At 63.1% G+C, this 55,691-nt stretch carries 56 protein-coding genes (1 of these 56 running past the window's edge); 31 read left to right on the top strand and 25 right to left on the bottom strand.

Annotated features, from left to right (window positions below):
- Window positions 1-122, bottom strand: partial view of a ubiquinone biosynthesis hydroxylase gene (locus tag CQ12_RS06555; protein ID WP_057834526.1) — the 5' end (the start) only. It extends 1,099 nt beyond the left edge of the window; only the first 122 of its 1,221 coding nucleotides appear in the window; the start codon lies at window positions 120-122; the stop codon falls past the left edge of the window.
- Between the two features lie 217 nt (window positions 123-339).
- On the opposite strand from CQ12_RS06555, the gene tesB reads away from it, so the two are divergent.
- Complete coding sequence (gene tesB / locus CQ12_RS06550; protein WP_057834525.1) at window positions 340-1,200, top strand: acyl-CoA thioesterase II; 861 nt, start codon at window positions 340-342, stop codon at window positions 1,198-1,200.
- 162 nt (window positions 1,201-1,362) lie between these two features.
- On the opposite strand, the gene CQ12_RS06545 is transcribed toward tesB, so the two are convergent.
- Window positions 1,363-2,250: a DUF4339 domain-containing protein gene (locus CQ12_RS06545; RefSeq protein ID WP_057834524.1), complete on the bottom strand. Its 888-nt coding sequence runs from the start codon at window positions 2,248-2,250 to the stop codon at window positions 1,363-1,365.
- A 247-nt stretch (window positions 2,251-2,497) separates the two neighbouring features.
- On the opposite strand from CQ12_RS06545, the gene CQ12_RS06540 reads away from it, so the two are divergent.
- The 4 genes from CQ12_RS06540 (at window position 2,498) to CQ12_RS06525 (ending at window position 6,362) form a co-directional block, all read left to right on the top strand.
- A complete protein-coding gene (locus CQ12_RS06540) occupies window positions 2,498-2,836 on the top strand; it encodes a P-II family nitrogen regulator (protein ID WP_028348351.1) in 339 nt (112 codons plus the stop codon).
- A 90-nt stretch (window positions 2,837-2,926) separates the two neighbouring features.
- Window positions 2,927-4,234 carry an ammonium transporter gene (locus CQ12_RS06535; protein ID WP_057834523.1) on the top strand — a complete coding sequence of 436 codons (1,308 nt, stop codon included), beginning with the start codon at window positions 2,927-2,929 and terminating at the stop codon, window positions 4,232-4,234.
- 306 nt (window positions 4,235-4,540) lie between these two features.
- Window positions 4,541-4,879, top strand: a complete 339-nt coding sequence (locus CQ12_RS06530) for a P-II family nitrogen regulator (RefSeq protein ID WP_008142813.1) — start codon at window positions 4,541-4,543, stop codon at window positions 4,877-4,879.
- Between the two features lie 37 nt (window positions 4,880-4,916).
- On the top strand, window positions 4,917-6,362 hold the full coding sequence (locus tag CQ12_RS06525; RefSeq protein WP_057834522.1) for an ammonium transporter: 1,446 nt from the start codon (window positions 4,917-4,919) through the stop codon (window positions 6,360-6,362).
- A gap of 155 nt (window positions 6,363-6,517) precedes the next feature.
- Here the strand turns inward: CQ12_RS06525 and CQ12_RS06520 are convergent, their stop codons facing one another.
- Window positions 6,518-7,027 (bottom strand): DUF4240 domain-containing protein, encoded by a 510-nt coding sequence (locus CQ12_RS06520; RefSeq protein ID WP_057834521.1) that lies wholly within the window; start codon window positions 7,025-7,027, stop codon window positions 6,518-6,520.
- Window positions 7,028-7,216: 189 nt separating this feature from the next.
- On the opposite strand from CQ12_RS06520, the gene CQ12_RS06515 reads away from it, so the two are divergent.
- From CQ12_RS06515 to CQ12_RS06495, 5 genes are all read left to right on the top strand, one after another.
- Window positions 7,217-7,621, top strand: coding sequence for a GFA family protein (locus CQ12_RS06515; protein ID WP_057834520.1), 405 nt, complete (start codon window positions 7,217-7,219; stop codon window positions 7,619-7,621).
- Between the two features lie 191 nt (window positions 7,622-7,812).
- Window positions 7,813-9,039, top strand: coding sequence for an aminotransferase class I/II-fold pyridoxal phosphate-dependent enzyme (locus tag CQ12_RS06510; RefSeq protein WP_057834519.1), 1,227 nt, complete (start codon window positions 7,813-7,815; stop codon window positions 9,037-9,039).
- A gap of 12 nt (window positions 9,040-9,051) precedes the next feature.
- Window positions 9,052-11,502 carry a DNA translocase FtsK gene (locus CQ12_RS06505; protein WP_057834518.1) on the top strand — a complete coding sequence of 817 codons (2,451 nt, stop codon included), beginning with the start codon at window positions 9,052-9,054 and terminating at the stop codon, window positions 11,500-11,502.
- 125 nt (window positions 11,503-11,627) lie between these two features.
- Window positions 11,628-12,437, top strand: coding sequence for an outer membrane lipoprotein carrier protein LolA (locus tag CQ12_RS06500; protein WP_083519154.1), 810 nt, complete (start codon window positions 11,628-11,630; stop codon window positions 12,435-12,437).
- Window positions 12,438-12,683: 246 nt separating this feature from the next.
- Window positions 12,684-13,499 (top strand): exodeoxyribonuclease III, encoded by an 816-nt coding sequence (locus tag CQ12_RS06495; RefSeq protein WP_057834517.1) that lies wholly within the window; start codon window positions 12,684-12,686, stop codon window positions 13,497-13,499.
- 3 nt (window positions 13,500-13,502) lie between these two features.
- Here CQ12_RS06495 and CQ12_RS06490 read toward each other — a convergent pair whose 3' ends face one another.
- Both CQ12_RS06490 and CQ12_RS06485 read right to left on the bottom strand, forming a co-directional pair.
- Complete coding sequence (locus tag CQ12_RS06490; protein WP_057834516.1) at window positions 13,503-13,943, bottom strand: cyclic nucleotide-binding domain-containing protein; 441 nt, start codon at window positions 13,941-13,943, stop codon at window positions 13,503-13,505.
- A gap of 53 nt (window positions 13,944-13,996) precedes the next feature.
- Window positions 13,997-14,683 carry a response regulator transcription factor gene (locus CQ12_RS06485; RefSeq protein WP_028348340.1) on the bottom strand — a complete coding sequence of 229 codons (687 nt, stop codon included), beginning with the start codon at window positions 14,681-14,683 and terminating at the stop codon, window positions 13,997-13,999.
- 270 nt (window positions 14,684-14,953) lie between these two features.
- Between CQ12_RS06485 and CQ12_RS06480 the strand changes: the two genes are divergently transcribed.
- Together CQ12_RS06480 and CQ12_RS06475 are read left to right on the top strand one after the other, a co-directional pair.
- Window positions 14,954-15,523, top strand: coding sequence for a L,D-transpeptidase family protein (locus tag CQ12_RS06480; RefSeq protein ID WP_057834515.1), 570 nt, complete (start codon window positions 14,954-14,956; stop codon window positions 15,521-15,523).
- A gap of 16 nt (window positions 15,524-15,539) precedes the next feature.
- Window positions 15,540-16,325, top strand: coding sequence for a 2-keto-4-pentenoate hydratase (locus CQ12_RS06475; RefSeq protein ID WP_057834514.1), 786 nt, complete (start codon window positions 15,540-15,542; stop codon window positions 16,323-16,325).
- A 101-nt stretch (window positions 16,326-16,426) separates the two neighbouring features.
- Here the strand turns inward: CQ12_RS06475 and CQ12_RS06470 are convergent, their stop codons facing one another.
- Window positions 16,427-17,104, bottom strand: a complete 678-nt coding sequence (locus tag CQ12_RS06470) for a YggS family pyridoxal phosphate-dependent enzyme (protein ID WP_198164084.1) — start codon at window positions 17,102-17,104, stop codon at window positions 16,427-16,429.
- A 116-nt stretch (window positions 17,105-17,220) separates the two neighbouring features.
- Here CQ12_RS06470 and CQ12_RS06465 point away from each other — a divergent pair, with 116 nt between their 5' ends.
- The 4 genes from CQ12_RS06465 (at window position 17,221) to holA (ending at window position 23,241) form a co-directional block, all read left to right on the top strand.
- Entirely contained in the window at window positions 17,221-18,912 is a 1,692-nt protein-coding gene (locus CQ12_RS06465) for a sensor domain-containing diguanylate cyclase (protein WP_057834512.1), read from the top strand.
- Between the two features lie 131 nt (window positions 18,913-19,043).
- Window positions 19,044-21,668 (top strand): leucine--tRNA ligase, encoded by a 2,625-nt coding sequence (leuS, locus tag CQ12_RS06460; protein ID WP_057834511.1) that lies wholly within the window; start codon window positions 19,044-19,046, stop codon window positions 21,666-21,668.
- Window positions 21,655-22,206 carry an LPS assembly lipoprotein LptE gene (gene lptE / locus CQ12_RS06455; RefSeq protein WP_057834510.1) on the top strand — a complete coding sequence of 184 codons (552 nt, stop codon included), beginning with the start codon at window positions 21,655-21,657 and terminating at the stop codon, window positions 22,204-22,206. Before leuS ends, lptE begins: the two co-directional genes overlap by 14 nt.
- Window positions 22,207-22,212: 6 nt before the next feature.
- The gene (gene holA, locus CQ12_RS06450) at window positions 22,213-23,241 is read left to right on the top strand and encodes a DNA polymerase III subunit delta (RefSeq protein ID WP_057834509.1); all 1,029 of its coding nucleotides are present in this window, start codon (window positions 22,213-22,215) and stop codon (window positions 23,239-23,241) included.
- Window positions 23,242-23,561: 320 nt separating this feature from the next.
- Here the strand turns inward: holA and CQ12_RS06440 are convergent, their stop codons facing one another.
- The 7 genes from CQ12_RS06440 to hemJ form a co-directional block, all read right to left on the bottom strand.
- On the bottom strand, window positions 23,562-24,443 hold the full coding sequence (locus CQ12_RS06440; protein WP_057834541.1) for a ParB/RepB/Spo0J family partition protein: 882 nt from the start codon (window positions 24,441-24,443) through the stop codon (window positions 23,562-23,564).
- A 156-nt stretch (window positions 24,444-24,599) separates the two neighbouring features.
- Window positions 24,600-25,448 (bottom strand): ParA family protein, encoded by an 849-nt coding sequence (locus CQ12_RS06435; RefSeq protein WP_057834508.1) that lies wholly within the window; start codon window positions 25,446-25,448, stop codon window positions 24,600-24,602.
- Window positions 25,445-26,143: a 16S rRNA (guanine(527)-N(7))-methyltransferase RsmG gene (gene rsmG / locus CQ12_RS06430; RefSeq protein ID WP_057834507.1), complete on the bottom strand. Its 699-nt coding sequence runs from the start codon at window positions 26,141-26,143 to the stop codon at window positions 25,445-25,447. Before rsmG ends, CQ12_RS06435 begins: the two co-directional genes overlap by 4 nt.
- A 134-nt stretch (window positions 26,144-26,277) precedes the next feature.
- Window positions 26,278-28,161 (bottom strand): tRNA uridine-5-carboxymethylaminomethyl(34) synthesis enzyme MnmG, encoded by a 1,884-nt coding sequence (mnmG, locus tag CQ12_RS06425; protein ID WP_057834506.1) that lies wholly within the window; start codon window positions 28,159-28,161, stop codon window positions 26,278-26,280.
- Window positions 28,162-28,290: 129 nt separating this feature from the next.
- Window positions 28,291-29,619: a tRNA uridine-5-carboxymethylaminomethyl(34) synthesis GTPase MnmE gene (gene mnmE / locus CQ12_RS06420; RefSeq protein WP_057834505.1), complete on the bottom strand. Its 1,329-nt coding sequence runs from the start codon at window positions 29,617-29,619 to the stop codon at window positions 28,291-28,293.
- Between the two features lie 286 nt (window positions 29,620-29,905).
- Window positions 29,906-31,171 carry a transcription termination factor Rho gene (rho, locus tag CQ12_RS06415; RefSeq protein WP_057834504.1) on the bottom strand — a complete coding sequence of 422 codons (1,266 nt, stop codon included), beginning with the start codon at window positions 31,169-31,171 and terminating at the stop codon, window positions 29,906-29,908.
- Between the two features lie 257 nt (window positions 31,172-31,428).
- Complete coding sequence (gene hemJ / locus CQ12_RS06410; protein WP_057834503.1) at window positions 31,429-31,875, bottom strand: protoporphyrinogen oxidase HemJ; 447 nt, start codon at window positions 31,873-31,875, stop codon at window positions 31,429-31,431.
- 452 nt (window positions 31,876-32,327) lie between these two features.
- Between hemJ and CQ12_RS06405 the strand changes: the two genes are divergently transcribed.
- Genes CQ12_RS06405 through dnaQ form a run of 4 tightly spaced genes read left to right on the top strand, consistent with a single transcriptional unit; the run spans window position 32,328 to window position 35,137 of the window.
- Window positions 32,328-33,167 carry a pyruvate, water dikinase regulatory protein gene (locus CQ12_RS06405; RefSeq protein ID WP_057834502.1) on the top strand — a complete coding sequence of 280 codons (840 nt, stop codon included), beginning with the start codon at window positions 32,328-32,330 and terminating at the stop codon, window positions 33,165-33,167.
- Between the two features lie 10 nt (window positions 33,168-33,177).
- Window positions 33,178-33,786: a Maf family protein gene (locus CQ12_RS06400; protein ID WP_057834501.1), complete on the top strand. Its 609-nt coding sequence runs from the start codon at window positions 33,178-33,180 to the stop codon at window positions 33,784-33,786.
- Window positions 33,787-33,805: 19 nt separating this feature from the next.
- Window positions 33,806-34,405: a dephospho-CoA kinase gene (gene coaE, locus CQ12_RS06395; RefSeq protein ID WP_057834500.1), complete on the top strand. Its 600-nt coding sequence runs from the start codon at window positions 33,806-33,808 to the stop codon at window positions 34,403-34,405.
- Window positions 34,406-34,435: 30 nt separating this feature from the next.
- Window positions 34,436-35,137: a DNA polymerase III subunit epsilon gene (dnaQ, locus tag CQ12_RS06390; protein WP_057834499.1), complete on the top strand. Its 702-nt coding sequence runs from the start codon at window positions 34,436-34,438 to the stop codon at window positions 35,135-35,137.
- A 12-nt stretch (window positions 35,138-35,149) separates the two neighbouring features.
- Here dnaQ and secB read toward each other — a convergent pair whose 3' ends face one another.
- Window positions 35,150-35,638, bottom strand: coding sequence for a protein-export chaperone SecB (secB, locus tag CQ12_RS06385; protein ID WP_057834498.1), 489 nt, complete (start codon window positions 35,636-35,638; stop codon window positions 35,150-35,152).
- Between the two features lie 426 nt (window positions 35,639-36,064).
- Here secB and CQ12_RS06380 point away from each other — a divergent pair, with 426 nt between their 5' ends.
- The 3 genes from CQ12_RS06380 to CQ12_RS06370 are packed head-to-tail and all read left to right on the top strand — an operon-like array spanning window position 36,065 to window position 38,908.
- A complete protein-coding gene (locus CQ12_RS06380) occupies window positions 36,065-36,766 on the top strand; it encodes a Tim44/TimA family putative adaptor protein (RefSeq protein WP_057834497.1) in 702 nt (233 codons plus the stop codon).
- Complete coding sequence (mltA, locus tag CQ12_RS06375; RefSeq protein ID WP_083519153.1) at window positions 36,744-38,321, top strand: MltA domain-containing protein; 1,578 nt, start codon at window positions 36,744-36,746, stop codon at window positions 38,319-38,321. The genes CQ12_RS06380 and mltA overlap by 23 nt, the downstream gene beginning before the upstream one ends.
- A complete protein-coding gene (locus tag CQ12_RS06370) occupies window positions 38,318-38,908 on the top strand; it encodes a Smr/MutS family protein (protein ID WP_057834496.1) in 591 nt (196 codons plus the stop codon). The genes mltA and CQ12_RS06370 overlap by 4 nt, the downstream gene beginning before the upstream one ends.
- On the opposite strand, the gene CQ12_RS06365 is transcribed toward CQ12_RS06370, so the two are convergent.
- From CQ12_RS06365 to hslV, 5 genes are all read right to left on the bottom strand, one after another.
- Window positions 38,905-40,029 (bottom strand): hypothetical protein, encoded by a 1,125-nt coding sequence (locus CQ12_RS06365; protein ID WP_057834495.1) that lies wholly within the window; start codon window positions 40,027-40,029, stop codon window positions 38,905-38,907. The two genes, CQ12_RS06370 and CQ12_RS06365, sit on opposite strands and share 4 nt — an antisense overlap.
- 189 nt (window positions 40,030-40,218) lie before the next feature.
- The gene (gene hslU, locus CQ12_RS06360; protein WP_057834494.1) at window positions 40,219-41,520 is read right to left on the bottom strand and encodes an ATP-dependent protease ATPase subunit HslU; all 1,302 of its coding nucleotides are present in this window, start codon (window positions 41,518-41,520) and stop codon (window positions 40,219-40,221) included.
- Window positions 41,521-41,572: 52 nt separating this feature from the next.
- Window positions 41,573-42,184, bottom strand: coding sequence for a DUF2585 domain-containing protein (locus CQ12_RS06355; RefSeq protein ID WP_057834493.1), 612 nt, complete (start codon window positions 42,182-42,184; stop codon window positions 41,573-41,575).
- Window positions 42,181-42,666: a GNAT family N-acetyltransferase gene (locus tag CQ12_RS06350; protein ID WP_057834492.1), complete on the bottom strand. Its 486-nt coding sequence runs from the start codon at window positions 42,664-42,666 to the stop codon at window positions 42,181-42,183. The genes CQ12_RS06355 and CQ12_RS06350 overlap by 4 nt, the downstream gene beginning before the upstream one ends.
- Before the next feature lie 15 nt (window positions 42,667-42,681).
- Window positions 42,682-43,233: an ATP-dependent protease subunit HslV gene (hslV, locus tag CQ12_RS06345; RefSeq protein ID WP_057834491.1), complete on the bottom strand. Its 552-nt coding sequence runs from the start codon at window positions 43,231-43,233 to the stop codon at window positions 42,682-42,684.
- Between the two features lie 251 nt (window positions 43,234-43,484).
- Between hslV and hisB the strand changes: the two genes are divergently transcribed.
- From hisB to coaA, 7 genes are all read left to right on the top strand, one after another.
- Complete coding sequence (gene hisB / locus CQ12_RS06340) at window positions 43,485-44,078, top strand: imidazoleglycerol-phosphate dehydratase HisB (protein ID WP_057834490.1); 594 nt, start codon at window positions 43,485-43,487, stop codon at window positions 44,076-44,078.
- Window positions 44,079-44,116: 38 nt separating this feature from the next.
- Window positions 44,117-44,650: a DUF2628 domain-containing protein gene (locus CQ12_RS06335; protein WP_057834489.1), complete on the top strand. Its 534-nt coding sequence runs from the start codon at window positions 44,117-44,119 to the stop codon at window positions 44,648-44,650.
- Entirely contained in the window at window positions 44,647-45,297 is a 651-nt protein-coding gene (gene hisH, locus CQ12_RS06330) for an imidazole glycerol phosphate synthase subunit HisH (protein WP_057834488.1), read from the top strand. The genes CQ12_RS06335 and hisH overlap by 4 nt, the downstream gene beginning before the upstream one ends.
- Complete coding sequence (gene hisA, locus CQ12_RS06325; protein WP_198164082.1) at window positions 45,285-46,034, top strand: 1-(5-phosphoribosyl)-5-[(5-phosphoribosylamino)methylideneamino]imidazole-4-carboxamide isomerase; 750 nt, start codon at window positions 45,285-45,287, stop codon at window positions 46,032-46,034. Before hisH ends, hisA begins: the two co-directional genes overlap by 13 nt.
- A gap of 10 nt (window positions 46,035-46,044) precedes the next feature.
- Entirely contained in the window at window positions 46,045-46,821 is a 777-nt protein-coding gene (gene hisF / locus CQ12_RS06320; protein WP_057834487.1) for an imidazole glycerol phosphate synthase subunit HisF, read from the top strand.
- Window positions 46,822-46,905: 84 nt separating this feature from the next.
- Window positions 46,906-47,229, top strand: a complete 324-nt coding sequence (locus tag CQ12_RS06315) for a phosphoribosyl-ATP diphosphatase (RefSeq protein ID WP_057834486.1) — start codon at window positions 46,906-46,908, stop codon at window positions 47,227-47,229.
- 15 nt (window positions 47,230-47,244) lie between these two features.
- Entirely contained in the window at window positions 47,245-48,201 is a 957-nt protein-coding gene (coaA, locus tag CQ12_RS06310) for a type I pantothenate kinase (protein ID WP_057834485.1), read from the top strand.
- A gap of 102 nt (window positions 48,202-48,303) precedes the next feature.
- On the opposite strand, the gene CQ12_RS06305 is transcribed toward coaA, so the two are convergent.
- The 3 genes from CQ12_RS06305 to CQ12_RS06295 form a co-directional block, all read right to left on the bottom strand.
- The gene (locus CQ12_RS06305; protein ID WP_057834484.1) at window positions 48,304-50,538 is read right to left on the bottom strand and encodes a PAS domain-containing hybrid sensor histidine kinase/response regulator; all 2,235 of its coding nucleotides are present in this window, start codon (window positions 50,536-50,538) and stop codon (window positions 48,304-48,306) included.
- Between the two features lie 194 nt (window positions 50,539-50,732).
- Complete coding sequence (locus CQ12_RS06300; RefSeq protein WP_057834483.1) at window positions 50,733-51,200, bottom strand: hypothetical protein; 468 nt, start codon at window positions 51,198-51,200, stop codon at window positions 50,733-50,735.
- A gap of 209 nt (window positions 51,201-51,409) precedes the next feature.
- Window positions 51,410-51,787, bottom strand: coding sequence for a hypothetical protein (locus tag CQ12_RS06295; protein WP_157088033.1), 378 nt, complete (start codon window positions 51,785-51,787; stop codon window positions 51,410-51,412).
- Here CQ12_RS06295 and CQ12_RS06290 point away from each other — a divergent pair.
- A complete protein-coding gene (locus CQ12_RS06290) occupies window positions 51,777-52,025 on the top strand; it encodes a hypothetical protein (protein ID WP_157088032.1) in 249 nt (82 codons plus the stop codon). The two genes, CQ12_RS06295 and CQ12_RS06290, sit on opposite strands and share 11 nt — an antisense overlap.
- Before the next feature lie 60 nt (window positions 52,026-52,085).
- Here CQ12_RS06290 and CQ12_RS06285 read toward each other — a convergent pair whose 3' ends face one another.
- The 3 genes from CQ12_RS06285 to napA all read right to left on the bottom strand — a co-directional run.
- Window positions 52,086-52,784: a cytochrome c3 family protein gene (locus tag CQ12_RS06285; RefSeq protein WP_057834480.1), complete on the bottom strand. Its 699-nt coding sequence runs from the start codon at window positions 52,782-52,784 to the stop codon at window positions 52,086-52,088.
- Window positions 52,785-52,791: 7 nt separating this feature from the next.
- Entirely contained in the window at window positions 52,792-53,289 is a 498-nt protein-coding gene (locus CQ12_RS06280) for a nitrate reductase cytochrome c-type subunit (RefSeq protein WP_057834479.1), read from the bottom strand.
- On the bottom strand, window positions 53,262-55,691 hold a 2,430-nt coding region (gene napA / locus CQ12_RS06275), incomplete at its 5' end, for a periplasmic nitrate reductase subunit alpha (protein WP_057834478.1). The genes napA and CQ12_RS06280, both read right to left, overlap by 28 nt.

Here is a 55,691-nt window from a genome sequence, read left to right as displayed (position 1 = left end):
GCCAGAGCGGGATCGGCCACGATGACGGGAACGTCCCGACCGAGGCCCTGGCGGAACGCCAGCGCCAGCGCCAGCCCGGCAAAGGCGCCGCCGCAAATGACAATGCTTCGCTGTGCCGCCATATGATCCTTACCCGGTTACGTCGTCACGTTAGACGAGGCTTGCTACCTGATATTAGCTGGGCGAAACAGGCTCACAAAACAAGGCTGAGCCGTCATTCCGGGACGATACGTAGTATCGGACTACGGGGCGCCCCTTGCGCCCCTGAGAATCTCGAGATTCCGGGTCTGGTCCTTCGGACCATCCCGGAATGACACATGACCAACCGAAAGCGCTCCCATGTCCAAAGGCCTGATTGATCTAATTTCCATTCTCGATCTGGAGCCTCTGGAGGTGAATCTGTTCCGCGGCAACAGCCCGAAGACGAGCTGGCAGCGGGTGTTCGGCGGGCAGGTGATCGGGCAGGCCATGGTGGCGGCGTGCCGCACCGTCGAAGGCCGGCTGCCGCACTCGATCCATTGCTATTTCATCCTGCCGGGCGATCCCCAGATCCCGATCATCTATCAGGTCGAGCGCTTACGCGACGGCAAGAGCTATTCGACGAGGCGCGTCACCGCGATCCAGCACGGCAACGCCATCTTCTCCATCATGGTGTCGTTTCACGCGGAGGAAGAAGGCGCCTTCAACCATCAGGACAAGATGCCCGATGTGCCGCCGCCGGAAAAACTCACCGCGGAGGAAGTGGCGAAGCAGCCGATGTTCCGCGAGATGCCGGAATTCATCCGCCGCTATTACGAATCCGACCGGCCGATCGAGCTGCGCCCGGTCGAACTCGGCCGCTATTTCGGCCAGAAGATCGACGACGGTCGCATCCATGTCTGGATTCGCACCGCGGCCAAATTGCCCGACGATCCAGCGCTGCATTTGTGCGCGCTGGCCTATGCGTCGGATTTCTCGCTGCTGGATGCCGTGATGGCGCGCTATGGCCGCACGCTGTTCGACAAGCGGATGATGCCGGCGAGCCTAGACCACGCAATGTGGTTTCACCGGCCATTCCGCGCCGACGAATGGCTGCTCTACGCGCAGGACTCGCCGAGCGCGCAAGACGGCCGCGGATTGACCCGCGGCCTGATCTTCAAGCCCGATGGGACGCTGGTGGCATCGGTCGCCCAGGAAGGCTCGGTGCGCCAGCGCAAATAAAGACCACGCAACTCGCAGGGTGGGCAAAGCGACTTGTCCGCCGTAGCTCGAAGTGCGAAGGCGGAAGCGTGCCCCCCAATTCTTTCGACGACTGGCGTGGTGGGCATGGCGCAAGCGCGCCATTGCCCACCCTACAAACTCCGCGCCAACGGCAACGCTTCCTTACGCGTTCGCCATCGTACCGCGTTCGGCGAGCGCGAATTGCGACGCATACCAGCGTGCGTACCAGCCCAGCACCCACGGAATCGGAATGATGAAGAAACTGGCGATCACGAACACGAGGGTTCGCCACAGCACTTCCAGTCCGGATGCGGTGAAGATGACTTCGCGACGCGTGCCGTCGATGTTGCGGCAGATCCAGCGCATCCAGGCCGTGACCACCCAGGCCCAGCCGACGATGGTAATGAACGACACATACAACAGCACCTGCCAGCCGATATAGCCCAGTGCGCTGCCGTTGAAGGCGATCGGAAGCTGCTGGCCGTTGGAGCTCAGGTTCGCAGCGATCCAGCGGATGACCATCCACGCCAGCACGGCCTGAATCGGGATCGAGAGGTATTGCAGGTAGTAGAGGTCGGCCGAACCGACATAAGTCAGAACGCCGATCGCAATGAAGACATACCAGATGTCGAGGGGTTGGCCGGTGAAGGCGAGGTTCGGCCGGCCCGGCACGTAAAGCCGGGAAAAGACCCAACGATAGTACCAGGTCGCAACCCAGGGCGACGGAATCACCAGCACCATGCCGATGACGAACACTATGCTGCGCCAGAGGAGCTCCCAAATGCTGACGTCGATCGAGAGCGCGCCGCCAGCGTAGCTTCCGGCTCCGACCGGGGGCGGGCCGCCGGGCTGCGCATAAGCGGGTGGCCCCGAGCCGCCGGGTACCAAGCCTGGGATTTCTCCTGCCCGCTGCCAGCCCGACATCCCCTCGGTCCATACCAGCGTATCCGCGCCAACAGCCCCCCGGGTAATGAGGTCGCGAAGCTGGGCCTCCGGATACGGCCCCTGTTGCTGGCCATTGGCGGCATAAAACCACGATCGGTTCGACATTTTATTTCCTTGAGCCGTGGAAAATGGAGAAAGCCGGCGGGCGGCTGGGAGTGAAACCTTATTTTGGCGGACGTTGCGGCCGCCTGTACAGTGATTGACGTCACCAGCTCGAAATGTTTTCCCCTTCTACCTGCAACTTTTTTGTGCCATTTGCCCAGAAAGATGCCAGATTTGTGTAGGCAGCGAGCCGCCGGACGGTCGGCCTGCCACGTGCTTAAAAAGTATCCATGGAAATGAAGGCCTGACCATGAAACTTGTCGTCGCGATCATCAAACCTTTCAAGCTTGACGAGGTGCGCCAGGCGCTGACGGCCATCGGCGTCCACGGCATGACGGTGACCGAGGTCAAGGGTTACGGCCGCCAGAAGGGCCACACTGAAATCTATCGCGGCGCCGAATATGTCGTGAACTTCCTGCCCAAGCTTCGAATCGAAATCGCGGTCGCCTCCGACGTTGCCGACAAGGCAGTCGAGGTCATCACCGCCAACGCGCGCACCGGGCAGATCGGCGACGGCAAGATCTTCGTTACGCCAATCGACCACGCGCTCCGAATCCGCACCGGCGAGACCGATAGCGACGCGCTCTGAGGCATCACTGAATTCAAGGCGCGGCGGCGACAACGCCGAACGCGCGAAGCCAAGAAACGACAACGACACGACAACACGGCGGGGGATTCCATGGGGGCACCATCTCATCGTGCAGCAGGCCTTGCTGCGCTCATCGCGCTTGCAGCGAGTTTTGCGCTCGCCACGCCGGCCTTCGCCGAGACCTCCACCATCAACGCCGCCGACACGGCGTGGATGATCGCCGCCACCGCGCTCGTACTGATGATGACGATACCGGGTCTGGCGCTGTTCTATTCCGGCATGGTGCGCAAGAAGAACGTGCTGGCGACCATGGCGCAGAGCCTCGCTGCCGTTGCGCTGATCTCCATACTCTGGGTGGCGTTCGGCTATTCGCTGGCCTTTGTCGGCGATGGCGCCTGGATCGGCACGCTCGACCGCTGGTTCCTGATCGGCATGACGATGGAGAGCGTCAACCCGGCGGCCAAGACGATTCCGGAAGCGCTTTTCATGCTCTACCAGATGACGTTTGCGATCATCACGGTGGCGCTGGTGGCGGGCGCTGTGGCGGACCGGATGCGGTTTTCGGCCTATCTCCTGTTTTCCGTCGGCTGGTTCATGTTCGTCTATGTGCCGCTCGCGCACTGGGTCTGGGGCGGCGGATTCCTGGCCACCATGGGCGTGCTGGATTTCGCCGGCGGCCTCGTCGTGCATCTTTCCGCCGGCATCGGCGGACTGGTAGCCGCGACCGTGCTGGGCCGGCGTCATGGCTATGGCAGCGAGAACCTCGCGCCGTTCGACCTGTCGCTTGCCGTGATCGGCACCGGATTGCTGTGGGTCGGCTGGTTCGGCTTCAATGGCGGATCGGCGCTGGCGGCAAATTCGCGCGCGGTCATGGCGATCACCGCGACGCATCTGGCCGCCTGCGCCGGCGCGCTGACCTGGGCCGCGATCGAATGGGCGACGCGGCGCAAGCCGTCGGTGCTCGGCATGATCTCGGGGGCGGTGGCGGGCCTTGGCACCATCACGCCGGCCTCCGGCTTCGTGGCGCCATGGCACGGCGTCGTGATCGGCGTCGTCGCGGGAACGCTCTGCTTCTGGGCCTGTACCTGGCTCAAGCAGCGCCTCAAATATGACGACTCGCTCGACGTGTTCGGCGTCCACGGCGTCGGCGGAATGACCGGCACGCTGCTTGCCGGCGTCTTTGCGGTGAATGCGATCGGCGGCACCGCCGGCCTGATCGAGGGCAATCCGCAACAGGTCCTGACCCAGTTCTACGGGATCCTGGCCACCCTGGTCTGGTCCGGCGGCATCACCTTCGTGCTGCTGAAACTGGTGGGCGTGTTTGCACCGCTGCGGGTCTCGCTGCAGCAGGAGCTGGAGGGGCTCGACATCTCGCAGCATGGCGAAGCGCTGCAATAGGCTGCCCATCCCGTTACCGTTTTCTTGCCCTGCCGCTAAGCAGGATTGTGTCGCCAGTCAGCGCGTGCCCACGTTTTGGGCATGCGTGATTACGCTTTGGGCGCGACGGAATGGCGCAGGAAGGGGCAATCCCCCCAGAATACGAAAAGAGCCGGATTCATAATCCGTTAGGCAGCGGTCTCGATCTGGCACGGCATTTGATTCTAAGGGTCCCGGCTGTGCCCGCGTAGTGAACATCTCCGCGAGGTGATCTCAGTCGAGAACGCCCGGTCCCTCCGAGCCGGGCCCAAGCGGGGACCAAGACCCATGAAAATTGTTATGGCGATCATCAAGCCATTCAAACTGGAAGAAGTCCGCGACGCCCTGACCGCCATCGGCGTTCACGGCCTCACGGTGACGGAAGTCAAAGGTTATGGCCGTCAGAAGGGCCACACGGAAATCTATCGCGGCGCCGAATATGCCGTGAGCTTCCTGCCAAAGATCAAGATCGAGGTCGCCGTCGCCTCTGACCAGGTCGACAAGACCATCGACGCCATCACGTCAGCCGCCAAAACCGGACAGATCGGCGACGGCAAGATCTTCGTCATCAACCTCGACCATGCGGTTCGCATCCGCACCGGCGAGGCGGATGCCGCGGCCCTCTGATTTCGCGCTCAAACCTTACAATTCAGGAGTAAAATCGATGACGTTTAAACGTCCCTATAGCGCGGGACTGGCGGCCCTCGCAGTCGGCATGCTCGCCGCGACCGCGGCCTACGCCGAACCGACCGTCAACAAGGGCGACAATGCCTGGATGCTGACGTCGACAGTGCTGGTGCTGTTGATGACCATCCCGGGCCTGGCGCTGTTCTATGGCGGTCTTGTCCGTTCCAAGAACATGCTCTCGGTGCTGATGCAGGTTTTCTACACCGTCTGCATCGTCGTCGTGCTCTGGGCTCTCTATGGCTACAGCCTCGCCTTCACCGGCGGTTCCGACTTCATCGGCGGCTTCTCGAAAGCCTTCCTGATGGGCGTCACGACGGATTCAAAGGCGGCGACCTTCAGCGTCGACGCCAACATCTCCGAACTGATCTATGTCTGCTTCCAGATGACGTTTGCGGCGATCACCCCCGCCCTCATCGTCGGCGCCTTCGCCGAACGCATGAAGTTTGCGGCGGTTGCCTTGTTCGTGCCGCTCTGGGTCACGCTGATCTATCTGCCGATCGCGCACATGGTCTGGTACTGGCCCGGTCCGGACGCGATCACGGATGCAGCCAAAGCGATCGCGGCAGCGGGCTCTGACGCAGCGGCAAAGACCGCCGCCGAGGCCAAGCTTGCCGAAATCAAAGCCGACGCCGGCTGGATCTTCAAGAAGGACGCGATCGACTTCGCCGGCGGCACCGTGGTGCACATCAATGCCGGTATCGCCGGTCTCGTCGGTGCGCTGCTGATCGGCAAGCGTGTCGGCTACGGCAAGGAGCTGATGGCCCCGCACTCGCTGACCATGTCCATGATCGGCGCTTCGCTGCTCTGGGTCGGCTGGTTCGGCTTCAATGCCGGATCGAACCTCGAAGCCTCCGGCGGCGCCGCGCTCGCCATGACCAACTCCTTCGTTGCGACCGCAGCGGCGGCGATGGCTTGGATGTTTGCGGAATGGATCGTCAAGGGTCATCCTTCCGTGCTCGGCGCGTTGTCGGGTGCGGTGGCGGGCCTCGTGGCGGTGACACCCGCAGCCGGCTTCGCCGGTCCGATGGGAGCGATCGTCCTCGGTCTCGTGGTCGGCATCGTCTGCCTGTTCTTCTGCACCGTGGTGAAGAACTCGCTCGGCTATGACGACTCGCTCGACGTGTTCGGCGTCCACTGCGTCGGCGGCATCGTCGGCGCGCTAGGCACCGGCATCCTGGTCAATCCGGCCCTCGGCGGCACCGGCGTGATGGATTACGTCGCCGGCAAGGTCGGCGAGTACGACTTCGTCGCCCAGATGACCGCGCAGCTCTGGGGCGTCTGCACCACGCTGGTGTGGTCGGGCATCGGTTCGGCGATCATCTACAAGGTGGTCGACGTGATCGTCGGCCTGCGCGTCAACGTCGAGACCGAGCGTGAAGGCCTCGACGTCACCGAGCACACCGAGCGCGCCTACAACATGTAAGTTCTCCGGGGTGCGATCCCCAGGGACAACGTAGTCGTTGTCCCGAGGGTCGCATCCACAACTCCGGTTCGGGCACATACCCGGCAATGCCCTGACCGTTGAGGGGCTCCAGCGCAAGCTGGGGCCCCTTTCTTTTTGCCAGGAGACAAACGCCATCACGCGGTCTTACCCGTGAGCCAGCCGTATTTCGCGCTGAGCTTTGGAAACAGGACGTCCAGTTCGTCCTCGTCCTGCCACTCGGCCCCCTCGGGTTGATCCGGCATTCTCCGTTGCGGCCGATCGCCGGCAGCCGTCACGACGCCGTCGGTTACGGCGTATTGATACCCTTCGTAGAACCAATCCTCGTCGTCGTCAGGTTCGTCGGCGAGCGAATCCGGGTTCGACAAGGCACGCTCGAATGCCTGACGCCCCCGGGAAATCAACGAGGAGCAAAAGTCGTCGAAAGTATCGTCGCTGCATCCGCCGTTGATGACGTAAGCCGCGCCCCACAGCGTGTGGCTGTAGGCCTTGCCCATCATGGTGTCGAACAGTTGCGCGAATTCAATCGCGTCCGCCGCAGGCAGGGCCGAGATTTTTTGCCGCAGCACGCCGCATTTTCGCTCCATGTTGCCGCCCGAAGTGTCGTTCGCGTCCTGAACGATTTTCCAGAAACCGGTTTCGTCCATCACATGCTCCTGCTCAGCGGCACGCTGCGCCCTTTGATTGGATCTTTCTGCGTCTCACCCTTCGGTAGAGCCCGCAGCCTAACCCCGGAAACGTCGGATCGATGTCAAAACGGGCGACCGGGGCAAAAAAAGATTTGCCAAGGCGGGGTCGCGGCGGCGGAATAGGGACAACAGAACCGGGAGGACGTCATGAAACTCGAAGGCGGATGCTATTGCGGCAAGGTGCGCTACGAGGCCGAGGGCGAGCCGATGATGGCGGCGCAGTGTCACTGCCGTGAATGCCAGTACATTACCGGCGGCGGGCCGAACATGTTCGTGGCGATGCCGGTCAACGGCTTCAAATACACCGCAAGTCAGCCGAAGCAGTTCACCCGCAGCGACCTCGAGCGCGCCGTGACGCGCGAATTCTGTCCGGACTGCGGGACCCATATGGTGACCAAGGTCCCCGGCCTGCCCGCCGTAGTCCTGAAGGTCGGAACTTTCGACGACCCCAAGCTCTTCAATCCGCAGGTGGCAATCTACACCTGCGACAAGCAGGCCTTCCATCACGTGCCTGAGGGCATGCCTGCATTCGAGAAGCTGCCGGCGCGGTAACGGCGGAGCGTAACCTGGCTATCTCCGACGACCTCAAGCGGAACGCCGTCCAAAAGCGGGAAGGCTGTAAAATCGGCGCCGGCACCGATGGTTAATCGCGTCTTAACCTCGCCGTATCTATGGTGGTTTGATGGGTTTCCGGGGCTCGCTCAGGTCCTTTGACCGCTTTTGAAAGTACTGGCGTTTCAGACATGGCAATGACCGCCTCTTCCGGCGTGGCGCAGGGCGCTGGCAGTGCAATTCCTGCCGGTCAGGCCGAACGCTCGCCGTTCTTGCGCACGACCGAGCTATTGGCGCCCTATCAGCCAGCCAAGCCATTGATTACGCTGTCCTTGGGCGAGCCGCAGCACCCGGTACCCGATTTCGTCGGGCCGGTGCTGGCCAAACACATCGCCGATTTCGGCCGCTATCCGCTTGCCAAGGGCATCGAGCCGTTTCGACATGCCGCCGCCAACTGGCTTTCGACCCGGTTCCAGCTCCCCCGCCCGATCGACCCCGAGAGCGAAATCCTGGTGCTGAACGGCAGCCGCGAGGGGCTGTTTTTCGCTGCAATCACCGCCGCCCGCTATGTCGGCCCGCGCAAGGGCCGGCCGGCGATCCTGATGCCCAACCCGTTTTATCCGGCCTATGGCGCGGGCGCCCGCGCCGCGGGTTGCGAACTGATCTACCTGCCGACCACGCTCGCCAACGGATTTTTGCCAGATCTCGATTCGCTCGATGAGGCGACGCTGGCCCGGACTGTTGCGATGTTCATCGCCTCGCCCGCCAATCCGCAAGGCTCGGTCGCCTCGCGCGACTACTTCACGCGGCTGAAGGGCCTCGCCGACCGCTACGGTTTCATGATCCTGAGCGACGAGTGCTATTCGGAAATCTACACCAGGCAGGCGCCGGGCAGCGCGCTGGAATGCGCCGGGCCCGATTTCACCAATGTCGTTGCGTTCCAGTCGCTGTCGAAGCGCTCGAACCTGCCGGGCATGCGCGTCGGCTTTGCCGCCGGCGACCGAAAATTCCTTGCGGCCTTTCACGAATTGCGCAATGTCGCCGCCCCTCAGGTGCCGGTGCCGCTGCAGCACGTCGCAGTCGCCGCCTATAGCGATGAAACCCATGTCGAAGAGAACCGCAGGCTCTACCGCATCAAGTTCGATCTCGCCGACCAGATTCTCGGCAGCCGCTACGGTTATGTCCGGCCCGCCGGCGGCTTCTGCGTCTGGCTCGACGTCTCCGATCGCGGCGGCGATGAGGCAACGGCGGTGAAACTTTATCGGGACGCGGGCGTCCGTGTGATCCCCGGAAGTTATCTGTCGCGGCTGCAGAACGACGGCTTCAATCCCGGCGCGGGCTACATCCGCCTTGCGCTGGTCTCCGATAGTGAATCAACGGCCGAGGCATTGCATCGGCTGGTCGAAATTCTGGATTAGTCGCAGGGCCCCATGAGCATGCCAGCGATCGAACGTGTTATTCCCCTGGTCGGCCATCTGCCGGTCTCGATCCGCGAGGCGCTGGCGCGGCGCCTGCGTGAGCTCTCCGGCCTCTGCCTGATCGCGCTGTCCGGCGTCGCGGCGGCGGCGTTGATGACCTGGTCGGTGCAGGACCCGAGCCTGAGCCATGCGACGTCGCGCCCGATCCGCAACGTTCTCGGCTATCCCGGCGCGATCGGCGCCGATCTCTTGATGCAGATTCTCGGTCTCGGCGCGATCATGCTGATCCTCACGGTCGCGGTGTGGGGTTGGCGCATGCTGACCCATCGCACCTTCGACCGCGAAGCGCTGCGTCTCGGGTGCTGGATTCTCTGCACCGTGATCGCGGCTGGCTTTGCAAGCTGCTGGCCGCACGGCGGAGGCTGGGCGCTGCCGACCGGTCTTGGCGGCGTCGTTGGCGATGCGCTGGTGCGCGCACCTGCCGTCGTATTCGGTCCGGCCGGCTTCACCTATCGTCTCGTGCTCGGCATCATCCTGTTTGCGGCGATGTGCACAGCCTTTCTGTTTGCCAGCGGCTGGGGCTCGCGCCCGCGCGATGAAGAGCTGACGCCGATCGAAGACGATGACACCCCGTTCGAAGAAGAGCGCGATCGCAGTTCGGTCTCGCTCGGATGGGTGTATCACGCGCTGATGAGCTTGAAGGCGCGGCTCGGCTGGCTGATGAGCGCGGCCTACCGATCGCTGGTGTCGAGCTCGCCACCGCCTCGCAGGGCCTCGTTCGAACGTCAGGAACCAAGCCTCAGCGGCCGCGCGTCGCCGGCACTGGCTCCGCGGGACGAGGAAGAAGAGGACGAGGAAGAAGAGGAAGACGAGGAGGAGGAGGAAGAAGAAGCTCCCGCCGCTCGCTCGCCGCGCAAGAAGCCCGCACCGCGCGCGGCAGCGCGCAAATCCGACAAATTCGAACTGCCTTCGGTCTCGATGCTGACGGCGCCCAAAGCCTCGGACCGGCAGCCGCTCAGCAAGGCCGAGCTGGAAGCCAATTCGCGCGCGCTCGAAGGCGTGCTCGGCGATTTCGGCGTCCGCGGCGAGATCGTCAAGGCCAACCCCGGCCCGGTCGTGACGCTTTACGAACTCGAGCCGGCGCCCGGCATCAAATCCTCGCGCGTCATCGGCCTTGCCGACGATATCGCCCGCTCGATGAGTGCGCTCTCGGCCCGCGTCGCGGTGGTCGCCGGCCGCAACGCCATCGGCATCGAACTGCCGAACGTGCATCGCGAAAAGGTTTATCTTCGCGAATTGCTCACCACGAAGGACGAGTCGCACGCGAAACTTCCGCTCTGCCTTGGCAAGAATATCGGCGGCGAATCCATCATCATCGATCTCGCCCGCACGCCGCATATGCTGATCGCCGGTACCACCGGCTCCGGCAAATCGGTCGCTATCAACACCATGATCCTCAGCCTGGTCTACCGCCTGCGGCCGGATCAGTGCCGGCTGATCATGGTCGATCCCAAGATGCTCGAACTCTCCGTCTATGACGGCATCCCGCATCTGCTGACGCCGGTCGTGACCGATCCGAAGAAGGCGGTGGTCGCGCTGAAATGGGCCGTGCGCGAGATGGAAGAGCGCTACAAGAAGATGGCCAAGCTCGGTGTGCGCAACATCGACGGTTACAACCAGCGCCTCGTCGAAGCCAAGGGCAAGGGCGAGGAGCTGACGCGCACGGTGCACACCGGCTTCGACAAGGAAACCGGCAAGGCGATCTACGAGGAAGAAAAACTCGAGCTCGAACCGCTGCCCTATATCGTCATCATCGTCGACGAAATGGCCGACCTGATGATGGTGGCCGGCAAGGACATCGAAGGCGCGGTGCAGCGTCTGGCACAGATGGCGCGCGCCGCGGGTCTCCACGTCATCCTCGCCACGCAGCGTCCGTCGGTGGACGTCATCACCGGTACCATCAAGGCGAACTTCCCGACCCGCATCGCCTTCCAGGTCACGTCGAAGATCGACAGCCGCACCATTCTCGGCGAGATGGGCGCCGAGCAACTGCTCGGTCAGGGCGACATGCTCTATATGGCTGGCGGCGGCCGCATCAGCCGTGTGCACGGTCCCTTTGCCTCCGACGAGGAAGTCGAGAAGGTCGTGCGTCACCTCAAGACGCAAGGCGCGCCCGAATATCTGGAAGCGGTTACCGCGGAGGAACCGACCGAGGAAGACGGCGCCGTATTCGATTCCACCGGCATGGGCGCCGATGGCGGCGGCGACCTGTTCGCGCAGGCGGTGGCGATCGTCAAGCGCGACCGCAAGGCCTCGACTTCCTACATTCAGCGCCGGCTGCAAATCGGCTACAATCGTGCCGCCTCGCTGATGGAACGGATGGAACAGGAAGGTATCGTCGGACAGGCGAATCACGCCGGCAAGCGCGAAATTCTGGTCGAGGAGGAAGAGGGCGGATTCTAGGGAATCGGCGCGGAACGGGGCTTCGGCGCAACGATTTTCACGGAAAAACGATATCTCCTTTGGTCGAAAGCACGATAAACTGGCCCCCAGCGGGACGCCTCGTCGAATAGAGATCCGAATACCTGATGACAGAACAATCTACCCATCGCGGGCTGCGCTCCGGACTGGCCCTTCTGATCGCCACTTCCCTCGCGGGCTTCGCGACGCCGGCGCTCTCACAGAATGTGCCGGTTCCGAAGCCCGCGCCCAAGGCCCGCGAGGGCGGCGTGCAGATGAGCGCGCAGGACAAGGTTCCGATGACCACCGGTGCCACCCAGCAGGCGCCGCCAAACCCGGTGATTCCGAACCCGAACCGCAATGTCCCGGCCAACGTTTTTGCCACCTTCGATGCCAACCAGAAGGCGCAGGCTGCCCGGGTGAGTTCCTATCTATCCTCGCTGCAGACGCTGGTCGGAAATTTTGTCCAGGTCGGACCCGACGGCAGCAAGACCAAGGGCGATTTCTACATCCAGAAGCCGGGCAAGGTGCGCTTCGAATATGACGACCCGAGCCCGATCGCGATTGTCGCCGACGGCTCGTCGCTGGCGGTGCGTGACCGCAAGCTTGCGACCCAGGACATCTATCCGCTGTCGCAGACGCCGCTGCGTTTCCTGCTGTCTGACAGGATCGACCTGTTGAAGGACACCAATGTCGTCAGCGTCACGGCCGATGACGTCTTCATCAGCGTCACCATCGAGGAGAAGCAGGCCTTGATCGGCACCAGCCGGCTGATGCTGATGGTCGGCACCAAGGACGGCCAGCTCAAGCAATGGACGGTGACCGACCCGCAGGGCTACGACACCACGGTTGCGGTCTATAATCTCGACTCGTCCAAGAAGGTCGATCCCGGCCTGTTCAAGATCGACTTCACCAACTACATCACGCCGGCGAACTGAGTGCTCGGATTGCTCTTCATCCTCCCCTTGAGGGGAGGATCGGTTCGCATGTCATGCGAACCGAGGTGGGGTGACGGTCTTTCCCCATCCGACAGTGCCCGAGTGGAGAGATCACCCCACCCCGTCTCGCATTCCGCTGTGCTCCATGCGAGCCGACCCGCCCCCTCAAGGGGCGGGTGAAGCGATGCAATCCACTGTGGACAAATGGCGTGCCGTCATCGCCAGCCGTGCTAAGACACGGCCCTCATGCGTTTCTCCCTGACAACGTGGAATATCAATTCGGTGCGGCTGCGCATCGACATCGTCGCCAAATTCCTCAAGACGGCGCGGCCGGACGTGCTGTGCCTGCAGGAAACCAAATGCATCGACGACGCGTTTCCGCTGAAACGGTTCAAGCGTCTCGGCTATGAGCACGTCGCGCTGAACGGGCAGAAAGGCTATCACGGCGTCGCCATCGTCTCGAAGCTGCCGTTCGACAACACTGATATTCGAACCTTCTGCGACAAGATCGATTCACGCCACATCTCGGTATCGTTCGGCGAAAAGGCGCAGCTTGCGAAGCCGGTGGTGCTGCACAATTTCTACGTTCCGGCCGGCGGCGACATTCCCGATCCCGCGCTCAATCCGAAGTTCGATCACAAGCTGAAATTTCTCGACGAGATGAAGGCGTGCGAGCCGCTGCATCCACGCGGCGACGACCGGCATATCCTGGTCGGCGACCTCAACGTGGCGCCGCACGAGAACGACGTGTGGTCGCACAAGCAGCTTCTGAAGGTGGTCTCGCACACGCCGATCGAATGCGAAAAGCTGCTGGCTGCCCAGGCCCATGGCGAATGGTTCGACGTCGCGCGCGAGCGGATTCCACTGTCGGAAAAGGTCTACACGTGGTGGAGCTACCGCGCGGCCGACTGGACGGTCGGCGACCGCGGCCGTCGGCTCGACCACATCTGGGTCTCGCGCGCACTGAAGGACGGTGTCAGCGATTTCAGGATCACCCGCGACGCCCGCGGCTGGGAGCGCCCGTCCGACCACGTGCCGGTGACGGTGACGCTGGATGTGTAGCGATCAAATACTCAGCTTGGCGCCGGCCATCAAAATATCGCTGGCGAGCTGGCTCGTGCGAGTGGCGAGTTCGTCGCGCAGGCGGCGCGCGGCGGCAGGATCGCTTTCGAGCACGCGCTGAAACAGGCTGCGCGCCACGCGGATGACCGAGGAATGATCGAGCGCGACCGCGCTCGACGGTCGTTTCATCGCGACGATCAGCGCCAGTTCGCCGATCAGGGAGCCGGGTCCGGCTACGACTTCCGCGCCGCCATCCTCGACGCGAAACGAGCCGCGCTGAACGATATAGCCGGCATCCGCATCGTCACCGGCATTGAACAGATAATCGCCGGGCGAGAAATCGCGCTGCTCCGAGCCGATCGCCAGCATGCGCAGCGCCGCCGTCCCCAACAGGCGCAATGTCGGGACCCGCTCAAGCAGGGCTACATCATCTTCGATCGACATGGACCGGTGACCGGGATCCGCGGAAAATTACGTATCGTGGCTGCGAAATCGTATCACGGCACCAGCTTGTAGCCACCGGCTTCCGTCACCAGGATTTCCGGGTTGGCTGCATCCTTCTCGATCTTCTGCCGCAGCCGATAGATATGGGTTTCCAGCGTGTGCGTGGTGACGCCCGAATTGTAGCCCCAGACTTCCTGCAGCAGCGTCTCGCGCGAAACCGGCAACTGGCCGGCACGATACAGGAAGCGCAGGATCGCGGTTTCCTTCTCCGTCAGCCGCACCTTTCTGGCATTGGCGGCGGTCAGCATCTTGGAGCCGGGGCGGAAGCTGTAGGGGCCGACGGAGAACACCGCGTCTTCGCTGGCCTCGTGCTGGCGGAGCTGCGCCCTGATCCGGGCGAGCAGGACGGCGAACCGGAACGGCTTCGCGACGTAGTCATTGGCGCCGGATTCGAGGCCCAGAATGGTGTCGGAATCAGTGTCGTGGCCGGTGAGCATGATGATCGGCGCCTTGAAACCGCCCTTGCGGAGGCTGCGTACGACCTCACGTCCGTCGGTATCCGGCAGGCCGACATCCATCAGCACCAGATCGGGGGAGTTGGCCTTGGCGGCGCTGGCGCCCTTGGCGCCGGTATCGACGGCGGAGGCTTCGAACTCCTCGTGCAACGATAGTTGCTCGACCAGCGTGTCGCGCAGATCAGTGTCGTCATCCACGATCAGGATCTTGCGGGCATTGGGCATAGGATACGATCCTCTTGAGGCAGGCGGCGGACACAAGCGGGAGCGTCTCAAGCCGGGTCTTGGTCGATGACAAACCTGATTCGCGGGCAAATTTCGCTAGCAAGCCGGGCCATCAGGGCACTGATTTGTAGTGAGGTAAGAGATTGTTACAGATTCTCAAGCCGATCACAGTCTATCCCAAATTTGAGGCGCGTCTGGATGAATGTCCTGTAATGGCGTCAATTAGAATAGTAACGGCCGGGCAGGCAATCCCCGGCATTGGGCATTGGTATGGAAACCGCTCCGATTTCAATCACTTATAAGACAGCCACGCGTGATCGGCCGCTGGCGGCGATCCGGGTGCGGCAGGCCGCCGGCGACCCCCGCCGGGGCTGGCTGACCGCGGACGGCTGGACGGTGCCGGTGGCACTTGGCCGCGGCGGCATCCTCGCCAACAAGCGGGAGGGCGATGGCGGCACCCCGCGGGGCACGTATTACCCGCTGCAATTGTGGTGGCGCGCCGACCGCCATATCCGACCCCGGACCCATCTGCCGGCCCGGCCCATCCGGCCCGAAGACGCCTGGTGCGAGGACCCGCGCGACCGCCATTACAACCAGCCGATCCGCCTGGTCCGGGATCAGCCCGGCGACCGGCTGACGCGCGAGGACCATCTCTACGACTTCATCGTCGAGATCGATCACAACAGCGCGCCGCGCATTGCCGGTCGCGGCAGCGCCGTGTTCCTGCATCTGGCGCGGACCAATTTCTCGCCGACAGCTGGATGCGTCTCGATGACGAAATCCGCCATGCTGCGGCTGTTGCGGCGCCTGGGCCCGCAGACGAAAATCATGATCGGCTGATGGGGAGTCAAAGGCGATGCTCGACAGACACGCGATAGAAGCCGCGTCAAAGACGTTGCACGACCGCTGGCGCGCCGGCACCAAATTATCCGGCCTCGACGCCTCGCTGCAGCCGCGCGACCGGATTGAGGGCTACGCGATTCAGGCGGCGATCGAAAGATACTCGTCCGAAAGTCTGTTCGGCTGGAAGATCGCGGCCACCAGCGAAGCCGGACAAAAACATATCAACGTCGACGGGCCGATGGCTGGGCGCATCCTGGCCGAGACCGTCATTCCCGATGGCGGAACGGCTTCGATGGCAGGCAACGAAATGCGTGTCGCCGAACCCGAATTCGCCTTTCGCATGCGCGTCGATCTGCCGGCGCGACCGACACCCTATACGGTCCAGCAGGTGCTCGATGCGGTCGACACGCTGCATCCTGCGATCGAGATTCCCGACTCGCGCTTTGCCGATTTCGTCGCTGCCGGCGAAGCGCAGCTCATCGCCGACAACGCCTGCGCGCATCTGTTCGTGCTAGGGCCTGCCGCAACGGCCGATTGGCGCTCGATGGACCTCGTCGAGGAACGGCCGGTCATGACCATGCGCGGCGAAAAATTCGTCGGCCACGGCAAGAACGTACTGGGCGATCCCCGGATAGCTTTGACTTGGCTCGCCAACGAACTGCGCCAGCTTGGAGTGACGCTGAAGGCCGGCCGTGTTGTCACGACAGGCACCTGCCATCCACCGCTGCCGATTCAATCGGGCGATTTTTTCGCGGTTGATTTTGGTGCGCTTGGGAAAGTGTCGGTGGGATTCGCGTAAATTCTCTCGCCGTCATTGCGAGGAGCGACTGCGACGAAGCAATCCATTCTTCCTTTGCGTGGAGAGATGGATTGCTTCGCTTCGCTCGCAATGACGGAAATCTACCGCGCCCCGAAAATCGCCGAGCCCACCCGCACATGCGTCGCGCCCATCTGGATCGCGACCGCGAAATCGGCGCTCATGCCCATCGACAGATTCTTCAGCCCGTTGCGCGCCGCGATCTTGGCCGTCAGCGCGAAATGCGGCGCCGGCGCGTCGTTGACCGGCGGGATGCACATCAGGCCGGAAATGACCAGGCCATACTTGTCGCGGCAAGTCGCGATAAAGGCATCGGCCTCGCCGGGCGCGATGCCGGCCTTTTGCGGTTCCTCGCCAGTGTTGATCTGAACGAACAATTCCGGCCGTTTGTTCTGCGAATTGATTTCCTTGGCCAAAGCTTCGCAGATGGTGGGGCGGTCGACCGAATGGATGGCGTCGAACAGCGCCACGGCCTCCTTCGCCTTGTTGGACTGCAGCGGCCCGATCAGATGCAACGCAATCCCGGGATGGGACGACACCAGCGCCGGCCATTTCCCCTTGGCCTCCTGCACGCGGTTTTCGCCGAACACGCGCTGTCCAGCATCGATAACCGGCGAAATCGCCGCGGCATCAAATGTCTTCGACACCGCGATCAGCGTCACCGATGCACGCTCGCGGCGCGCTTCCTTGCACGCGCGCGCAATGTCCTGCTCCACCTGGGCCAGACCGATTGGTAAAGACTTGGTTAGTGGCGTCGTCATCTCTCTCATCTTGTCGTGTTCCGGCGAGGAGATTTTACGGCATTTCCTCGAATTTTACCAAGTTCGGGAAAGGCTTTTTGAACCCTTCGCTTTACCCTGTGGCGTCGGGGGGCAGGATGTCTGGCGTTACTTTCAACCGCAAGCGGGTCAAGCTCAAGAAGCTGTTCGGAATCCGGGCGCGGCTTGCGATGCTGGCCGTGCTGCTGGTGGCGCCCTTGATGCTGGAGCGCGTCCGCTCGCTTGAAGACACCCGCGCCAGGCAGATCGCCACGGCTTCGGAAGAATACGCCAACATCACCCATCACAGCGCCGAGACCCAGCGCGAGGTAATCTCCTCCGTCGAGACCATGCTGAAATCGGCGGCCTATATCCGCGCCTCCAGCGGCATCGGGCGCAGTTGCGAAATCTTGCGCGCCAGCCTGCCCGCCAACCTGCCCTGGATCCGCAGTATCATGCTGGTGAGCAAGCAGGGCACGGTGCAGTGCTCGACCCTGAACATTCAGGTCGGCCTCAACATCGCTGATCGTGAATATTTCAAGAAGGCGCAGGAGACCCGCGATTTCGTTTTCAGCGATTATCTGTTCGGCAAGACCAACAACCGGCCGATCATGATGGCGGCCTATCCGGTCGCCGCGATCAATCCGGAGGAAGATTCGGTTGCGGTCGCAGGCATCAATATAGACTGGCTGTCGAAGATCATGGCCAACCTCGGCGGAAAGCCGGGCATTTCGGCGCTGCTGATCGATAGTACCGGCGTCGTGCTGGCGGCACCGCCGGATCAGGCCAGCGCGATCGGCCAACCACTCGACAACGTGCCGCTGTTGTCGGCCATCACCTACAAGGCGCTCAGCTCCAACTCCGATACGGGGTCGCTTTCCTTCACCACGATGGACGGCTCCAAGCGCGCCATCAGTTTCGCGCGCATTCCCGGGACGCAGGCGCGCCTGATCGTCAGCGTCGACGAGGCCAAAGTGACGGCGGTGATCAATCGCGAGATCCGCACCGCCTACCTGCAACTTGGGTTCGTCTGCCTGTTCGTGCTGCTCGGCGCGCTGATCGGCGCCGAAAAACTCATCATCAATCCGATTGAAGTCATGACCGGCATGGCCAAGCGGTTCGGCGAAGGCGACTCGACGGCCCGCGTCTCGCGCAGCCGCCTGCCCTCGGAATTCATGCCGCTGGCGCGCGCCTTCAACGCGATGGCGGCCCAGCTCAGCCAGCGCGAGCGCGAGCTGGTCGCAACCAACGACCGGCTCACCGTGATGGCCTCGATGGACATGCTGTCGGGCCTCGCCAACCGCCGCGGATTCCAGAGCCGGCTCGATTTCGAATGGATGAAGGCGCAGCAATATCATAGCGAGCTGTCGCTCCTGATGATCGATGTCGATCATTTCAAGCTCTACAACGACACCTATGGCCACCCGGAAGGCGACGCCTGCCTGACCCGGATCGGCGAAACGCTGGCGGGCATCGCCGCCGACACCATGGGCTTTGCCGGCCGCTATGGCGGCGAGGAATTCTGCCTGCTGCTGCCGAACACCAGCCCGCAAAAGGCGCTCGAGGTCGGCGAAACCGTGCGCGCCACGGTTCAGGGCCTCGGCCTGCCGCACATCACCTCCAACTTCGGGATGGTCACCGTCAGCGTCGGCGTCGCCGCCACGTTGCCGAGCGACACGCAAAGCCCCGGCGACCTGATCGAAGCCGCGGACGCCGCCCTCTACGCCGCCAAGCACCGCGGGCGAAATACCGTGGTCGAGCACGGCTTTGCCCGGTTGGTGGATGAGGCCGGTATGGCGATGGCGGGGTGAGCGGACGCTCGACCTCATCGGTCAAATGGCCGTTCCCGCCCTCCCAACCCGTTGACCCCGCAGCTGCTTTTGTGGCCTAGTCCGCCGTCCTCTGGACGGGACCCGAATCCACAAAAAGCGCTAGCGATTCCATGACCTCCGAACGTTACAACGCCCGTGATTCCGAGCCTCGCTGGCAGCGCCAGTGGGACGAAAAGGCGATCTTCGCCTCGAAAAACGACGATCCGCGGCCGAAATACTACGTGCTTGAGATGTTCCCCTACCCGTCCGGGCGCATCCATATCGGGCATGTCCGGAACTACACGCTGGGCGACGTGCTGGCGCGGTTCATGCGCGCCAAGGGCTTTAACGTGCTGCACCCGATGGGCTGGGACGCGTTCGGCCTGCCGGCGGAGAATGCCGCCATCGAGCGCAAGGTCGCGCCGAAGGCGTGGACCTACGACAACATCGCCGCGATGAAGAAGCAGTTGCGGTCGATCGGGCTGTCGCTCGACTGGTCACGCGAGTTCGCAACCTGCGACCCCAGCTATTACAAGCATCAGCAGAAGATGTTTTTGGACATGCTGCGCGCCGGCCTGGCCGAACGCGAGAAGCGCAAGCTCAACTGGGATCCGGTCGACATGACCGTGCTCGCCAACGAGCAGGTGATCGACGGCCGCGGCTGGCGCTCAGGCGCGATCGTCGAACAGCGCGAGATGAGCCAGTGGGTCTTCAAGATCACGAAGTACTCGCAAGAACTGCTGGACGCACTCGACGGGCTGGACCGCTGGCCCGACAAGGTGCGGCTGATGCAACGCAACTGGATCGGCCGCTCCGAAGGCCTGCTGATCCGCTTCGCGCTGGACCCTGCCACGACACCTGCGGACGAAACCGAACTCAAGATCTTCACGACGCGGCCGGACACGCTGTTCGGCGCAAAGTTCATGGCGATCTCGGCCGACCATCCGCTGGCGATAGCCGCGGCGGCGAAGAATCCGAAGCTTGCCGATTTCATCGCCGACATCAAGAAGATCGGCACCGCGCAGGAAATCATCGACACCGCCGAGAAGCAGGGCTTTGATACCGGCATCAAGGCCGTTCACCCGTTCGATCCGAACTGGAAGCTGCCGGTCTATGTCGCGAACTTCGTGCTGATGGAGTACGGCACCGGCGCCATCTTCGGCTGTCCGGGCCACGACCAGCGCGACCTCGACTTCGTCAACAAGTACAATCTCGGCGTCACGCCGGTGGTCTGTCCCGAGGGGCAGGACCCGAAGAGCTTCGTCATCACGGACACCGCCTATGACGGCGACGGCCGCATGATCAATTCCCGCTTCCTCGATGGAATGACCATCGACGCGGCCAAGGAAGAGATCGCAAAACGGCTGGAATCGGAGATGCGCGGCAACGCGCCGGTCGGCGAGCGCCAGGTGAATTTCCGCCTGCGCGATTGGGGCATTTCACGCCAGCGCTATTGGGGCTGCCCGATCCCGGTCATCCATTGCCCGAAGTGCGACGTGGTGTCGGTGCCGGACGACCAGTTGCCGGTGACGCTGCCGGAGGATGCAACCTTCGACAAGCCCGGCAACGCGCTCGATCATCACCCGACCTGGAAGCATGTCGCCTGCCCGAAATGCGGCGGCAAAGCTCAACGCGAAACCGACACCATGGACACCTTCGTGGATTCGTCCTGGTATTTTGCGCGCTTCACGGATCCCTGGAACGAGAAGGCGCCGACCACACCCGCGGTCGCCAACCGGATGATGCCGGTCGACCAGTATATCGGCGGCGTCGAGCACGCGATCCTGCATCTGCTCTACAGCCGCTTCTTCACCCGTGCGATGAAGGCGACCGGCCATATCAACATGGACGAGCCGTTCGCCGGCATGTTCACGCAGGGCATGGTGGTGCACGAGACCTATCAGAAGGCGGACGGCACCTATGTCACGCCGGCCGAGGTGAAGGTCGAAATCGTCGGCGGCGAACGGCTCGCCACCATGATCTATGGCGACGAACCGGTGACAATCGGCCCGATCGAAAAGATGTCGAAGTCGAAGAAGAACACGGTCGACCCCGACGACATCATCGCGACCTATGGCGCCGACGTTGCGCGCTGGTTCATGCTGTCAGACTCGCCACCCGACCGCGACGTGATCTGGAGCGACGAGCGCGTGCAGGGCGCCTCGCGTTTCGTGCAGCGGCTGTGGCGACTGGTGAACGAATCCGCCGAAATCGCCAAATCGGCCCCCGGCAGCCGACCGGCTGCGTTCGGTCCCGAGGCGCTGGCGCTGCGCAAGGCGGCCCATGGCGCACTGGACAAGGTGTCATCAGGTATTGAACGTCTGCATTTCAATGTCTGCCTCGCCCACATCCGCGAATTCACCAATGCGCTCGCCGAGGTGCTGGGCCGTGAGGGCAAGCTTGGCCCCGACACCGCCTGGGCGGTGCGCGAAGCCGCGACCATCCTGGTTCAGCTCATCGCGCCCATGATGCCCCATCTGGCCGAGGAGTGCTGGCAGGTTCTGGGCCAGCAGGGGCTGATTTCGGAGGCCAACTGGCCCCAAATCGAACGCGATTTGTTGGTTGAAGACACCGTGACGCTGGTGGTCCAGGTCAACGGCAAGAAGCGGGGTGATGTTACCGTGCCACGGGTCGCCCAAAATCCGGAAATTGAGGCTGCCGTTTTGGCGCTCGATGCGGTAAAACTCGCTCTCGGCGGCAAGGCCGTCCGCAAGATAATCGTAGTTCCCATGAGGATCGTGAATGTCGTTGGCTAAGACCCGGATCGCCGTTCGGCTCATCGCCGTCGCCGCTCTGGCGGCGCTCACGGCCGGCTGCTTCCAGCCGATGTATGCCGAACGTACCGACGGCACGCCCGGCTTGCGCGAAAAGCTGATGGGCGTGGAAGTTCCGCCGGTCGATAAGCCGAACGCCTCGCGTGAAGCGCGAATCCAGGTGGAGATCCGCAACGCGCTGGCGTTCAAACTCTACGGCAACGCCACCGGCATGCCGCCGACCCATCGGCTGGTGCTGCGTTTCACCACCACCCGCAACTCGCTAATGATCGATCCCAACACGGCCCTGCCCTCGAGCGAAAACTACGGCATCGACGCGCAGTACAATTTGATCGATCTCACCACCAACAAGTCGGTCATGACCGGGACGACCTTCTCCCGCGTGTCCTATGACATTCCGGGCAATCTGCAGCGATTCGCTCGTGCCCGCGCCTTCCGCGACGCCGAGGATCGCGCCGCCAACGAGATCGCGGAAAACATCCAGACCCGGCTGGCGTCGTTCTTCGTCGCCGGCACCTGACCGCCATTGGTCGCGCTCCGCGGAAAAGACATCGACGCTTTTCTCGCCCGGCCTGATGCCGGCCGTCCGATCATCCTGCTTTACGGTCCCGACGCCGGTCTGGTGCGCGAGCGCGCCGATGCGTTGATTGCGTCGGCCGTCGATGACCCCAACGATCCCTTTTCGCTGGTGCGGCTCGACGGCGACGAGCTCGCGGCCGAGCCATCGCGGCTGGTTGATGAAGCCATGACGATCCCGATGTTCGGCGGCCGGCGCGCGATCCGCGTACGCGCCGGCTCCCGCAGCTTTGCCAGCGGCGTCGACACGCTGGCCGATTCGGCGGTGAAGGATTGCCGCATCGTGATCGAGGCCGGCGAGCTGCGGCCGGAATCGCCACTGCGCAAGGCCTGCGAGCGCGCCAAGACTGCGGTTGCCATCGCCTGCTATCCCGACACCGAGCGCGACCTCGCGAGATTGATCGACGAGGAATTGCGGACATCCAATTTGCGCATCGCCACTGACGCCCGCGCCGTGCTGATGTCGCTGCTCGGCGGTGACCGCCAGGCCTCGCGCAATGAACTGCGCAAGCTCGCGCTCTATTCCCACGGCAAGGGCGAGATCGCGCTCGACGATGTCATGACCGTCGTCTCCGACGCCTCCGAGCTGAAACTCGACCCGATCGTGGACGGCGCCTTTGCCGGCAAGCCGGACCTGGTCGAGAGCGAATTTGCCAAGGCCATGGTCGCCGGCACCTATCCCGGCGTGATCATTTCCGCCGCGCAGCGCCAGGCGGCCTGGCTGCACAAATCGGCGCTTGCGGTCGCGGAGGGCACGCCGGTCTCGACCCTGCTGGAAAGCGGCTATCCGCGCCTGCACTTTTCGCGCAAGGGCGCCGTCGAAATCGCGCTGCGTAATTTCAGCCCGGCGCGACTGGCCGGCATCATCGATCAGCTCGGGACTGCCGCCCTCGACATGCGCAAGCAGGCCTCGCTGGCGTCAGCCATCGGGCTGAGGACGCTGCTCTCGATCGCGGCGAACGCGAAGCGGCGGGGGTAGGATGTCGGATGGGACCAAGGACGTCGTAACGCTTTGGCGTCCGGTAGGACCGACCGATTCCTGGAAAATTACAGCGTTCAGCAAGCCGGCGGCTCCGCGCATTTGGAGTACTGGATTCCTGCAGAAGAAATGGCTGCCTTCAACGATGCCATCGTCGGCGAGATCGAGGTCGTCGCTGAATTCCGCTAACGAGGCGGGCGCTCTTCGTTCCCGGGGCTGCCGCCATTGCGAGCGCGCCGAAGCAATCTATCTCCCGGCGTACGGAGCCGCCGGAAGCAAAATCGCGAAAACAACCCCATGCAAAGTAAGGTGGGCCCGGCTTAGCTCTTCTCCAGCCGCCGCATCACCTCGTCGAGCTGTTCGAGGTTGCGGTAGCTGATCTGGACGGAGCCGCCGGGGTCGCGGTGGTTGACGGTCACGGTGAGGCCGAGCGCATCGCTGACGCGCTTCTCCAGCGCGACCGTATCCGGATCTTTGGTCTTGCCGCCGCCGCCCCTCGCCTTCTGCGGCTTGCGTTCCGGCACGCCCTCTTCATGCGCCAGCGCCTCGGTCTGCCGGACGTTGAGGCCTTCGGCGACGATGCGCTTGGCGGCGGCCAGCGGATCGGGCACGCCGATCAGCGCACGGGCGTGACCGGCCGACAATTCGCCGCTTGAGATAAGGGCCTGCACTTCCGTCGGCAATTTCGTCAGCCGCATCATGTTGGCGACATGGCTGCGGCTCTTGCCGACTTCCTTGGCGATGTCTTCCTGGCTGCGTTTGAATTCGTCGGCCAGCGCGTGATAGCCTTGCGCCTCTTCCATCGCATTGAGGTCTTCACGCTGCACGTTCTCGATGATCATGATCTCGAGCGCGTCAGAGTCGCTGACTTCAATGGGGACGATCGGCACCTCGTGCAGGCTGGCGAGTTGCGCGGCGCGCCAGCGCCGTTCGCCGGCGATGATCTCGTAGCGGTCCTGCGCGCCCTTCACCGGGCGCACGACGATCGGCTGGATCACGCCGTGTTGCTTGACCGAGCTGGCCAGCTCGCCAAGTTCGGTATCGGAAAAGGTCCGGCGCGGGTTGCGCGGATTCGGTTTCAAAAACTCGATCGGCACCTTGCGCTGGTTGCGTGGCCGTTCGGCGTGCGCGGCCTCGCCACCGACATCCCCGATCAGACTTGCGAGGCCACGGCCCAGTCGCGAACCTGTTTTGTCGGCCATCGCCGCCAACTCCCTAGGATTCACTTAAGCTACTCCGGAACTGAATTCGATTGCTTGTAGGGTGGGCAAAGCGAAGCGTGCCCACCGATTTTCGCGACAGATATGGTGGGCACGGCGAAGACGCCTTTGCCCACCCTACGGTTTCTACGTTTCCCTCTAATGCCTCAGCTCGCGCTCGCGCTGGATCACTTCCGTTGCCAGCTTCAGATAGGCTTCGCTGCCGACACATTTGAGATCGTAGACCAGCACCGGCTTGCCGTAGGACGGCGCCTCGGAGATGCGCACGTTGCGCGGGATCATGGTGTCATAGACCTTGCCGCCCATGAACTGCCTGACGTCGGCGACCACCTGGTTCGACAGGTTGTTGCGCGAGTCGAACATGGTCAGCACGATGCCGTGGATCGACAGGTTCGGATTGAGCGTCGAGCGCACCTGCTCCACCGTCTGCAGCAATTGCGACAGACCTTCGAGGGCGAAGAACTCGCACTGCAGCGGCACCAGGATCGCATCCGACGCCGCCATCGCGTTGACCGTGAGAAGGTTCAGCGACGGCGGGCAATCGATCAGCACATAGGTGTAATCGGTATCAGGTGCGGCGTTCTTGTTCAGCGCGGCGATCGCATCGCGCAGGCGGAAGGCGCGGCCGGGCGTGGTGCCGAGTTCGAGCTCGAGGCCCGACAGATCCATGGTCGAGGAGGCGATGTGCAGCCGCGGCACCGCGGTGGCAACCACCGCATCACGCAGCGGCGCTTCGCCGATCAGCACGTCATAGGTCGAGCAGCTGCGGTTGCGGCGATCGATGCCGAGACCGGTAGAGGCGTTCCCCTGCGGATCGAGGTCGACAATCAGGACGCGCTCGCCGATTGCCGCGAGCGCGGTGCCGAGATTGATCGCCGTGGTCGTTTTGCCCACGCCGCCCTTCTGATTCGCGAGCGACAGGATGCGGGGATGGGGCGGTGGGGTTTGGTCTCTATCTTCTTGATATAACTGGTCTAATTCGCTCATGCCCGATCGCCATGTGTGATCGCGGAGGGGTTGCGCCGCTCGATCCGATCGAGTTCGACGATCCAGCCGTGCCCGCCCGTGCGGCTGGAATGGAGTCGCGGTTGAATATTCCAATATTTAGTGGCTTCGGTCAATTCAGCCTCTACATCTTGGCCTTTGAGAAACAACGCTTTCGCGCCGCTGCTCACAAACGGCTCCGCGAAACCGACAAGCTGATGTAATGGAGCCAGCGCCCGCGCAGTGACGCAATCAACGCGGCTTCCAATTCTATCCACAATATCCCCGATTCCCGCCAAATGCACGATCGCAGACGCTGAAGTTATGCGCACTGCCTCGCGCAGGAAGGCCGCTTTTTTGGCGTTCCGCTCGACCAGGTGAACATTCGCGCCCGGCGTTTCCGCCAATGCGCAGGCCAGCACCACGCCAGGAAAACCGCCGCCGCTGCCGAGATCGACCCAGGTCTTGGCCGATGGAGCCAGACTCAAAAGCTGCAGCGAATCGGAGATGTGCCGTGTCCAGAGATTCGGAAGCGTGGAGGGCGCCACGAGATTCGTTTTGGCCTGCCACTCCAGAAGCAGGGCGACATAGCGATCGAGCCGCGCCTCCGTTTCGGATGAAACGGGGGTGAGAGCTAGGCCAGTGGCCTTGTCGGACGGCAAGACTGGGGAGAGGGGGTGAGTGGCGGCTTTCGCCATGGCGGTCCCGACGGGCGGCTTGATCGTAGGATGGGTGGAGCGCAGCGATATCCATCAATCGCTGGCGTGCGGAAGATGATGGGTATCGCTTCGCTCCACCCATCCTACATCAGTGTTTCACGTGAAACAGATTCTTAAGCTGTCGTCTTCGCGCTCTTCCGTCGCGCCTCACGACGGAGATAGGCCGCCAGGATTCCAAGCGCCGCCGGCGTCAAACCGTCGAGTCGACCCGCCTGCCCCACGGTGCGTGGCTGTGCCGCCTGAAGCTTTGACCGCGCCTCGTTCGAAAGGCCCGGCACATCGGCATAGTCGATGCCGGTCAGGACCAAGCCCTCGTCGCGTCGGAATGCATCAACGTCGGCGGTCTGGCGCTTGAGATAGACGTCGTATTTAGCGTCGATCTCGAGATGCACGGCGATCGACGGATCGATGGCGGAGAGCTCCGGCCAGATACCGCGCAGGGTCGTCCACTCGACGTCCGGATAGGCCAGCAGCTCGAATGCCGATCGGCGATGGCCGTCGCGGTTGAGGGCGAGGCCGTGCTTGGCCGCCTCGTTGGGGGTGATGGCCAATGACTTGGCCAACGCCTTGGCGGCTTCCAGCGCAGCCATCTTCTCGCGATGGCGCTCAGAACGCGCCTGCCCGACGCAGCCCAGAGCAATGCCCTTGTCCGTCAGGCGCTGGTCGGCATTGTCGGCGCGAAGGGTCAGACGATACTCCGCCCGCGAGGTAAACATCCGGTACGGCTCGGTGATCCCTCGGGTCACGAGGTCATCGATCATCACCCCGAGATAGCCGTCGGCGCGATCGAACACGATCGGATCAGCACCACCCGCCATCAGCGCAGCGTTCAGGCCGGCAACGATCCCCTGCGCCGCTGCCTCTTCATATCCGGTGGTGCCGTTGATCTGCCCGGCCAGGAAGAGACCCGGCAAACGCCTGGTCTGCAGCGTCGGCTCCAGCTCCCGCGGATCGACGTGGTCGTATTCGATGGCATAGCCCGGCCGGACCATCTTGACCCGCCCAAGTCCGGGAATGGTCGCGAGGATCGCGAGCTGGACCTCTTCCGGCAGCGAGGTCGAGATGCCGTTGGGATAGACGGTGGCGTCGTCGAGCCCTTCGGGCTCCAGGAAGATCTGGTGGCCGTCACGATCGCCGAAGCGGACGATCTTGTCCTCGATCGAGGGACAGTAGCGCGGACCGCTGCTCTTGATCTGGCCGGAATACATCGGGGAGCGATGGACATTGGCCCGGATCACCTCATGGGTGGCCGGCGTCGTCCGGGTGATGCCGCACTGGATCTGCGGCGTCGTGATCCGGTCGGTCATGACGGAGAACGGCTCCGGCGGATCATCTCCGGGCTGCATCTCCACGGCGGACCAGTCGATAGACGTGCCATCGAGCCGGGGCGGCGTGCCGGTCTTCAACCGTCCCAGTGTAAACCCGGCACGCTCGAAGGACGCCGAAAGCCCCATCGCTGGTGCCTCTCCGACGCGGCCGGCGGGCCAGTTCTTTTCACCGAGATGGATGAGACCCCGCAGGAAAGTGCCCGTCGTAATAACGACTGCACCGGCCGCAAGCTCGCGCCCGTCCCCGAGTCGAACGCCCCTCACCCGGCCGTTCGAAACGATCAGCTCGTCCGCCTCGCCTTCGATCACGCTGAGATTGGCCGTCTCCCGGATCACGGTCTGCATGGCGGCGGCGTAAAGCTTGCGGTCCGCCTGGGCGCGCGGACCGCGGACTGCCGGACCTTTCCGGCGGTTCAGCATCCGAAACTGGATGCCCCCGGCATCGGCTACGCGACCCATCAGACCGTCCAAGGCATCGACCTCGCGGACCAGATGGCCCTTGCCGAGACCACCTATGGCGGGATTGCAGGACATCGCGCCGATAGTCGCAAAACGGTGAGTCACCAGCGCCGTCTTCGCACCCATCCGCGCAGCCGCGCTCGCGGCCTCGCAACCGGCATGGCCGCCACCGATGACGATGACGTCGAAGGAGTCTGCCTGGGAGATCATGTCGGGACTTCTATCGCGGAGTTGACAGACCCGAAAGCAGAAGTTTGAGGAAAGTGTTTCACGTGAAACACCGCGCGGACGGCTCGTCCTGTTTCACGTGAAACATGGTTAGCGAAAGGTAAGCAAACGTCACTTACCTACGCAGAATTCCCGGAAGATAACGTCCAGGATGTCCTCGACATCCACGCGGCCCAATAGCCGGCCCAACGAATGGCCGGCTGAGCGCAGTTCTTCTGCCGCCAGTTCTTCGCCCTGCCCGACCACCGCGAGACAACGGCGCAATGCGGCGACCACATCTTCCAATAGCTTCCGTTGCCGGGTCCGGCCGATCAGCCCGCTCTCGCTGCCGCCAAAGTAATTCTGGGCGAACCCGACGAGAGCATTGATCAGCTCCGGCACGCCATCTCCCCGGCTCGCCGAAATCTGGAAACTGGCCTGCCCCGGCTCGGCCAATGGCCGACCCGCCTCCCCGAGATCGATCTTGTTTCGCACCTTCCAGATTGGTGCGCTCCCGTCGTGATGAATCGCCGCCTGCGGAGAGTCCGAGAGCCACAGCACGAGATCCGCATCCGCCGCGCGGGCGCGGGCGCGGCGAACACCCTCCTGCTCCACCGGGTCGTCGGTCTCGCGAATGCCGGCGGTGTCGATCACCGTCACCGGATAGCCGTCGAGATCGAGCTGCACCTCGATGACGTCGCGCGTGGTGCCGGCATGCGGCGACACGATCGCGACCTCGCGGCGTGCGAGCTGATTCATCAGCGTCGACTTGCCGACATTCGGCGGGCCGGCGATCGCGACGACGAGGCCATCGCGAAGCCGCTCGCTCCGCCCCTGCCCCGCCAGCACGTCCTCGATCTCGGACAGCAGCGCTTTGACCTTTGCCAGCGCCGGCGCGATCAACTCCGCCGGCACATCGCCCTCATCAGAGAAATCGATGCCGGCCTCGATCAAGGCAGATGCCTCGATGATCCGCACACGCCAGTCGCGCGCCCGGTCGCCAAGCAGTCCCTTCAACTGGCGCAGCGCCTGGTGCCGCTGCCGATCGGTGTCGGCGTGGATCAGATCGTCGAGGCCTTCGGCTTCGGTGAGGTCGAGCTTGCCGTTCTCGAAAGCGCGCCGCGTAAATTCGCCGGGCTCGGCGGTGCGAACATCAGCGAAGGCGGACAGCGCCGCGAACAAAGCGGACAGCACCGCTCGCCCGCCATGAATGTGAAACTCGGCGACGTCCTCACCGGTCGCGCTGGCTGGACCTGGAAACCAAAACACCACGGCATCGTCGATCGGCCGCTGGCCGACATCCCGAAGCAGGGCGCGGGTCGCCATTCGCGGCGGCGGCAATCTGCCGGCCAGGACCGTCACGACCTCTCCGGCTTGCGGACCCGAGACGCGGACCAAGGCAATCGCACTCGGTGGCCGGCCCGACGACAATGCAAAGATGGTCTGATCCCGCGGATGCATGGCCTATTTGTGCGGGCGGTTTTGAAAAGGCAACGCGATTCAATTCCAGGCCGGAACGTGCTGGCCGTATCGCCGGCCAGTCGTGAAAAGACGCGGTCGAAAATGCTGCAAAATCTGAAGAGACCCCTGCCCCGACCGCCAAGGCGAAATAAGTTATAAAAAATTCAATACGTTATATGGTTAACCAATCACTAAGAGCGGTTTTCCCGCGCTGCAGCGCCGATCAGAGCATGAAAAAGGGCGCCCCGCGGTGCGAGGCGCCCTCCCCTTAGCCCGGTTTGCCGGCTCAGGTATTCATGGAATCGAAGAACTCCGAGTTGTTCTTGGTGTTGCGGAGCTTGTCGAGCAGGAAGTCGATCGCGTCCATCGTGCCCATCGGATTGAGGATCCGGCGCAGCACGTACATCTTCTTCAGGAGTTGCGGATCGGTGATCAGCTCTTCCTTGCGGGTGCCCGAGCGCGAAATGTCGATCGCCGGGAAGGTCCGCTTGTCCGAGACCTTGCGGTCGAGGATCAGTTCGGAGTTACCGGTGCCCTTGAACTCTTCGAAGATGACTTCGTCCATGCGGCTGCCGGTATCGACCAGCGCGGTCGCGATGATCGTCAGCGAACCGCCCTCCTCGATGTTGCGTGCCGCACCGAAGAAACGTTTCGGCCGCTGCAGCGCGTTGGCGTCGACACCGCCGGTCAGCACCTTGCCGGACGACGGCACCACGGTGTTGTAGGCGCGACCCAGACGCGTGATCGAGTCGAGCAGGATCACGACGTCGCGGCCGTGTTCGACCAGGCGTTTGGCTTTCTCGATCACCATCTCGGCGACCTGGACGTGACGCACGGCGGGTTCGTCGAAGGTCGACGACACCACCTCGCCCTTCACCGAGCGCTGCATATCCGTGACTTCTTCCGGACGCTCGTCGATCAGGAGCACGATCAAATAGCATTCAGGATGATTGGCGGTGATCGAGTGCGCGATGTTCTGCATCAGCACCGTCTTGCCGGTGCGCGGCGGCGCCACGATCAGCGCGCGCTGGCCTTTGCCGATCGGCGCAACGATGTCGATCACCCTTGCAGAAAGGTCTTTCCGCGTGGGGTCTTCGAGTTCGAGGCGGAAACGCTGGTCCGGAAACAGCGGCGTCAAATTGTCGAAATTGACCTTGTGCTTGGACTTTTCCGGATCTTCAAAATTGAGCGTGTTGACCTTGAGCAGCGCGAAATAGCGTTCGCCTTCCTTCGGGCTGCGGATGTGGCCTTCGATGGTGTCGCCGGTGCGAAGACCGAAGCGGCGGATCTGCGATGGCGAGACATAGATGTCGTCGGGGCCGGGCAGGTAGTTGGCGTCGGGCGAGCGCAGGAAGCCGAAGCCGTCGGAGAGAACCTCGACGACGCCTTCGCCGATAATATCGATTTCCTGAATCGCGAGCTGCTTGAGAATGGCGAACATCAGCTCCTGCTTGCGCATGGTGCTGGCATTTTCGACCCCGCTCTCTTCGGCGAACGTGACGAGCTCGGCCGGCGTTTTCGATTTGAGGTCTTGGAGTTTCATTTCCCGCATTGGGGTGGTCCTGTGGAGTATCTTTTGAGAAGGGGTGCGAGGTGGCTTTAGGAAAAAGCGGACACGAAAAAGGGAAGGTCCGCAGGTCTAAGCAAGGAAAGCGCCGGTGAGGCTTCAAACCTGATGCGGCGGCCGGTCCAATGAAGGAGCCGGAACGCAGCCACATCCGCCTGCGTGGGGTGGGATTTCGATAATATAGAAAATCGGCTGCCGCTTCGCAAGCAGGTGAGAAACGGCCGAACCTTCGAAATCGCCTCCTAGAACGGCTTCACGACCACCAGGATGACTATGAAAATCATGAGGACGGTCGGCACCTCATTGATAATACGATAGAATTTCTGACTTCTGGTATTTCGGTCGGCGGCGAAATCCTTGACCCATCGGGTAAAAAATCCGTGGACGCCGGACAGGATGAGCACCAACGTCAGTTTGGCGTGAAACCAGCCGTACCTGTACCAATCCCCACTCCAGACCAGATAAAGCCCGGCCAGCCAGGTGACGATCATCGCGGGATTGATGATCAGCTTCAGCAGTCGCCGTTCCATCACCTTGAAGGTCTCGGACTGCTTCGATCCGACCTCGGCCTCGCAGTGATAGACGAACAGCCGCGGCAGATAGAGCATGCCGGCCATCCACGAGATCACGGCGATCACATGCAGCGCCTTGATCCAGGGATACGCCGTGAGGATGGTGAACTCGTACATTGCAGTCGCCCCGACCTTGCTCACGCTGGAACGTTCGGATCATCCCGGCGTTGCGAAGAAGCTCTGCAAGCCGGGGACGGAAGACATATCCGCAAAGCTCCGCTTCCCTAAACTAATAATTTTAGAATCTTAGGTTTGAGTCTAAGTGACGGTGATTTGGACTCACACAAAACCGTCCCGCATTTTTGCGCGGCTTGTTCACATCCGTCACCAATTTTGGCCAGGCACGCGGTCGTCCGGATAACGCCACTGGCATCAATCGCTTGCGATGTTTTGTGGCCAGCTTATGAAGAGACAAATCCACATCTTCTCACTATCATTGCCGCGAGGCGGTGGACTTGTCCTCGCGTGAGGCCCTGTGAAGAAACCGAGGGTTATCCCTGAGGCGATCACGCAGGGTCCGACATCTCGGTTAAGCTCCACAGGATTCACAGGAATACACAGGGGTTCTGGTGCCCACGACCGGCAACTATTTTCATCTTCATCTGGTGTCGGATTCCACCGGCGAGACGCTGATCACGGTGGCGCGCGCGGTCGCTGCGCAATACGCCAACGTAACGGCGGTCGAACATGTCTATCCGCTAGTGCGCAGCCAGAAGCAGCTCGATCGCGTGCTCGACGAGATCGAGGAGGCGCCGGGCATCGTACTCTTTACGCTTCTTGAAAAAGATCTGGTCGGCCGGCTGGAAGCCAAGTGCAGGGACATCAATATCCCGAGCCTCTCCATCATCGGCCCGGTGATGCAACTGTTCGAAGCGTATCTCGGCGCGGCAACGACGGGCAGGGTAGGCGCCCAGCACGTTCTGAACGCGGAATATTTCAAGCGCATCGATGCCTTGAACTACACCATGATGCATGACGACGGGCAGCACGTCGAAGGCCTGGAGGAGGCCGACGTGGTTCTGGTCGGCGTGTCCCGCACCTCGAAGACGCCGACCTCGATCTATCTCGCCAACCGCGGCGTCCGTACCGCGAACGTGCCGCTGGTGCCGGGCATTCCGCTGCCGCACCAGTTGGAGACGTTGAAAAAGCCGCTGGTCGTCAGCCTCCATGCCACGCCGGAGCGGCTGATCCAGGTCCGGCAAAATCGACTATTGAGCATGGGGGCGGATACGCCCAACGATGATTACATCGATCGTCAGTCCGTGGCCGACGAAGTTGCCTATGCGCGGAAGCTGAGCGCCAAATTCAGTTGGGCCCAGCTCGACGTGACACGGCGCTCGATCGAGGAAACCGCCGCCGCGGTGCTAAAACTGTTCACCGATCGACAGCGACAGCGGCTGCCGGAATGAAGCTGATACGATGACCATCTGGCGCGAAAAAGATCTGCTGATTCTGGCTTCGCAAAGCCGTGCACGGCAAACGCTGCTCGCCAACGCCGGCATTCCCTTCAAGGCCGTTCCCGCCGATATCGACGAGCGCGCGCTGCAGACCAATTCCGGCCTTTCGTCGCCTGGCGAGATTGCGGGCCTGCTGGCGCGCGAAAAGGCGCAGTTCGTGTCATCAAAAAATCCCGGCCGCCACGTCGTCGGCGCCGATCAGACGCTGGCTTTGGGAAGCCGGTTGTTCAGCAAGCCGGCCGGCCGCGCACAGGCGGCCGATCAATTGCGCGTGCTTGCCGGCCAGACCCATGAGTTGCACTCCGCCGTTGCGGTTGCCCGCGACGGCAAGATAGGGTTTTGCGATGTCAGCGTTGCCAGCATGACGATGCGGCGTTTGAGCGACAGTGAGATCGAAAACTATCTTGATCAGGCGGGCGACGCGGTCACGACCAGTGTCGGCGCCTATCAGCTCGAAGGTCTGGGCGTGCATCTGTTCGAACGCATCGAGGGCGATCATTTCACCATCCTCGGCCTGCCGCTGCTGCCGTTGCTGGCGTTCCTGCGCGGCGAGGGCCTGCTCAATGTCTAGAACGGAAACGGCGATCTGAATGCGTATTCTCGGACTGACCGGCTCGATCGGGATGGGAAAATCCACCACCGCAAAGCTGTTCGTCGAGGCTGGCGTGCCGGTTTACGACGCCGATGCCGCGGTTCACAAAATCTACGAAGGCGAGGCGGCGCCGGCGATCGAGGCGGCATTTCCCGGCACGACGGTCGACGGCAAGGTCGATCGCGCCAAATTGTCCGCCAAGGTGGTGCACGACCCTGCCGCCATCAAGCAGCTCGAGGGAATCGTTCATCCGATGCTCGGTGCGTCCCGCAAGAAATTCCTCGACGAGGCCGAACGCGCCGGCGCGCCGGTGGTGGTGATGGATATTCCGCTCTTGTTCGAAACCGGCGGCGAGAAACGCGTCGATGCCGTCGTCGTTGTCTCTACCGATGCAGCGACCCAGCGCGAACGAATTTTGGCGCGCGGCACCATGACCAATGAGGCGCTCGATGCCATTCTGGCGCGGCAATTGCCCGACGCCGAAAAACGCAAACGGGCGGATTTCGTGGTGGATACCTCGCATGGACTGGACCCGGTGCGGACCGCCATCCGCGACATTCTGATCGAGGTCGTTAAGATGCCGCAGCGGCGAGTTTGATTCGCCTCTAAGCTACGGTTCCCGAAATCCATGCGTGAAATCGTTCTTGATACCGAAACCACAGGCCTCGACCCGCTGCGCGGTGACCGGCTCGTCGAGATCGGCTGCATCGAAATCTTCAACCGCATGCCGACGGGGCAGACGTTTCACCGCTATATCAATCCCGAGCGCGACATGCCGGCGGAAGCATTTAACGTGCACGGCCTGTCCACCGAGTTCCTCGCCAGCAAGCCGCTATTCACCGAAGTGGTCGAGGAGTTCCTGGAATTCATCGGCGACGCGCCGCTTGTCATCCACAACGCCTCGTTCGACGTCAGCTTCATCAACGCCGAGCTCGACCGCATCAAGCGGCAGCCGATCTTGCGCGAGCGGCTGGTCGATACGCTGCTGCTGGCGCGCCGCAAGCATCCGGGCGTGTCGAACCGGCTGGACGATCTCTGCTCGCGCTATTCGATCGACAATTCCCGCCGCACCAAGCACGGCGCGCTGCTGGACGCCGAACTCCTGGCCGAGGTCTATATCGACCTGATCGGCGCGCGGCAGTCGCAGCTGATTCTGGCGTCGGAAACCCGCGTCACGATTACCAGCGGACCGGGCGACACGCCACGCCGGCAGCGCGACGTACCGCTTTCGCCGCGAATCACCGACGCGGACCGCGAGGCCCATCGCGCCTTTGTCGCCACCTTGGGCGACAAGCCGATCTGGAACGATTTTCTGCCGGCAGCGGTCTAAGCCGCCGTTGCCTTAGCTCGGCTTCGCGCCGGAAGCGACCTGCGCCGCAGCCTGCCGCTCCATGTTCTGGCGGTACAGGCCGACGAAATCGACGGGATCGAGCATCAGGGGCGGGAAGCCACCGTCGCGCACGGCGGTTGCGATGATCTCGCGCGCAAACGGGAACAACAGCCGCGGGCATTCGATCATGACCAGCGGATGAAGCTGTTCCTGCGGCACGTTGACGATGCGGAACACGCCCGCATAGGCGAGTTCGAAGCTGAACATCACCTTGCCGCCATTTTCAGCCTTGCCCTCGATCGAGAGGGTCACCTCGAACTCGTTCTGCGCGAGATTGTTCGCCCCGACGTTGATCTGGATGTTGATCGCCGGCTGCTGCTGCTGCGGAGCAAGCGAGGAGGGCGCGTTCGGATTCTCGAACGACAGGTCCTTGGTGTACTGGGCCAGCACATTGAGCTGGGGAGGGGCCTGCTCGGAAGGCGCGCCGTTGCCGTTGGTCATGAAAATCTCTCCTGAAGCGCTTGCGAGCGCGGCCCGGGTTCGTCTGGAATGCGTTTTCCGGGCGAGTGGCTATCATAGCCCCGGCTCGTTCCACAAGGACGACGGTCCGGCAGTTGCGTTGCCCGACCGCCAATTGTGGCGGATATGCCTAATACCTCTCCACCGAAGGGCCAATACGCAACCTAAATTATTGAATATGCGTGATTTCCGGATGCGATCGGGTTTCCCCTCGCGACCAAAACGCGCTACAATTGACCCGCGCCAAAACGCGCCATTGGCCGGGCTTAGTTTCATGCCTACATGCAGCAGTCTCAATCGATGATGTAATCTCCCGTTCCCAGGGAAAACTCGCAAGAGAACCTCTCATCAGGGAACGCTCGACCGCCGGGCCCGTTGCCGGCGCTAGAACCAGAAAGCGAAGACGACGTGGATATCTACACCATCATTTTCCTGGCGCTGGCGGTCTTCATCTTCCTGCGCCTGCGCAGCGTCCTCGGCCAGCGCACCGGGAGCGAGCGGCCCTATGATCGGGCTGCGCCCAATGTCGCGCAGCGCACGCAGGACAATAATAACGTCGTTCCGATGCCGGGCACAGTCATTGACCAGGCGCCCATGCCGCCGAACGCCGATGTCGCGCCGGCCGATCGCTGGAAGGACATTGCCGAGCCGGGCACGCCGCTCGCCGCAGGTCTCGACGGTATCGCCGCCCAGGACTCCTCGTTCGACCCCAAGCACTTCCTCTCCGGCGCCCGCAGCGCCTACGAGATGATCGTGCTGGCCTTCGCCAATGGCGACCGCCGCGCGCTGAAGGATCTCCTGTCCAGCGAGGTCTATGAGAGCTTCGAGGCCGTGATCAAGGATCGCGAGAAGCACGAGCAGAAAACCGAAACGCGGTTTGTTTCTATCGACAAGGCCGAGCTGGTGAGCGCGGAAGCCCGCGATCGCGCGGCGCAGCTGACGGTTCGCTTCGTGTCGCAGATGATTTCGGTCACCCGAGACAAGACCGGCGCCATTGTCGATGGCAACCCCGATAAGGTCGCCGATATCACCGATGTCTGGACATTCGCCCGCGACACGAGCTCTCGCGATCCGAACTGGAAGCTGGTTGGCACCGGAAGCGCGGGCTAATTCGCCGGGCCTTGCAAGGCTCGCGTTTGGCGTGATCGCTTTGGCGTGGTTGCTCGCTTCGGTGGATGCCGCAGCCGCGCGCCATGCGCGCTCGCAAAGGCCTTCGCCGCCGCCGCCGTCGCCGCCCATCCGACACCTGCCATATCCGGAACTTGAACTGCCGTTCCAGATCAGCGGCGGCCAGTATGCGCCCGTCGCCTGGTCCGAGATCGCGGGCTGGAGGGAGGATGATCATCTTGCCGCCTACAACGCATTTCGCGTCAGCTGCAGGCCGATAGCGGCGCAGCAAAAGCCGCCGGCGGATCCGAAGGCGCTCGGTACCTCGCTGCGCGATCCCTGCCGTATCGCCAAGGGTCTCGAACTATCGGACAGTGGGAAGGCGAAGGCGTTTTTCGAAGAGCACTTTCTTCCCGTGCGCATTTCCCGGCTTGGCGAAGGCGAGGGCTTTGTCACCGGTTATTACGAACCCATCGTCGACGGCTCGCGGACGGAGAACGAGGTCTACAAGGTGCCGGTCTATCGCCGGCCGTCCAACCTGTTCGTCCGCGGCACCACGCAGAGCTCGGTCGGCTTGCCCAACAAGGGCCAGGTGTTCCGCAAGATCGGCCGCCGCAAGCTCGTGCCCTATTACGACCGCGCCGAGATCGAGGATGGTGCCATTGCCGACCGCGGCCTCGAAATTTGTTTCCTGAGGGAACAGACCGACCTGCTGTTCTCGCAGATCCAGGGTTCGGCGCGGGTCAGCCTCGACGACGGCTCCACGCTTCGTATCAATTATGACGCCCATAATGGCTTTCCCTATACGGCAGTCGGCCGCATCCTGATCGAGCGCAACATCATCCCCAAGGATCAGATGTCGATGCAGAAGATCCGGGAGTGGATGGAGCAAAACCCCAACGAGGCCGACGAGCTGCGGCGGCAAAACAAGTCCTACGTCTTTTTCCGCGAGGTGCAGCTTTCCGACAAGGATGAGGCGGTCGGCGCCCAGGGCGTGCCGTTGACGCCGGGCCGGTCGATCGCGGTCGACAAGGCGCTGCATGTCTATGGCACGCCGTTCTTCATCGAAGGCGAGCTGCCGATCGAAACGGAGCTGTCAAAGACGCCGTTCCGCCGGCTGATGATCGCGCAGGACACCGGCTCCGCCATCGTCGGTCCCGCGCGCGCCGACCTTTATTTCGGTGCCGGTCTCGATGCGGGCAAGGTTGCCGGCCGCCTTCGTCACAGTGCGCGCTTCGTGATGCTGGTGCCGAAGAGCCTCGATCCCGGTGCGCGCGGCCGCAAGATGCCGGTGCCCGACGCGCGGCCGTCGGAGCAGATCGCGAGGCTGTTCCCGCAAACCGATCGGTCGAAGAATCCTGCCAAGTCGCCGCCAGACATTACCGCCGGGACTAACGCCAGGCCTACGGCCCCGGTGGGAGCACCGCCCGCAACTGCGCCTTCGCCAGCGGTCCAGGCTGCGGCGGCAACGCCGGTACCGCTTCCCGAGCCGCGGCCGAAAGTTGAAGCCGTTTCACCGCAGCCGCGTCACCTGCGCCGATATCGCCACCGTCGATGAAGCGCCGTTCTTCCAGCCTGATACCCGAACTGCCGGAGCCACCACGACGCAAGCGCGGCCTGAGCGAGGAAGAGCGCGCGCTGTGGGAGAGCGTCGCCAAGCAGGTCAAGCCGCTGCGCAAGCGCCACCGCGTCGCGAAGTCGTCGATCGCCTCAGCCGAAGCCAATAGCAAGATCACGCCCAAACCCGCCGCTACGCCAAAGCATGTCGTGCGAATTGTTCTGCCTTCAAAGCCGGAGCCGCCGCCGCTGGCCCCGATCGGCCGTCGCGAGCGATCGCATCTGTCGCGCGGCCGCAAGGAGATCGATGCAAGGCTCGATTTGCATGGCATGACGCAGACGCGGGCGCATCGCGCGCTGTTCGGTTTCCTGCAACGCGCCCATCATGACGGGCTGACGTTCGTGCTGATCATTACCGGCAAGGGCAAGATGGGCGCAGAATCCGAACGCGGCGTATTGCGCCGCCAGGTGCCGCAATGGCTCGGCCTGCCGGAATTCCGCTCGCTGGTGGTCGGCTTCGAGGAAGCCCATATCGGCCATGGCGGCGAGGGCGCCTTGTACGTCCGGGTGCGTCGGTCCAGGCTTTAGAAGGGCCGCACGATTCCAACGCGCGGGATCAGCGTCACGATCCAGCCCATCGCCGACGTCTTGCGATCATGTGCCGATATCGGCGGGGCGGTCTTTGAAGCTGGCAGCATTTTCACCGCGTGCAGGATCAGGAACAGGCACACCGCCCAGTTCGAAATCCACCGTGAATAATCGAACACGATCGCGAACATGATCAGATAGCCGAGGCTGACGAGAATGATTGCGGCGGGAACAATGCGGCGGTGTGCATCATTCGACAACACATCGATCAGATTGCGAAAATATTGCCAGAGCGGCGCGTGCAGCCAGATCAGGAACGCGAATACGGGAATGCCGAGAAGATTGTGGGGCAGGCGCTGCCATGTATCCAGAATTTCCTTCGTGAGCGGCTGATACCAGATATAGCCAAAGCTCAGCAGATCCGCTCGCGACGGATCCGCCATCCGACCTTGCAGGTGCGCGACGAACTCTGTCTCGGGCACGGCCATCGCACCGTAGAACTGTGCCGCAATGAAAAGCACGCCGACGGCGGCCAGTGATGCGATCCCAACGGCGGCATTCTGCCGGTTCACACCCTGCATCAGGTAATAGCGCAGCACCACAATAACCGCGATAGTCGGCACATACATCAGCAGATGAATGTGGTGGATCAGGATGAGTACGGCGGAGAGCAGTCCGGCGAGCAGCACATAGCCAAGCGAGCGGGCCGGAAGCAGCAGCAGGCAGATCGCGAACAGGCATCCGTAGATGTCGAAATGCCCTAGCGTGTGCATGAAGTTTTTCAGGAAGAACGGCGAGCCGGCCATGAAGACGAACAGCGGCAAATTCTTTTCGTCGAAGCCGAACGTCCGACGGAATAGCTGGGCGAACAGGCCGGCCGTCATCAGCCACACCGCGCCGCCAACGGCAAACACCAGCCACACCGGCACTTTGGCCGTAAACACCGACACGATCGCGCCAAGCAGCGCGCGCTTGGTGAAGCCGAAATGATAGTCGACCAAGAGGTGGATATAGGGAACGTAAGGCGGCAGCGAGATCTTGTGCAGCAATACCCCGGCGAGAACGGCGGCATTGACGGCAAGCATCAAGCGCCGGGGGTTTTCCCACAGCCGCAATGTCATTCCGCCCCATCGTCCCTGCGAACGCAGGGACCCCCAATAACCACCGGCCTGGACCGCAAACGGGATAGCGGCCCGAGCCGAAGCGCACAACAAAGATTTGTGGTTATGAGGGCCGTAGTAGCCCGGATGTAGCCCTCGGGCGCGCGTTCACGCGACCCGTTGGCTCCTAGGGGCCTCGGCCGCCAGAGGCTACAGAATAAACCGGCTCAGATCGGAGTTCTTGGCGAGGTCGCCGATGTGCTTCTGAACATAGTCGGCATCGACCTTGATGGTCTCGCCATGGCGGTCCGGCGCAGCGAAGGAAATCTCGTCGAGTACGCGCTCCATCACCGTCTGCAGCCGCCGCGCGCCGATGTTCTCGACCGTCGAATTGACGGCGACGGCGATGTCGGCCAGCGCGTCGATCGCGCCGTCGGTGATGTCGAGCGTGACGCCCTCGGTCTGCATCAGCGCGACATACTGCTTGATCAGCGACGCTTCCGGCTCGGTCAGGATTCGGCGCATGTCATCGCGGGTCAGCGCTTCCAGCTCGACGCGGATCGGCAGGCGGCCCTGCAACTCCGGCAGCAGGTCCGAGGGCTTTGCGATGTGGAACGCGCCCGAGGCGATGAACAGGATGTGGTCGGTCTTGACCGCGCCGTGCTTGGTCGTGACCGTCGTGCCTTCAATCAGCGGCAGCAGGTCGCGCTGCACGCCCTCGCGCGATACGTCGCCGCCGAGCCGGTTCTCACGCACGCAGATCTTGTCGATCTCGTCGAGGAACACGATGCCGTTGTTCTCCACCGCGGCAATCGCTTCCAGCACGAGCTGGTCATTGTCGAGCAGCTTGTCGGATTCCTCGTTGACGAGAATTTCGTGCGAGCTTTCCACCGTCAGCCGGCGGGTCTTGGTTCGCCCGCCCAGTTTGCCGAAGATGTCGCCGATCGAAATCGCGCCCATCTGCGCGCCGGGCATGCCCGGAATTTCGAACATCGGCATGCCGCCGGAGGATTGCGTCTCGATCTCGATTTCCTTGTCGTTGAGCTCGCCGGCGCGCAGCTTCTTGCGGAAGGAATCGCGGGTGGCGGGGCTCGAGGCGGGTCCGACCAGCGCATCCAGCACGCGCTCTTCAGCGGCGAGCTGCGCGCGGGCCTGCACGTCCTTGCGCTTGCGCTCGCGCACCTGGATGATCGCGACCTCAACGAGATCGCGGATGATCTGTTCGACGTCACGGCCGACATAGCCGACCTCGGTGAACTTCGTCGCCTCGACCTTGAGAAACGGCGCCCCGGCGAGTTTCGCCAGCCGCCGCGCAATCTCGGTCTTGCCGACACCGGTCGGCCCGATCATCAGGATGTTCTTCGGCAGCACTTCCTCGCGCAAATTGCCGGTGAGCTGCAGCCGGCGCCAGCGGTTTCGCAGCGCGATCGATACCGCGCGCTTGGCGTCGGCCTGGCCGACAATGAAGCGGTCGAGTTCGGAGACGATTTCACGGGGAGAAAAGTCGGTCATGGGTCCTAGGTAGGGGTCCAATGTCGCGAGAACAAGCCGTAGATGAGGGCGCTCAGATGATCGGCGGCCCACTTTGCCACAGCTTGATCGCCTCGAAGGGGTGAATCAGCATGATGATGTTGAGCGTCAGATTGTCGCGAATGTGAAGCGCCAATACGAGCTCGAACAGCAGTGCCAGCGCCACGGTGACGGCCACGGGAAGCTTTTTCGCCAGCAGGAAGCCGCCGATCATCGCAAGCATATCGGAGATCGAGTTGACGATGGTGTCGCCGAAATAATCCAACGAGATCGTGGCGGCGCGGTAGCGGTTGATGATCCAGTCGGAATTCTCGACCAGTTCCCAGCCGCCTTCCACCAGCATGGCGAGGATCAGGCGTCCCTGCCAGGCGAGCCGAGGGAACGCGAGGAAGGCCGCGCCGTAGAACAGAAAGCCGTGCAGGATGTGCGACAGCGTGTACCAGTCGGCGATGTGCTGGGAATTTTCCGAACTCTGCACCACGCCGTGCCAGAGCTTGACATAACCGCAGGCGCAGATCGGCAGGCGTCCCATCCCGTACAGGATGGCGGCCTGGGCTGCGAGGATGGCGATGGCGATCGACAGCCATTGCCAGCCTGAAAGGGTGCGGAGGAAGGGCGCCTTGTCGATGCTGCTGGTCGAGGTCATGTGTTGCGGACCATCAATAGAGCGGGGCCATCAGGTGTATCGACCATCCCGACTTTTTCAAAGCCCGCTTTCTCGTAGGCCCGCAAGGCCCTTGTATTGGCCGGATCGGGATCGGTGACAATGCGTGGGGCGCCCTTGCTCAGGCGCTCGTCAACGAAGGCGCGAATGAACGCCGAACCGTGTCCGCGTCCGACCATATCGGGCTCGCCGATGAACTGGTCGATGCCACGGGTGCCTTTCGGGTGCTTCCCAAAACCTGAATTCCATGCGGTCAGGTCGTAGCACTGCAGATAGGCGAAATCGCTGCCTCCGGCGGAGACGATGAACTGATCCATCGCCGGTTCGTTCAGATCGCTGCTGACCAGGTCATATTGTTCGGAAGGATCGCCCCACCATTGCACGACATGCGGTTCGGCAAGCCAGCGTCGAATGAGTGGCAGGTCGGCTGTCGTCATCGGGCGGAAAGCATAATCCGGCGCCATGGACCGGCGGCTCCCTCAGAGCGATTCGATCGTGACGTTCCGGTTGGTATAGACGCAGATGTCAGCCGCGATATCGAGCGCCCGGCGCACGATCGTCTCGGCATCCTTGTCGGTTTCGACCAGGGCGCGGGCAGCGGCCAGCGCGTAATTGCCGCCGGAGCCGATCGCCATCACGCCCGCTTCCGGCTCCAGCACGTCGCCGGTGCCGGTCAGGACCAGCGAGACGTCCTTGTCGGCGACGATCATCATCGCCTCCAGCCGGCGCAGGTAGCGGTCGGTCCGCCAGTCCTTGGCGAGCTCGACGGCCGCCCGGGTCAATTGCCCCGGATATTGCTCGAGCTTGCTTTCCAGCCGCTCGAACAGGGTGAAGGCGTCGGCGGTCGCCCCGGCGAAGCCGCCGATCACGTCGCCCTTGCCGATTTTGCGGACCTTTTTGGCGTTGGCCTTGATGACGGTCTGGCCGATCGAGACCTGGCCGTCGCCGCCGATTACCACCTTGCCGCCCTTGCGGACCGTCAAAATCGTCGTGCCGTGCCAGATCGGCAGGTTGCTTTCAGATGCTTGCATGGATTGTCCTCGTTCCCGTCAGATTTAGGGGCTGGCGGGGAGGGTTACAATCGCGGCATTTGTAGCGTTTTCGAGCGAAGTGGGGACCGGTTCGCGTAAAGAAAACGCGTCAGAACAAAACGGGCCGTGATTTCGGTCACCATAGGCCGAAGTTCAGCCCCGTAAGCTTCATCCCGCAGTAGCGAAGGCGACATCGGCCTGTTAAAAGGGCCGCGTTTTCGGCCCCAAACGGCCCAAGGGAAGCAGTTTTCATGCGCACAGCGTCCATCAAGCGCAAGACCAAGGAAACCGATATCGAGGTCGCGGTAAACCTCGACGGGTCAGGCGTGTCCAAGGTTTCGACCGGGATCGGCTTTTTCGACCACATGCTCGACCTGTTGGCCCGGCATTCCCGCATCGACATCACCGTCAAGGCGGACGGCGACCTGCACGTGGACCACCACCACACCACCGAGGACGTCGGCATTGCGCTCGGGCAGGCGGTGAAGCAGGCGCTCGGCACCATGGCCGGCATCACCCGCTATGCCTCGGTCCACATGCCGATGGACGAGACGCTGTCGCGCGTCGTGATCGACATTTCGGGCCGGCCGGTGCTGGTGTTCAAGGTCGATTTTCCGCGCGACAAGGTCGGCGAGTTCGACACCGAGCTGGTGCGCGAATGGTTCAACGCCTTCACCATCAACGCCGGCGTGACTTTGCACGTCGAGACCCTATATGGCGAGAACAGCCATCATATCGCCGAATCCTGTTTCAAGGGTCTGGCAAGGGCGCTTCGTGCCGCAGTCGCGATCGATCCGCGCAATGCGGGCGAAGTACCTTCCACCAAGGGTCAGCTCGGCGGCTGATTCCTTGTTCGCGTTTTCGTTCGCGGCGGAGAGGTTCGATGCCGGTCTACACAGTGCATGCTCCCGTAGCCAACGGCGCCGATCTTTCGGCGACCGACAAGTTCGTCTTTGTCCGTGACGGCTTCCATTTCTGGGCCGCGGTCGCGGGCGTGCTCTGGCTGCTCTGGCATCGGCTGTGGCTGGCGTTGATCGGCTGGATTGTTCTCCTGGTCGCCGTGCACGTCGGGATGTCGGCGCTCGGCGCGAGCCGCGGCACGATCTTCGTCGTCGACATCCTGCTTTCCATCCTGATGGGCCTCGAGGCGGCCAGCCTGCGGCGCTGGACGCTGTCGCGGCGCAAATGGCGACAGCTCGACATCGTGGTCGCCGACGATGAGGAGACGGCCGAACACCGTTTCTTCGAACGCTGGACCGGCCGGCAGCGCGGCCCGATCAACGACCAATGGTCGGTCGATCGCGGCGGACCGCCGCCGACCCGCAACATTCCGAGCCAGCCGTTCTCCAAACCGCCGCCGCCACTGCCGCAAGGCGGGATCATCGGCCTGTTTCCTGAGCCGGGAGGGCCGCGATGACGGTTGCGATCGTCGATTACGGTTCCGGCAATCTTCACTCGGCGGCAAAGGCGTTCGAGCGTGCCGCGCGGAGCATGGAAGAGCCGCAGAAGGTCATGGTGACGCGCGATCCCGACGCGGTGTTTCGCGCCGATCGCATCGTGCTGCCCGGTGTCGGCGCCTTTGCCGATTGCCGCCGCGGCCTCGATGCCGTGGACGGCATGCTGGAAGCGATGACCGAAGCGGTGCGCGTCAAGGCGCGACCGTTCTTCGGCATCTGCGTCGGCATGCAGTTGATGGCGACGCGCGGCAAGGAGCATGTCACGACCGACGGATTCAACTGGATCGGGGGCGACGTCGAGAAGATTTCGCCGCGCGAGGAGAATCTGAAAATCCCGCACATGGGCTGGAACACGCTCGACATGGTCCGCGAGCATCCGGTGCTGGAGCGCCTGCCGCTCGGGCCGAAGGGCCGCCATGCCTATTTCGTGCACTCCTATCACCTCAACGCTTCCAGCGAGGCGGATGTGCTGGCGCGCGCCGACTATGGCGGCCCGGTAACGGCGATGGTCGGCAAGGACACTGCCATCGGTACGCAGTTTCACCCCGAGAAGAGCCAGCGGTTTGGCCTGGCCCTGATCTCGAATTTCCTGAAGTGGAAGCCGTGATTCTCTTTCCCGCCGTCGACCTGAAAAACGGCCAGTGCGTGCGCCTCGAGCAGGGCGACATGGCGCGCGCCACCGTGTTCAACCTCGATCCCGCGGCGCAGGCGCGTTCCTTCGCCGAACAGGGGTTCGAATATCTCCATGTCGTCGATCTCGACGGCGCCTTTGCCGGCAAGCCGATGAATGCGCTGGCCGTCGAGGCGATGCTGAAGGCCGTCACCATGCCGGTGCAGCTTGGCGGCGGCATCCGCGATCTCAAGACCGTGGAGGCCTGGCTCGACAAGGGCATCGCGCGCGTCATCATCGGCACCGCGGCGGTGCGCGATCCCGAGCTGGTGAAGAGCGCCGCGAAAAAATTCCCGGGCCGGGTCGCCGTCGGCCTCGACGCGCGTGACGGCAAGGTCGCGGTCGAAGGCTGGGCCGAGACCTCGCAGGTGACCGCGCTCGAAATCGCGGAACGGTTCGAGGACGCCGGCGTCGCCGCGATTATCTTCACCGACATCGCGCGCGACGGCCTGCTGAAGGGCCTCAACCTCGATGCGACCATTGCGCTGGCCGAGCGCATCTCCATTCCCGTGATCGCCTCGGGCGGGTTTGCCTCGATCGAGGACGTCAAGGCGCTGTTGGAGCCGCGCGCCAAAAAGCTCGCCGGCGCCATTGCCGGCCGCGCGCTCTATGACGGCCGGCTCGATCCCGCCGCAGCCTTGACGCTGATCCGCAACGCGCGCGCGGCGGCCTAGGAGTTTCGTCATGTTCAAGGTCCGCGTCATTCCCTGTCTCGACGTCAAGGACGGTCGCGTGGTCAAGGGCGTAAACTTTGTCGACCTGCGCGATGCCGGCGATCCCGTCGAGGCGGCGATCGCATATGACGCCGCCGGCGCCGACGAACTGTGCTTCCTCGATATCACCGCCACCCACGAAAACCGCGGCACCATGCTTGATGTGGTGCGGCGCACGGCGGAGGCCTGCTTCATGCCGGTGACGGTCGGCGGCGGGGTGCGTACCATCGACGACATCAAGACGCTCTTGCGCTCGGGCGCCGACAAGGTCTCGATCAACTCGGCCGCCGTCTCCAACCGCGAATTCGTCAAGCAGGCGGCCCAGAAATTCGGCGAGCAGTGCATCGTGGTCGCGATCGACGCCAAGCGGGTCAAGCGCGGCGGCGGCTCCGACCGCTGGGAGATCTTCACCCATGGCGGCCGCAACTCGACCGGGATCGACGCCATCGAATACGCCCAGGAAGTGGTATCGCTCGGTGCCGGCGAAATCCTTCTGACCTCGATGGACCGCGACGGCACACGGCAGGGGTTCGACCTGCCGCTGACGCGGGCCATCGCCGACAGTGTCCCCGTACCGGTCATTGCATCCGGCGGCGTCGGCCATCTCGACCACCTCGTCGATGGCATCCGCGAGGGCCACGCCACCGCGGTGCTGGCGGCCTCGATATTCCATTTCGGCGAATTTACCATACGCCAAGCCAAGGAGCACATGGTCCGCGCCGGCCTGCCGATGCGGCTCGATCCCTGACGACTCCCCGTCACAAAAGTGCTAAGTCCCTGTTCGGGACGGCGCCGCAGGCCTCAGGCCGGGCGCGAGTGTTGAGTTCGGTTGATGTCGCGTTTCACGATCCACGATCTGGCCGCCACCATCGATGCACGGGCTGCATCGGGAGGAGAGGCGTCCTACACCCGCAAACTGCTCGACAAAGGTGCGGAGCACTGCGCCAAGAAGCTGGGCGAGGAAGCGGTCGAGACCGTGATCGCGGCGATCGAGAACGATCGCGATCATCTGATCGCCGAAAGCGCCGATCTCGTATTTCACCTGTTGGTACTTTTGAAGGCGCGTGGCGTGACGCTTGAGGAGGTCGAGGCCGCGCTGGCGCAGCGGACGTCGATGTCCGGGCTTGAGGAGAAGGCGTCGCGCAAGCGCGACTGACCGAGAGGACAGCTGATGGATATTCGGGCTCCCGACCAGCAGTACAACCCTTACCGCATTTTCACGCGCGAACAGTGGGCGCGGTTGCGCGACGACACGCCGATGACGCTGGAGCCCGGCGAGTTCGAGCGGCTGCGTTCGATGCACGATCGCCTCGACATGCAGGAGGTCGAGGACATCTACCTGCCGCTGTCGCGCCTGTTATCGATCTATGTCGACGCCACCGATCGGCTTTACCGGGCGCAGCGCCAGTTCCTCGACATCCGCGACCGCAAGGTGCCCTACATCATCGGCGTCGCCGGCTCGGTGGCGGTCGGCAAATCGACCACCGCGCGCGTGCTGCAGGCGCTGCTGGCGCGCTGGTCGCCGCGGCCCAAGGTCCAGATGGTGACGACCGACGGTTTCCTGTTTCCCAATGCCGTGCTCGAGCGGCAGGGCCTGATGCAGAAAAAGGGCTTTCCCGAGAGCTACGATCTGCCGACGCTGCTGGCGTTCCTCTCCGACATCAAGGCCGGGCGCCGGCCGGTGCGCGCGCCGGTCTATTCGCATCTGGTCTACGACATCGTGCCGAACCAGTGGATCGAGGTCGATACGCCGGACATCCTGATCGTCGAGGGCGTCAACGTGCTGCAGACCGGCCGCCTGCCGCGCGACGGCAAGGCGGTGCCCGTCGTCTCCGACTTCTTCGACTTCTCCGTCTATATCGATGCCGAGGAGTCGGTGCTGCGCGAATGGTACGTGCGGCGCTTCCTCGCGCTCAGGGATACCGCGTTCACCGATCCCAAATCATACTTCCATCGCTATGCCGTGCTCTCGGACGAGGAGGCGACGGCGACCGCGATCGCGATCTGGGAGCGCACCAACCTCGCCAATCTCGAGGACAATATTTTGCCGACCCGTCCGCGCGCGACGCTGATCCTGAAAAAACGCGCCGATCATCTGGTCGAGACGGTAGCGCTGCGGCGGCTGTAGTTTTTCGTAGGGTGGGCAAAGGCGCAACGCGCCGTGCCCACTATCTATCCGATCGGTGAATGGAATGGTGGGCACGCTTGCGCTTTGCCCACCCTACGAATCTTATGCCGCGATATGCCGTGACGTGATCAGGCCGAGGAGCGCCTCGGCGAGCTTTTCGCGGTCGAGCGGCTTGATCAAAAATCCGTCCATGCCGGCTTCGAAGCAGGCATAGCGGTCCTCTACCAGCGTGTTGGCCGTGAGCGCGAGGATCGGCGTCCGGCTTGTCGGCTCGCCGGCCTCGAGGCTGCGAATCCGCTTGGTGGTCTCGATGCCGTCGAGCTGCGGCATCTGGATGTCCATCAGCACGAGATCATAGGGGGTGCCCGCCGATTTCGCCGCCAGCCAGGACTCTAACGCCTCGGCGCCATTGGTGGTGATCATGGCGTGATGACCGAGCCGGCCGAGCAACGAGCGGATCAACAGCGCGTTGATCTGATTGTCCTCGGCAACCAGGATCGACAGGCCCTTGGCCGGGGCCGTGGTCGGCTGATCGATCGGATCGCTCGCGGGATCCAGGCTCGGCGAGGTCACCTCGGGTGCTGCCATCAGGCGGGCCGCGAGCGAGGCGGCGCGCAGTGGCTTGACCAGATAGCCGGTGAAGGCTGAGATCGTGGACGGTTGCAATTCGTGCCGCGTCGCCGGCGTGAACATCACGATGCGCTGCGTGGCGTGAAGGCGCGCGGCTTCACCGAGCCGCTGGATATCGGAGAGTCCCAGCGCGTGGTCGATCAGCACGGCGTGCCAGGCGCGCTCGGGCAACAGCGCCTCCGCGACATCGGTGTCCGACACCATGCAGGTCTGACCGCCCCAGCGCTGCAGCCGCCGCGCGGCCAGCGAGGCCTCGATGTTCTGCGGCGACACCAGCATGATCGACTGGCCGTTGAGATCCGGCGCGGCGAACGAGATTTGTTCGGCGGCCGAGGCGGCAAGCGGAATCGAAACTTCGAATGTCGAGCCGATGCCCGGCTGACTCTCCAGCGTGATGCGGCCGCCCATGCGCTTGACGATACGGTCGGAGATGCTGAGGCCAAGGCCGGTGCCGCCATAGCTGCGGGCGATCTTGTCGTGGGCCTGCTCGAACTCGCGGAAGATCCGCTCGCGCGCCTCGGGCTCGATGCCGATGCCGGTGTCGCGCACCAGGAAGCTGATTTCATTGGGCCAGATGCCGGGCTCGACGATCAGGGCGACGCCGCCGGTCGAGGTGAACTTGATGGCATTGCCGGCGAGATTGAGCAGCACCTGGCGCAGCCGCGCCGCGTCGCCGACCACCTCGCTCGGCAGCCGCTCGTCGACATAGGCGGCCATCTCGATTTTCTTGGCCTCCGCGCGCGGCGCCAGCAATTCGGTGATGTCCTCGATCAGGCGGGATAGCGCGAACGGACGATGGTCGAGATCGATCTTGCCGGCCTCGATCTTGGAATAGTCCAGCAGTTCCTCGATCAGCGACAGCAGCGCGTCGCCGGAGGTCTTCACCGCCTTGACATAGGTCGTCTGTTCCGGCGTCAGCGGCGTATCCATCAGCAGGCCACTCATGCCGATGATGCCGTTGAGCGGCGTGCGGATCTCGTGGCTCGCCATGGCGAGGAAGCGCGACTTGGCGCGGCTCGCGGCATCGGCCTGGTCGCGGGCCTCCGTCAGCGCGCGCTCGCTCTCGGTGCGGTCAGTGACGTCGCGGCCGACGCTCTGCATTTCAGCGCGCTCTCCGGCATCGTTGCGGACCAAGCCCTCGCGCCATGCGATCCAGCGCGGGCCGAGCGGCCCCTCGATTTGCTGGTCGTGGACGCGGGTGCCGTTCGGCTCCAGCGCGGTGTCGCCCTGTTCGAGGACGCGAAGTGCGAAGCGGCTGCCGACCAGCGCGTGGCGCGGCGTTTGCGCGAGCTCGCAATAGGCGTCGTTGGCATAGCTGATGCGGCCCTCCGCATCGCGCAGCACGATCAGGTCACCCTGTGCTTCGAACAGGCGGCGGGCGCGTTGCTCGGCTTCCTGCAATTCCCAGTTCCGGTCGGCGAGCGCTTCATTATGAAGCGCGATCTTGCGCATCCTCTTGCGCAGCAGCCGCAGCCGGAAGCTCAAGGTCGCCAGCGCGACGCAGGCGAGTGCGAACAGGAAGGCCACGCCGATCGCAAAAGAGTGCGGGTCATAGCCGGAATTTTCCGTCCTGGCCCCGGCGATGAATCCATAGGCTGCGCCGAACACGATCGAGAAGATCATGAAAGAGCGCAACGCGAAGGTGAGCCAGGGATGGCGGCGGCCGAAGCGGCGAAAGCGAAGTTTGATCCGGAATGTCCGCCCCATCGCCAATGACCCTGAGCTTGCTGCTTGAACTGAACCGGCCCGCTGCACCGTATGCCTTAGACAGACGATGCGTCGCCGACGTTGCAAAGTGCTTGAGGTACTCAGCGCGGAACCGCCGCGATGAGAACAGGGTGAATGAAACGTTAACCGAGCATGGTCCGTGAGAGCGGAAACCGATTTACCATGCGCCAGACTTAAAGCGACGCCGCCTGGATGCGGTGGCGCTCGCCGCGGGCGCCGACGAGCAGGGCGGCGGCGTCGAGCAGCGAAAAGGTCTTTGAGGATACGAAGATGCTGTAGTCGGCCGGCCCGTCCCGGGAAAGATAGATCACCGGATCGGAGCCGGATGGTTTTCGGGAGATCGCGACCAGTCGCGGCGGCGTATTGCTCTCGCAGGCGCCGGCCTCGGCCGTATCGATGTCGTCGATCACGGCGAAGTCGGCCGCTTCGGCGCTGTCGGCGATCTGGACCCGAACCGTCGCGCGGGACGGATCGCTGGTGAAGCTGACGTGGTGGTGCGCCTCCCAGGAGAGGGCGGCGATCTGGACGGAAGTGCCCGCGATTTCGATGCAGGGCCGCGGACCGCCCAAAAACTCGCTCCGCGCGAACAGGGCGACAATCGCCAGCGGAACCACGGAGACCAGGACTTTCAAACGCAACATGACACGCTACCCACTCGCCATAAGCCCGCGACATGGGGCTTATGGTTGGCAGAGGGTAAAGGAAACTAGTTACCGCGAAGTTGACGCCGGTTGTTTTCTGCAGCAGCGGCATCCTGATCGCGAGTGAAGGGGAGACGCGGCACGATCGCTCATGGATGACCGTCGTTTCCGCAGCGGCAAGGCATCCGGTACGCTGCGGCCTTTCAGCGTCATTGCGAGCGCAGCGAAGCAATCCATCTCTGCGCGCGTGAGGCGACAATGGATTGCTTCGCTTCGCTCGCAATGACGTAGATAAAGTTTCGCGATCCCGCGAAAATCAGAGGCGATTTGCCCGTCGTGCCGATTTGCCGCAGTTGCTGCATAAAATTGCCCTCGTAGGCGAGGCAAATCAGCTTGCGGTTCAAGAACACGACGCAAGCAAGTTTGCCAACGGCGCGTGTCGACAGATGGATTGACCAGGGAAGAGGTTGCGTCATGCGAACATTTTTGGGGCTCGCCGTCACGATTGTCTGCGCCGCGATCTCGACCGCGGATTCCGCGTCGGCCAAGAAGATGAAGCAAGTGCTCGAGGCGAAGATGGCCTGCACCAAGGCCCCATCCGATCTGACCATCGGGCCAAAATTTCTGTCGCATGTAAAGCGCATGTGCGAGGGCAAGACGGAGTGCAGCGTCGGGCCAGGTGAGTTGTTCGCGGCCGAAGACATGGAGCGCTGGGGATGTAACAAGGGATTCTTCGTTCTCGTCAGCTGCGGCGGCAGTGACAAGCAACAATATCCTTCCGACAACGTGAAACAGAAGATCGACGTGTTTTGCGACGCGCCGTAGTACGAGGCGGCCCGCTCTCGCCGAACTCCGATGCCGAATTCCGTCGAAAGTCGTTTCGCGCTAGGGTCGTTCGGCGGCAGTCGTCGCGGCGAGATAACGCGCCAGTTCGCCGCGTGGATCCTCACGAAAACTCTGGCGATCCCGCTGTTCGGGCGGCGCGCGCCAGCCCGGCTCGACGCCGGTCATGTCGGGCAGTTCATGGGCGATACCCTTGTGGCAATCGATGCAGGTCTTCTCGCCGGAGACGAGAAACTTGCCATGGATTTCCGCTGCGCGCCGTGTCTGCTTGGTGAAGTCCATCGCCGCCGAGGAATGGCAGTTGCGGCATTCCAGCGAATCATTGGCCTTCAGCCGCGCCCATTCGTGCTTGGCGAGCTCGAGCCGGTGATCCAGAAACTTCTGCCGGGTGTCGATCGTCCCGAAGATCTTGCCCCAGACCTCCTTTGACGCCTGCATCTTGCGGGCGATCTTGTCGGTCCACTCATGCGGCACGTGGCAGTCGGGACAGGTTGCCCGAACGCCCGAACGGTTCGAGAAGTGGGGCGTGTGCTGCAATTCCTGGAAGACGTTGTTGTGCATCTCATGGCAGGAGGTGCAGAACTTCTCGGTGTTGGTGACTTCGAGGGCGGTATTGAAGGCGCCCCAGAACAGCACGCCGCAGATGAAGCCGCCGAGCGCGAGAAAGCCCAGGCTGAGATGCGTGCTGGGGCGGCTGGCGATGCGCCAGAACCAGATCAGCAGTTCCTTGAGCCGCTTCATCGCCCACTCACTTCTTCTCGGGTTCGACGAGCAGCATGTCCTTGAACGTGCTCGGGACCAGCGGCTGTGCGTCGGTTTGCTGGACATGGCAGGCGGTGCAGAAGTAGCGCCGCGGGGTGACGTCGGCGAGCACCTGCCCGTTGCGGTCCATGAAGTGGGTGACGCTGATCATCGGCGCACCCGAGCCTTCGGTGAATTGCCGCCGGTGACAGTCGAGGCAGCGGTTGGTCTTGAGCGTGAGCTGATAATTGTCGATCGAATGCGGAATGATCGGCGGCTGCTCCGGATAGTTGCGCATCAGCCGCTTGTCATCGATGACGGGCCGCGGCAGGGCAGGCGCCGGCACGTCGCCCATCGGCGAAGCGGCGCCGGTGACGCGCGGCACGATCTGCGGCGCGTTCTGCGCATAGATCGCGCCGCAGGCGAACACCAGCATGCCGCCAAGCAGCGCGCCGGCAAGCGGCGTTCGAAGTCTCTTCAGGCCGGAATGATCTTGACCGCGCATTTCTTGAAGTCCGTCTGCTTGGAAATGGGATCGGTTGCGTCCAGCGTCACCTTGTTGATGAGCTGGCTGGCGTCGAACCAGGGTACGAAGACCACGCCGCGCGGCATCCGGTTGCGGCCCTTGGTGTCGACCCGGCTCCTGATCTCGCCACGCCGGGAGACCACCCGGACCTCCGCGCCTTCGTTGATGCCCCGCGCGCGGGCGTCCTCGGCATGCATGTAGACCCTGGCGCCGGGATACGCCTTGTAGAGTTCGGGCACCCGCATGGTCATGGAGCCGGAGTGCCAATGTTCGAGCACGCGGCCGGTGACGAGCCAGACGTCGTATTCCTTGTCGGGCGACTCGGCAGGCGGCTCATAAGGCACTGCGATGATCCGCGCCTTGCCGTCCTTGTTGCCGTAGAACTCGACGCCCTTGCCCGCCTTCACATAGGGATCAAGGCCTTCGCGGTAGCGCCATTTGGTCTCCTTGCCGTTGACGACGGGCCAACGCAGTCCCCGCACCTCGTGGAGGGTGTCGAAATCAGCGACATCGTGGCCGTGCCCGCGGCCGAACTGGGCGTATTCCTCGAACAGTCCCTTCTGCACGTAGAAGCCGAAGACCTTTGCTTCGCGGTTCTCGTACTCGGCGGGAATTTCGCTGACCGGGAACTTGTCGACATTGCCGTTGCGGTAGAGAACGTCGAACAGCGTCTTGCCGCGATAGTTGGGATTGGCGTCGAGGATCTGCGCCGGCCACACCTCGTCGGTGGTGAAGCGTTTTGAGAATTCCATTATCTGCCAGAGATCGGATCGCGCTTCGCCCGGTGCGTTGACGAGCTGCCGCCAGACATGGGTGCGGCGCTCGGCATTGCCGTAGGCGCCTTCCTTCTCCACCCACATCGCCGCCGGCAGCACCAGATCGGCGCACATCGCGGTGACGGTCGGATAGGCATCCGAGACCACGATGAAATTGTCCGGATTGCGGTAGCCTGGATAGGTCTCGCGCGAATTGTTCGGCGCGGCCTGCATGTTGTTGTTCACCTGAACCCAGTAGAAGTTCAGCTTGCCGTCATGCAGCATGCGGTCCTGCTCGACGGCGTGATAGCCGGGCTTTTCCGGAATAATGCCGTGCGGGATGCGCCAGATTTCTTCCGCGTGCTTGCGGTGCTCCGGATTGGTGACGACCATGTCGGCAGGCAAACGGTGCGCGAAAGTGCCGACCTCGCGCGCCGTCCCGCAGGCGGAGGGTTGCCCGGTCAGCGAGAACGGCGAGTTGCCGGGCTCGGAGATCTTTCCGGTGAGCAGGTGCAGATTGTAGAGGAGCTGGTTGGCCCAGACGCCGCGGACATGCTGGTTGAAGCCCATCGTCCACAGCGACATCACCTTCCGCTTGGGATCGGCGTAGAGCTCGGCGAGCTCCTGCAGGAAGCCGCGCTCGACGCCGCTAAGCTCGGACACTTTCTCGAGCGTGTAGTCCTTCACGAAGGCGGCATAGGCATCGAAATCGATCGGCTGGGTGGCGCCGGCGTTTGCTGCGCCCTTGGCCTTGACCTCGAGCGGATGATCCGGGCGCAGGCCGTATCCGATATCGACCGTGCCTTTCACGAAGGTGGTATGGTTCTTCACAAAATCCTGGTTGACCCGCCCCGTCGTGATGATGTGGTTGGCGATGTAGTTCAGGATCGCCAGATCCGTGCCGGGCTTGAACACGATCGGGATGTCGGCGAGGTCGGAGCTGCGGTTGGTGAAGGTCTGGAGCACCGCCACCTTCACATGCGGCTGGCTCAATCGCCGATCAGTGAGACGCGTCCAGAGGATCGGATGCATCTCGGCCATGTTCGAGCCCCACAGCACGAAGGCATCGGCGGCTTCGAAATCGTCGTAGCAGCCCATCGGCTCGTCCATGCCGAAAGTGCGCATGAAGGCAACGGCTGCGGAGGCCATGCAATGGCGCGCATTCGGATCGAGGTTGTTGGAGCGGAATCCGGCCCGCATCAGCTTGGTGGCGGCGTAGCCTTCATAGACCGTCCATTGCCCCGACCCGAACATGCCGAGCGCCGTCGGACCCTTGTCCTTCAGCACCGCCTTGGCCTTGGCTGCCATGACGTCGAAGGCTTCGTCCCACGTCACCGGCGTCAGTTCGCCGTCCTTCGCGAAGGCGCCGCCCTTCTTGCGCAGCAGCGGCGTGGTCAGGCGGTCGCCGCCATACATGATCTTGGAAAGGAAATATCCCTTGATGCAGTTCAGGCCGCGATTGACCTCGGCGAGCGTATCGCCGTGGGTGGCGACGACCTTGCCGCTCTTGACGCCGACCATCACCCCGCAGCCGGTGCCGCAGAAACGGCAGGGCGCCTTCGACCATTTGATTTCCAGCGAGCCGCCGCCGCCCTGCACCGGCTGCGCGGCCGCAGGCGCGGCGAT

The sequence above is a fragment of the Bradyrhizobium jicamae genome (assembly GCF_001440395.1).
GTDB classification, from domain to species: Bacteria; Pseudomonadota; Alphaproteobacteria; order Rhizobiales; family Xanthobacteraceae; genus Bradyrhizobium; species Bradyrhizobium jicamae.
The sequence above is the reverse complement of the archived record's forward strand: the minus strand, read 5'-3'. Positions and strand labels throughout refer to the sequence as shown.

Coding starts and splice junctions, on each gene's coding strand:
- CQ12_RS06525 (WP_057834522.1), top strand. CDS start 4,917: ATGACGTTTAAACGTCCCTATAGCGCGGGACTGGCGGCCCTCGCAGTC.
- CQ12_RS06480 (WP_057834515.1), top strand. CDS start 14,954: ATGGAAACCGCTCCGATTTCAATCACTTATAAGACAGCCACGCGTGAT.
- hslV (WP_057834491.1), bottom strand. CDS start 43,233: ATGCAAGCATCTGAAAGCAACCTGCCGATCTGGCACGGCACGACGATT.
- mnmE (WP_057834505.1), bottom strand. CDS start 29,619: ATGCATCCGCGGGATCAGACCATCTTTGCATTGTCGTCGGGCCGGCCA.
- coaE (WP_057834500.1), top strand. CDS start 33,806: ATGCGTATTCTCGGACTGACCGGCTCGATCGGGATGGGAAAATCCACC.
- CQ12_RS06530 (WP_008142813.1), top strand. CDS start 4,541: ATGAAAATTGTTATGGCGATCATCAAGCCATTCAAACTGGAAGAAGTC.
- hslU (WP_057834494.1), bottom strand. CDS start 41,520: ATGACCGACTTTTCTCCCCGTGAAATCGTCTCCGAACTCGACCGCTTC.
- CQ12_RS06505 (WP_057834518.1), top strand. CDS start 9,052: ATGAGCATGCCAGCGATCGAACGTGTTATTCCCCTGGTCGGCCATCTG.
- CQ12_RS06520 (WP_057834521.1), bottom strand. CDS start 7,027: ATGGACGAAACCGGTTTCTGGAAAATCGTTCAGGACGCGAACGACACT.
- CQ12_RS06350 (WP_057834492.1), bottom strand. CDS start 42,666: ATGGCGCCGGATTATGCTTTCCGCCCGATGACGACAGCCGACCTGCCA.
- CQ12_RS06285 (WP_057834480.1), bottom strand. CDS start 52,784: ATGAAGCGGCTCAAGGAACTGCTGATCTGGTTCTGGCGCATCGCCAGC.
- hemJ (WP_057834503.1), bottom strand. CDS start 31,875: ATGTACGAGTTCACCATCCTCACGGCGTATCCCTGGATCAAGGCGCTG.
- CQ12_RS06290 (WP_157088032.1), top strand. CDS start 51,777: ATGGCCTGCACCAAGGCCCCATCCGATCTGACCATCGGGCCAAAATTT.
- CQ12_RS06300 (WP_057834483.1), bottom strand. CDS start 51,200: ATGTTGCGTTTGAAAGTCCTGGTCTCCGTGGTTCCGCTGGCGATTGTC.
- CQ12_RS06335 (WP_057834489.1), top strand. CDS start 44,117: ATGCCGGTCTACACAGTGCATGCTCCCGTAGCCAACGGCGCCGATCTT.
- CQ12_RS06365 (WP_057834495.1), bottom strand. CDS start 40,029: ATGACATTGCGGCTGTGGGAAAACCCCCGGCGCTTGATGCTTGCCGTC.
- CQ12_RS06495 (WP_057834517.1), top strand. CDS start 12,684: ATGCGTTTCTCCCTGACAACGTGGAATATCAATTCGGTGCGGCTGCGC.
- CQ12_RS06355 (WP_057834493.1), bottom strand. CDS start 42,184: ATGACCTCGACCAGCAGCATCGACAAGGCGCCCTTCCTCCGCACCCTT.
- hisF (WP_057834487.1), top strand. CDS start 46,045: ATGTTCAAGGTCCGCGTCATTCCCTGTCTCGACGTCAAGGACGGTCGC.
- CQ12_RS06280 (WP_057834479.1), bottom strand. CDS start 53,289: ATGCGCGGTCAAGATCATTCCGGCCTGAAGAGACTTCGAACGCCGCTT.
- rho (WP_057834504.1), bottom strand. CDS start 31,171: ATGCGGGAAATGAAACTCCAAGACCTCAAATCGAAAACGCCGGCCGAG.
- rsmG (WP_057834507.1), bottom strand. CDS start 26,143: ATGGCGAAAGCCGCCACTCACCCCCTCTCCCCAGTCTTGCCGTCCGAC.
- CQ12_RS06465 (WP_057834512.1), top strand. CDS start 17,221: ATGTCTGGCGTTACTTTCAACCGCAAGCGGGTCAAGCTCAAGAAGCTG.
- CQ12_RS06470 (WP_198164084.1), bottom strand. CDS start 17,104: ATGACGACGCCACTAACCAAGTCTTTACCAATCGGTCTGGCCCAGGTG.
- CQ12_RS06440 (WP_057834541.1), bottom strand. CDS start 24,443: ATGGCCGACAAAACAGGTTCGCGACTGGGCCGTGGCCTCGCAAGTCTG.
- hisB (WP_057834490.1), top strand. CDS start 43,485: ATGCGCACAGCGTCCATCAAGCGCAAGACCAAGGAAACCGATATCGAG.
- CQ12_RS06535 (WP_057834523.1), top strand. CDS start 2,927: ATGGGGGCACCATCTCATCGTGCAGCAGGCCTTGCTGCGCTCATCGCG.
- CQ12_RS06490 (WP_057834516.1), bottom strand. CDS start 13,943: ATGTCGATCGAAGATGATGTAGCCCTGCTTGAGCGGGTCCCGACATTG.
- dnaQ (WP_057834499.1), top strand. CDS start 34,436: ATGCGTGAAATCGTTCTTGATACCGAAACCACAGGCCTCGACCCGCTG.
- hisH (WP_057834488.1), top strand. CDS start 44,647: ATGACGGTTGCGATCGTCGATTACGGTTCCGGCAATCTTCACTCGGCG.
- CQ12_RS06515 (WP_057834520.1), top strand. CDS start 7,217: ATGAAACTCGAAGGCGGATGCTATTGCGGCAAGGTGCGCTACGAGGCC.
- CQ12_RS06400 (WP_057834501.1), top strand. CDS start 33,178: ATGACCATCTGGCGCGAAAAAGATCTGCTGATTCTGGCTTCGCAAAGC.
- CQ12_RS06500 (WP_083519154.1), top strand. CDS start 11,628: ATGACAGAACAATCTACCCATCGCGGGCTGCGCTCCGGACTGGCCCTT.
- CQ12_RS06540 (WP_028348351.1), top strand. CDS start 2,498: ATGAAACTTGTCGTCGCGATCATCAAACCTTTCAAGCTTGACGAGGTG.
- CQ12_RS06315 (WP_057834486.1), top strand. CDS start 46,906: ATGTCGCGTTTCACGATCCACGATCTGGCCGCCACCATCGATGCACGG.
- lptE (WP_057834510.1), top strand. CDS start 21,655: ATGTCGTTGGCTAAGACCCGGATCGCCGTTCGGCTCATCGCCGTCGCC.
- CQ12_RS06545 (WP_057834524.1), bottom strand. CDS start 2,250: ATGTCGAACCGATCGTGGTTTTATGCCGCCAATGGCCAGCAACAGGGG.
- tesB (WP_057834525.1), top strand. CDS start 340: ATGTCCAAAGGCCTGATTGATCTAATTTCCATTCTCGATCTGGAGCCT.
- secB (WP_057834498.1), bottom strand. CDS start 35,638: ATGACCAACGGCAACGGCGCGCCTTCCGAGCAGGCCCCTCCCCAGCTC.
- CQ12_RS06475 (WP_057834514.1), top strand. CDS start 15,540: ATGCTCGACAGACACGCGATAGAAGCCGCGTCAAAGACGTTGCACGAC.
- CQ12_RS06485 (WP_028348340.1), bottom strand. CDS start 14,683: ATGCCCAATGCCCGCAAGATCCTGATCGTGGATGACGACACTGATCTG.
- CQ12_RS06510 (WP_057834519.1), top strand. CDS start 7,813: ATGGCAATGACCGCCTCTTCCGGCGTGGCGCAGGGCGCTGGCAGTGCA.
- coaA (WP_057834485.1), top strand. CDS start 47,245: ATGGATATTCGGGCTCCCGACCAGCAGTACAACCCTTACCGCATTTTC.
- CQ12_RS06435 (WP_057834508.1), bottom strand. CDS start 25,448: ATGAGCGAATTAGACCAGTTATATCAAGAAGATAGAGACCAAACCCCA.
- leuS (WP_057834511.1), top strand. CDS start 19,044: ATGACCTCCGAACGTTACAACGCCCGTGATTCCGAGCCTCGCTGGCAG.
- CQ12_RS06305 (WP_057834484.1), bottom strand. CDS start 50,538: ATGGGGCGGACATTCCGGATCAAACTTCGCTTTCGCCGCTTCGGCCGC.
- CQ12_RS06370 (WP_057834496.1), top strand. CDS start 38,318: ATGAAGCGCCGTTCTTCCAGCCTGATACCCGAACTGCCGGAGCCACCA.
- mnmG (WP_057834506.1), bottom strand. CDS start 28,161: ATGATCTCCCAGGCAGACTCCTTCGACGTCATCGTCATCGGTGGCGGC.